The 51,994-nt window shown below is 39.9% G+C and carries 48 protein-coding genes and 2 tRNA genes (1 of these 50 only partly in view); 23 read left to right on the top strand and 27 right to left on the bottom strand.

Annotated features, from left to right (window positions below):
- Positions 1 to 4: 4 nt before the first annotated feature.
- Complete coding sequence (locus B2107_RS02505) at positions 5 to 247, bottom strand: hypothetical protein (RefSeq protein ID WP_293952846.1); 243 nt, start codon at positions 245 to 247, stop codon at positions 5 to 7.
- A gap of 80 nt (positions 248 to 327) precedes the next feature.
- Positions 328 to 924, bottom strand: a complete 597-nt coding sequence (locus tag B2107_RS02500) for a ClbS/DfsB family four-helix bundle protein (RefSeq protein WP_293952844.1) — start codon at positions 922 to 924, stop codon at positions 328 to 330.
- A gap of 376 nt (positions 925 to 1,300) precedes the next feature.
- Between B2107_RS02500 and B2107_RS02495 the strand changes: the two genes are divergently transcribed.
- The 3 genes from B2107_RS02495 (at position 1,301) to B2107_RS02485 (ending at position 3,814) form a co-directional block, all read left to right on the top strand.
- Positions 1,301 to 1,726 carry a DUF1810 domain-containing protein gene (locus tag B2107_RS02495; RefSeq protein WP_312378444.1) on the top strand — a complete coding sequence of 142 codons (426 nt, stop codon included), beginning with the start codon at positions 1,301 to 1,303 and terminating at the stop codon, positions 1,724 to 1,726.
- Positions 1,727 to 1,917: 191 nt separating this feature from the next.
- Entirely contained in the window at positions 1,918 to 2,847 is a 930-nt protein-coding gene (locus tag B2107_RS02490) for an alpha/beta hydrolase (protein WP_293952842.1), read from the top strand.
- Between the two features lie 352 nt (positions 2,848 to 3,199).
- Positions 3,200 to 3,814, top strand: a complete 615-nt coding sequence (locus B2107_RS02485) for a hypothetical protein (RefSeq protein ID WP_293952840.1) — start codon at positions 3,200 to 3,202, stop codon at positions 3,812 to 3,814.
- A gap of 112 nt (positions 3,815 to 3,926) precedes the next feature.
- On the opposite strand, the gene B2107_RS02480 is transcribed toward B2107_RS02485, so the two are convergent.
- A complete protein-coding gene (locus tag B2107_RS02480; RefSeq protein WP_293952838.1) occupies positions 3,927 to 4,502 on the bottom strand; it encodes an NAD-dependent epimerase/dehydratase family protein in 576 nt (191 codons plus the stop codon).
- 185 nt (positions 4,503 to 4,687) lie between these two features.
- On the opposite strand from B2107_RS02480, the gene B2107_RS02475 reads away from it, so the two are divergent.
- From B2107_RS02475 to B2107_RS02465, 3 genes are all read left to right on the top strand, one after another.
- On the top strand, positions 4,688 to 5,416 hold the full coding sequence (locus B2107_RS02475; RefSeq protein ID WP_293952836.1) for a DUF3267 domain-containing protein: 729 nt from the start codon (positions 4,688 to 4,690) through the stop codon (positions 5,414 to 5,416).
- A 194-nt stretch (positions 5,417 to 5,610) separates the two neighbouring features.
- On the top strand, positions 5,611 to 5,982 hold the full coding sequence (locus B2107_RS02470; protein ID WP_293952835.1) for a hypothetical protein: 372 nt from the start codon (positions 5,611 to 5,613) through the stop codon (positions 5,980 to 5,982).
- 32 nt (positions 5,983 to 6,014) lie between these two features.
- Positions 6,015 to 6,236, top strand: a complete 222-nt coding sequence (locus tag B2107_RS02465) for an SDR family oxidoreductase (protein ID WP_293952833.1) — start codon at positions 6,015 to 6,017, stop codon at positions 6,234 to 6,236.
- 40 nt (positions 6,237 to 6,276) lie between these two features.
- Here B2107_RS02465 and B2107_RS02460 read toward each other — a convergent pair.
- A tRNA-Leu gene (locus tag B2107_RS02460) sits at positions 6,277 to 6,356 on the bottom strand.
- A 182-nt stretch (positions 6,357 to 6,538) separates the two neighbouring features.
- On the opposite strand from B2107_RS02460, the gene B2107_RS02455 reads away from it, so the two are divergent.
- Entirely contained in the window at positions 6,539 to 7,489 is a 951-nt protein-coding gene (locus B2107_RS02455) for an aldo/keto reductase (protein ID WP_293952831.1), read from the top strand.
- 240 nt (positions 7,490 to 7,729) lie between these two features.
- Here the strand turns inward: B2107_RS02455 and coaD are convergent, their stop codons facing one another.
- From coaD to B2107_RS02440, 3 genes are read right to left on the bottom strand one after another with little or no spacing between them, the layout of a single operon-like run.
- Positions 7,730 to 8,206: a pantetheine-phosphate adenylyltransferase gene (gene coaD, locus B2107_RS02450; protein WP_293952829.1), complete on the bottom strand. Its 477-nt coding sequence runs from the start codon at positions 8,204 to 8,206 to the stop codon at positions 7,730 to 7,732.
- 1 nt (position 8,207) lies between these two features.
- Complete coding sequence (gene rsmD, locus B2107_RS02445; protein WP_293952827.1) at positions 8,208 to 8,747, bottom strand: 16S rRNA (guanine(966)-N(2))-methyltransferase RsmD; 540 nt, start codon at positions 8,745 to 8,747, stop codon at positions 8,208 to 8,210.
- Positions 8,738 to 9,535 (bottom strand): DUF3822 family protein, encoded by a 798-nt coding sequence (locus tag B2107_RS02440; protein WP_293952825.1) that lies wholly within the window; start codon positions 9,533 to 9,535, stop codon positions 8,738 to 8,740. The genes rsmD and B2107_RS02440 overlap by 10 nt, the downstream gene beginning before the upstream one ends.
- 85 nt (positions 9,536 to 9,620) lie before the next feature.
- Here B2107_RS02440 and B2107_RS02435 point away from each other — a divergent pair, with 85 nt between their 5' ends.
- The 3 genes from B2107_RS02435 (at position 9,621) to B2107_RS02425 (ending at position 14,173) form a co-directional block, all read left to right on the top strand.
- Complete coding sequence (locus B2107_RS02435) at positions 9,621 to 11,045, top strand: ATP-dependent DNA helicase (RefSeq protein ID WP_293952823.1); 1,425 nt, start codon at positions 9,621 to 9,623, stop codon at positions 11,043 to 11,045.
- A gap of 91 nt (positions 11,046 to 11,136) precedes the next feature.
- On the top strand, positions 11,137 to 13,623 hold the full coding sequence (locus B2107_RS02430; RefSeq protein WP_293952821.1) for a S9 family peptidase: 2,487 nt from the start codon (positions 11,137 to 11,139) through the stop codon (positions 13,621 to 13,623).
- Positions 13,624 to 13,630: 7 nt separating this feature from the next.
- Positions 13,631 to 14,173 carry a hypothetical protein gene (locus tag B2107_RS02425; protein ID WP_293952819.1) on the top strand — a complete coding sequence of 181 codons (543 nt, stop codon included), beginning with the start codon at positions 13,631 to 13,633 and terminating at the stop codon, positions 14,171 to 14,173.
- 20 nt (positions 14,174 to 14,193) lie between these two features.
- Here B2107_RS02425 and ruvB read toward each other — a convergent pair whose 3' ends face one another.
- From ruvB to pdxH, 5 genes are all read right to left on the bottom strand, one after another.
- The gene (gene ruvB / locus B2107_RS02420) at positions 14,194 to 15,216 is read right to left on the bottom strand and encodes a Holliday junction branch migration DNA helicase RuvB (RefSeq protein ID WP_209580257.1); all 1,023 of its coding nucleotides are present in this window, start codon (positions 15,214 to 15,216) and stop codon (positions 14,194 to 14,196) included.
- A gap of 13 nt (positions 15,217 to 15,229) precedes the next feature.
- Positions 15,230 to 16,000 carry a polyprenol monophosphomannose synthase gene (locus B2107_RS02415; RefSeq protein ID WP_293952817.1) on the bottom strand — a complete coding sequence of 257 codons (771 nt, stop codon included), beginning with the start codon at positions 15,998 to 16,000 and terminating at the stop codon, positions 15,230 to 15,232.
- A 332-nt stretch (positions 16,001 to 16,332) separates the two neighbouring features.
- On the bottom strand, positions 16,333 to 17,529 hold the full coding sequence (locus B2107_RS02410) for an NADH-quinone oxidoreductase subunit D (protein ID WP_293883593.1): 1,197 nt from the start codon (positions 17,527 to 17,529) through the stop codon (positions 16,333 to 16,335).
- Positions 17,530 to 17,534: 5 nt separating this feature from the next.
- Positions 17,535 to 18,023 carry an NADH-quinone oxidoreductase subunit C gene (locus B2107_RS02405; RefSeq protein WP_293952815.1) on the bottom strand — a complete coding sequence of 163 codons (489 nt, stop codon included), beginning with the start codon at positions 18,021 to 18,023 and terminating at the stop codon, positions 17,535 to 17,537.
- A gap of 2 nt (positions 18,024 to 18,025) precedes the next feature.
- Positions 18,026 to 18,679, bottom strand: a complete 654-nt coding sequence (gene pdxH, locus B2107_RS02400; RefSeq protein WP_293952813.1) for a pyridoxamine 5'-phosphate oxidase — start codon at positions 18,677 to 18,679, stop codon at positions 18,026 to 18,028.
- 153 nt (positions 18,680 to 18,832) lie between these two features.
- Here pdxH and B2107_RS02395 point away from each other — a divergent pair, with 153 nt between their 5' ends.
- From B2107_RS02395 to B2107_RS02385, 3 genes are all read left to right on the top strand, one after another.
- Positions 18,833 to 19,396 (top strand): YqgE/AlgH family protein, encoded by a 564-nt coding sequence (locus B2107_RS02395; protein WP_293952811.1) that lies wholly within the window; start codon positions 18,833 to 18,835, stop codon positions 19,394 to 19,396.
- Between the two features lie 171 nt (positions 19,397 to 19,567).
- Positions 19,568 to 21,457: a molecular chaperone HtpG gene (gene htpG, locus B2107_RS02390; protein ID WP_293952809.1), complete on the top strand. Its 1,890-nt coding sequence runs from the start codon at positions 19,568 to 19,570 to the stop codon at positions 21,455 to 21,457.
- Between the two features lie 251 nt (positions 21,458 to 21,708).
- Positions 21,709 to 21,782: transfer RNA gene (locus B2107_RS02385), tRNA-His, on the top strand.
- A gap of 123 nt (positions 21,783 to 21,905) precedes the next feature.
- Here B2107_RS02385 and B2107_RS02380 read toward each other — a convergent pair.
- Positions 21,906 to 23,063 (bottom strand): glycoside hydrolase family 130 protein, encoded by a 1,158-nt coding sequence (locus B2107_RS02380; protein WP_293952807.1) that lies wholly within the window; start codon positions 23,061 to 23,063, stop codon positions 21,906 to 21,908.
- A gap of 380 nt (positions 23,064 to 23,443) precedes the next feature.
- Here B2107_RS02380 and B2107_RS02375 point away from each other — a divergent pair, with 380 nt between their 5' ends.
- Positions 23,444 to 24,472 (top strand): Gfo/Idh/MocA family protein, encoded by a 1,029-nt coding sequence (locus B2107_RS02375; protein ID WP_293952805.1) that lies wholly within the window; start codon positions 23,444 to 23,446, stop codon positions 24,470 to 24,472.
- A 70-nt stretch (positions 24,473 to 24,542) separates the two neighbouring features.
- Here the strand turns inward: B2107_RS02375 and B2107_RS02370 are convergent, their stop codons facing one another.
- The 5 genes from B2107_RS02370 to B2107_RS02350 all read right to left on the bottom strand — a co-directional run bounded on the left by B2107_RS02370 (position 24,543) and on the right by B2107_RS02350 (position 29,621).
- A complete protein-coding gene (locus B2107_RS02370) occupies positions 24,543 to 25,424 on the bottom strand; it encodes a cation diffusion facilitator family transporter (RefSeq protein WP_293952803.1) in 882 nt (293 codons plus the stop codon).
- Between the two features lie 93 nt (positions 25,425 to 25,517).
- Positions 25,518 to 26,093, bottom strand: a complete 576-nt coding sequence (locus B2107_RS02365) for a TlpA family protein disulfide reductase (RefSeq protein WP_293952802.1) — start codon at positions 26,091 to 26,093, stop codon at positions 25,518 to 25,520.
- A 329-nt stretch (positions 26,094 to 26,422) separates the two neighbouring features.
- Entirely contained in the window at positions 26,423 to 26,653 is a 231-nt protein-coding gene (locus B2107_RS02360) for a cation transporter (RefSeq protein WP_293952800.1), read from the bottom strand.
- Positions 26,654 to 26,796: 143 nt separating this feature from the next.
- Positions 26,797 to 29,214: a heavy metal translocating P-type ATPase gene (locus B2107_RS02355; RefSeq protein WP_293952798.1), complete on the bottom strand. Its 2,418-nt coding sequence runs from the start codon at positions 29,212 to 29,214 to the stop codon at positions 26,797 to 26,799.
- A gap of 146 nt (positions 29,215 to 29,360) precedes the next feature.
- On the bottom strand, positions 29,361 to 29,621 hold the full coding sequence (locus B2107_RS02350; protein WP_293952796.1) for a hypothetical protein: 261 nt from the start codon (positions 29,619 to 29,621) through the stop codon (positions 29,361 to 29,363).
- Between the two features lie 455 nt (positions 29,622 to 30,076).
- On the opposite strand from B2107_RS02350, the gene B2107_RS02345 reads away from it, so the two are divergent.
- The 3 genes from B2107_RS02345 (at position 30,077) to B2107_RS02335 (ending at position 33,773) form a co-directional block, all read left to right on the top strand.
- Positions 30,077 to 30,220, top strand: coding sequence for a hypothetical protein (locus B2107_RS02345; RefSeq protein WP_293952795.1), 144 nt, complete (start codon positions 30,077 to 30,079; stop codon positions 30,218 to 30,220).
- An 88-nt stretch (positions 30,221 to 30,308) separates the two neighbouring features.
- Complete coding sequence (locus B2107_RS02340; RefSeq protein WP_293952793.1) at positions 30,309 to 30,677, top strand: hypothetical protein; 369 nt, start codon at positions 30,309 to 30,311, stop codon at positions 30,675 to 30,677.
- A 12-nt stretch (positions 30,678 to 30,689) separates the two neighbouring features.
- On the top strand, positions 30,690 to 33,773 hold the full coding sequence (locus B2107_RS02335; RefSeq protein WP_293952791.1) for a lantibiotic dehydratase: 3,084 nt from the start codon (positions 30,690 to 30,692) through the stop codon (positions 33,771 to 33,773).
- 4 nt (positions 33,774 to 33,777) lie between these two features.
- On the opposite strand, the gene B2107_RS02330 is transcribed toward B2107_RS02335, so the two are convergent.
- Positions 33,778 to 34,482, bottom strand: a complete 705-nt coding sequence (locus B2107_RS02330) for a LytR/AlgR family response regulator transcription factor (RefSeq protein ID WP_293952789.1) — start codon at positions 34,480 to 34,482, stop codon at positions 33,778 to 33,780.
- A gap of 28 nt (positions 34,483 to 34,510) precedes the next feature.
- Positions 34,511 to 35,620, bottom strand: a complete 1,110-nt coding sequence (locus tag B2107_RS02325) for a sensor histidine kinase (protein ID WP_293952787.1) — start codon at positions 35,618 to 35,620, stop codon at positions 34,511 to 34,513.
- A gap of 245 nt (positions 35,621 to 35,865) precedes the next feature.
- On the opposite strand from B2107_RS02325, the gene B2107_RS02320 reads away from it, so the two are divergent.
- Both B2107_RS02320 and B2107_RS02315 read left to right on the top strand, forming a co-directional pair.
- The gene (locus tag B2107_RS02320; protein WP_293952785.1) at positions 35,866 to 36,348 is read left to right on the top strand and encodes an OsmC family protein; all 483 of its coding nucleotides are present in this window, start codon (positions 35,866 to 35,868) and stop codon (positions 36,346 to 36,348) included.
- Positions 36,349 to 36,432: 84 nt separating this feature from the next.
- Positions 36,433 to 37,668 carry a TCR/Tet family MFS transporter gene (locus B2107_RS02315; protein WP_293952783.1) on the top strand — a complete coding sequence of 412 codons (1,236 nt, stop codon included), beginning with the start codon at positions 36,433 to 36,435 and terminating at the stop codon, positions 37,666 to 37,668.
- A gap of 130 nt (positions 37,669 to 37,798) precedes the next feature.
- Here B2107_RS02315 and B2107_RS02310 read toward each other — a convergent pair whose 3' ends face one another.
- The 5 genes from B2107_RS02310 to B2107_RS02290 form a co-directional block, all read right to left on the bottom strand.
- On the bottom strand, positions 37,799 to 39,109 hold the full coding sequence (locus B2107_RS02310; protein WP_293952781.1) for an efflux RND transporter periplasmic adaptor subunit: 1,311 nt from the start codon (positions 39,107 to 39,109) through the stop codon (positions 37,799 to 37,801).
- Between the two features lie 7 nt (positions 39,110 to 39,116).
- A complete protein-coding gene (locus tag B2107_RS02305) occupies positions 39,117 to 43,439 on the bottom strand; it encodes a CusA/CzcA family heavy metal efflux RND transporter (RefSeq protein ID WP_293952779.1) in 4,323 nt (1,440 codons plus the stop codon).
- 152 nt (positions 43,440 to 43,591) lie between these two features.
- The gene (locus tag B2107_RS02300) at positions 43,592 to 43,921 is read right to left on the bottom strand and encodes a DUF6660 family protein (protein ID WP_293952777.1); all 330 of its coding nucleotides are present in this window, start codon (positions 43,919 to 43,921) and stop codon (positions 43,592 to 43,594) included.
- A 459-nt stretch (positions 43,922 to 44,380) separates the two neighbouring features.
- On the bottom strand, positions 44,381 to 45,547 hold the full coding sequence (locus tag B2107_RS02295) for an alpha-hydroxy acid oxidase (RefSeq protein WP_293952776.1): 1,167 nt from the start codon (positions 45,545 to 45,547) through the stop codon (positions 44,381 to 44,383).
- A 192-nt stretch (positions 45,548 to 45,739) separates the two neighbouring features.
- Positions 45,740 to 46,396 carry a response regulator transcription factor gene (locus tag B2107_RS02290; RefSeq protein ID WP_293952774.1) on the bottom strand — a complete coding sequence of 219 codons (657 nt, stop codon included), beginning with the start codon at positions 46,394 to 46,396 and terminating at the stop codon, positions 45,740 to 45,742.
- Positions 46,397 to 46,628: 232 nt separating this feature from the next.
- On the opposite strand from B2107_RS02290, the gene B2107_RS02285 reads away from it, so the two are divergent.
- On the top strand, positions 46,629 to 47,129 hold the full coding sequence (locus B2107_RS02285) for a hypothetical protein (protein ID WP_293952773.1): 501 nt from the start codon (positions 46,629 to 46,631) through the stop codon (positions 47,127 to 47,129).
- A 6-nt stretch (positions 47,130 to 47,135) separates the two neighbouring features.
- Here B2107_RS02285 and B2107_RS02280 read toward each other — a convergent pair whose 3' ends face one another.
- Together B2107_RS02280 and B2107_RS02275 are read right to left on the bottom strand one after the other, a co-directional pair.
- Complete coding sequence (locus B2107_RS02280) at positions 47,136 to 49,289, bottom strand: mechanosensitive ion channel family protein (protein ID WP_293952771.1); 2,154 nt, start codon at positions 49,287 to 49,289, stop codon at positions 47,136 to 47,138.
- A 78-nt stretch (positions 49,290 to 49,367) separates the two neighbouring features.
- Positions 49,368 to 49,589 carry a hypothetical protein gene (locus B2107_RS02275; RefSeq protein WP_293952769.1) on the bottom strand — a complete coding sequence of 74 codons (222 nt, stop codon included), beginning with the start codon at positions 49,587 to 49,589 and terminating at the stop codon, positions 49,368 to 49,370.
- Positions 49,590 to 49,835: 246 nt separating this feature from the next.
- On the opposite strand from B2107_RS02275, the gene B2107_RS02270 reads away from it, so the two are divergent.
- The 3 genes from B2107_RS02270 to B2107_RS02260 form a co-directional block, all read left to right on the top strand.
- Complete coding sequence (locus tag B2107_RS02270; protein ID WP_293952768.1) at positions 49,836 to 50,579, top strand: nucleotidyltransferase domain-containing protein; 744 nt, start codon at positions 49,836 to 49,838, stop codon at positions 50,577 to 50,579.
- A 1-nt stretch (position 50,580) separates the two neighbouring features.
- The gene (locus B2107_RS02265) at positions 50,581 to 51,312 is read left to right on the top strand and encodes a metallophosphoesterase family protein (RefSeq protein ID WP_293952766.1); all 732 of its coding nucleotides are present in this window, start codon (positions 50,581 to 50,583) and stop codon (positions 51,310 to 51,312) included.
- Positions 51,313 to 51,481: 169 nt separating this feature from the next.
- Positions 51,482 to 51,994: the 5' portion of a type 1 glutamine amidotransferase domain-containing protein gene (locus tag B2107_RS02260; protein WP_293952764.1), read on the top strand. 42 nt of this gene lie beyond the right edge of the window; 513 of the gene's 555 nt are visible here — the first part of the coding sequence; it begins with the start codon at positions 51,482 to 51,484; its stop codon lies beyond the right edge, outside the window.

Genomic DNA, 51,994 nt, shown 5'->3' with positions numbered 1-51,994 from the left:
CCGACTAAGTTAGCAACTCCAGTTGCTTTGTTTCCAGTTGTTTAACATTAAGGGTATAGAAAGATACTCTTCCAGTATTTCCTCTAAATTGATAAAAATCACCCATAGGATCATTAAAGTAGCTTATTCTTTTGGTACCATAATTTGCATCAGGCGCAACGACGACCATTGGCTGGATATCACCTGTCGCAAAAGCATCATCCAAATAGCTCTTTAGCTGACCATAATCATACCAATGTAATCTCACGCTAACTGGCAATATTCAAAACTAAATAATTCCAATCGACAAATTCACTTTACACCCTCTGTCGAAGCGGAGAGGATTTTTTATTTAATGTTACGTTCTTTTTTCCACTTACGAATTCTCCCTCTTGCATTGGTATAAGGCGAAGACGTGTTAAACTGAATCATTCTTCCTAAAGTCCATTTCTCATACCAAGAAACCTCATATAATTCAGCATTAGATTTTTGCTCAATTAGATTAAGAATGTCAGAAACCGTTTTATCTAATTTACTACACAATGTATTAAAGTCAATGTCTTCATAATCTTTGTAAAACTTCTGAGCCAACTTACCAAGTTCATTCCATTTATAACCTGTTTCAGGAAAATCTACAGGCTCATTATTATCTTTTTTCCGATTCCATTTAAGCACTAATTCTCCCCACCCTATCAAATAAGAAATAAGATTATTGATACTCATTGTAGTATCCTTTGCATGTCCTTCTAAATCTGTGGTGGTAGTTAATCCAACAGGAATGGTCGATAATTCCTTTTCCAGTTTGTTGTAATTCGTTTCAATTGCCTTTTGTAATTCTTCTTTATTGACAGGTACAGCCATAATGTGCGAAAATAGATTTTCATCAAATTTACAAAAGCTATTAAAGAGTTTTCTTAAAAATAAGACATGATTTGCTTCACCCATTTTTCAGTCTGGTGCGCTTGTGCTTATAAATGGTAAATCAAAAGGTTATCTCCTTAAGTGTCTTGCAATGTAAATGCGGATATTTTTTCGGGGTGAAGACTATGGGATTGGCTATTTTGCATAGTGTTATTATAGGACATTTTTGAGCTGGCATAGTCGCCTATAAGCGTGGTAAAATGTACTATAATGCCACATTATGTAACTTAGCTTTCGCCGATTTGCATACTATGGCGTACCAAAATCTGCACGAGGATGTCAGCATGACGAATCGCGCGCCATATGCGCAGGAGCTTGAAATCGGGCTTCCAAAGCAAAAGATGCAGAAATAATTTGCTTAATTGCGTATATTGCAATTTATATTAAATCGCAAACTTATATGGAATTAAAAAGGTTTTTGGATGCCCAGAACCAAGTTTATCTGACGGCACTTTCTGAAATCAAAAATGGCAGGAAGACTTCCCATTGGATGTGGTATGTGTTCCCGCAGCTCAGGGGTTTGGGAAGTAGTGCAATTTCCGACGAATATGGCATCTCCGGTCTATCTGAAGCAATCTTATATTTGGCCCACCCCGTTCTTGGGAAGCACTTAATTGAAATTTCAGAAGCCCTCCTGCAGCTCGATGGCTTTACGGCAGAAGAAATATTCGGTTATCCCGATTACCTCAAGTTGCGCTCCTGCATGACATTATTTGCCATGATTAGCGATACTGAAAATATATTTGATGACGTCCTCAAAAAATATTTTGACGGTGTTGCTGACGAGCGGACAGTATCGGCGATCAGAGCAAAAAATATAAGCTAATGTAATCTCCATACAAAAACCTGCTATTTTTATATATCAACTTATTCTTTGAATAATCAATATTCCAAGACACCGTGTAACCATGTCAACTTGCTTAAATGGACCTTCCCGGAATAATAAGACGGATTGATTTTGATCTCAGGGTTGCCGATAATTCTATCTGAATTCATAACAAAACATAACATTTTAAAATGACAAAAATATTTTTACTGCTTTTTTGTACGCTGACAACATTAATTGGAAGAGCTCAAACGGAAAAGATTTACTCAAAAGCATACGGAAAAAGTGAAAACCCGGCAATAATTTTCATTCACGGCGGACCAAGAGGAAACTCAACACTATTTGAAGGAACAACTGCAGAAAATTTAGCAAGAAAAGGTTTTTATGTTATCGTTTATGACAGACGTGGTGAAGGTCGTTCAATCGACAAAACTGCAAAGTTTACGTTCCAAGAAGCAATTAGCGATTTAAATAGCATTTACGAAAGGTATAATATCAAAAAAGCAAATATCATTGCTCATAGCTTTGGTGGCTTGGTTGGAACACTCTTTACAGAACAAAATCCTGGAAAAGTAAATTCATTGATTCTTGCAGGTGCACTTTTTTCACAACAAGAAACGTATAACCATATTTTGGAAACAACACTAAAAATTTACAAAAAAAAGAATGACACCTTAATGCTTTCCAAAATTTCCGAAATTGAAAAATTAGCTAAAAATTCGGCTGAATACAGAAAGCAATGTTACGAAGTTGCAAGTATGAACAACTATTTCAAAATGCCATTTCCGACAAATGAAGCAAACCAATTGCGAGAAAATTATGAAGATAGTGAATACGGAAAAAGCAATATCCGAAATGACGACGCTCCTATTTTGTTCTATAAAAATGAAAGCAAAAATAATATTGACACCAAACCTATATTAAAAAAACTAGAAAAAGAGAATGTAAAATTATTTGCAATTTATGGTTTACAGGACAAAATCTTTTCAGAAAATCAATTAAGCGATATGAAGAAAATAGTTGGAAAACAAAATTTCAAAACAATTGACAATTGCTCGCATTATCCATTTGTTGACCAGCAAAAGCAATTCATTGAGATAATCGAAAAGTGGGTTAAATAAAAAAACTACGACCAACAAGGTATTGCCAAAAAGTTTGCTGTAAGCATAACACGACACACCAAGGCAACAGAATTGAATTAATGACACCGAAGAAAAACTGAGATCCATTTTGACCAAACAATATATTTCAGAAGATCGCGAAAAATATAAAGTAGAACTAAAAGAAGGTTTGACCAACAATAAGAATTATTTATTAGTGGGCTATTTTTTGGTTAATTATAACCATTGGCAATATTTGCTGAATGAGGATAAATTTGCGCTAAATAAAAAGTCACGCTGCTATCATCAAATATAGACGTAAGCACAAGGAAAGGACAAATTAATCGGCCTAACCTAATACCTTTTAAATAATATGTTTTATAAATTACAACAAAATAAATTTATCCAATGGACGATTATTCATATCAGATACCTCGTTGCATTGGCATTCGTCCCTTCCGGGTTTACAAAAATGGTTGGTGAAAGATTTACTCAATTACCTACAACCAGTACCATAGGACAGTTTTTTGAAGTACTTTATCTTTCCGGTATCTATTATAACTTTCTAGGTGTCATGCAGATAATTACTGCAATCCTTCTTATGACGCAGCGATTCGCATTAATTGGAACATTTCTCTTTTTGGCCATAACAGCCAATATCTGGATGATTACAATTTCAATGCACTTTAAGGGTACTTGGATAATCACTAGTTTGATGATGCTTGCGGGTTTAATTCTACTTTATTGGGATAAAAATAGAATCTCAGAATTGAATTCGGATTATGATTCACCAAAAAAAATGTATTCTCCAAAGGTATCAAGAATTTGGGTTAATGCGGGTATAATTTATATAAGCAGCCTACTCCTCATTTGCTTTGTTGGTTCGAAAAACGATATGCTATCTAAAACCATTTATGTCATCGCACTATTTATTTTAGTAGCCACTACACTATACTCCAATTTTGTTTTCTGGAAAAAATCAGATTAAATAGAATTAATCCTTTTGAATGACTTTCTGAACCCCAACGGAGTCATATTGGTCTTGGCCTTAAATAGTTTATTAAATGATTGTGAATGTTCAAAGCCCAGTTTATAGCCGATCAGTGGTTCTTTCCTTCGCAAATGATGGCTGAGACGCCTTTTTCTTTTGCTATTTTTATAAATAATGAAACAAAACCTATTTCATCCCCCTCTCCGTGTACTGAGGGAGATAATCTGATCACCGAAACATTTACGCCTTTGGCAACCTGATCATCCGCTGCATTTTCAGTAGCAATCCTTGGATGGGGATGGTTCACCGCTCGGTCATTCTCCGTTGTTATTCCATCTTTTGAAAACAGCGCAGTTCCAGAAGTAATCAGAAAGGGTTTATCAGTTCCAACCAGCGCATCTCCGATAGCTTCGATCACTTTACTATCTAAAATGCTCATTTCGGGAAAACGACTAAAATCGTGAACAAATCCTAAATGGATCACAGCATCGGAGAGTTTGGCTCCTAACTTTAAGCTTTCAAAATCCATCAGGTCACCAACATGGGGCTCTGCTCCTGCGTTAATTAATTTTTTAGCAGATTCTTCTGATCTTGCCAAACCTAGAACTTTGTGACCAGCTTTTAATAATTCCTGTACTACAGCTGTTCCTACGAAACCTGTAGCGCCTGTAACAAATACTTTCATATCCTAAATTATTTATAAACCAAAGTTCAGATTTGACAAACTTATAAATGTAGCCGAAAGTAGTTATGTTGTAGCCATAACGATATTGTTTGTATAAATATCTCGTCCTTTCAGACATTTTAATCGCTAAAATTTATCTCAAAAATGTTTTGTTTTGATCGGTTGCTGAACTGTATACTCTATAATTGAAATATTCTGTAGTCATCTGTAGATTTCCTGGATATTATCATATCAGTACAGATCTTTTGCTATTGAATGTTGTTCGCTTTAAGAATTTAGAAAGTAAGGACTTTCCACTTTTTTTTCTATTTTTAAGTATGAAAGAATCCAATCCAAATCTTGGAAATGCTCAGGAGCTAACAATTAATGCCGTTCAGGCGCAGCTTAGGTCATTTGCCTACTTCTTGCCATTTGCGCTGATCTTTGGTTTTGCCTTTTACTCTCTATGGCCGCAAAAGCTTTCTATTGCGAATTATAAAGCCGCTTTTCCGTCGGGTACAGCTGGGATTGCCTCGCTGATACTCATTATTATTGCGGGAGTGATTGTACATGAGCTTATTCATGGCATCATTTGGGCCAGATATGCCGCCTCGGGATTCCGGTCCATTCGCTTCGGCATCTTATGGAAATCCATCACGCCTTACTGTCATTGCAAAGAACCGCTGAAGGTGAGAGATTATCAGATCGGTGCGGCCGCTCCCGGTATAATCCTAGGCATCTTACCTTCGGTAGTCGCCCTGTTTTTAGGCAATATATTGTGGCTGGCATTCGGACTGTTTTTTACGATGGCAGCAGGTGGAGATTTAATGATTATACTTATGCTCAACAAGCAAGGTAGGGCAAACTTAGTACAGGACCATCCCTCCAAAATTGGCTGCCTGATTTATCCCAAAGAGGGCCTGAACCGACAATAGAGTTGTCCAGCACGGAAGATTGTATGGAGATATTAGATGGGATATGCGAGTAATGAACCTACATCCGGTGCATATTGCTATACTTTATAATCTCGCATAGCGGTAGAATTTGGCTTACCGGTGCTAATTACTGTGTTATAGTTTCACTTATGGTGAGATATTTTGTAGTTTTAATGTAAAGTGAAAATATTTATATGAAACTGAATGTACCTAAAGATTGCGATAATGCACCTAAAAGGAGATTAATCAAAGATTTTATAATAGCTCTGTATAAAAACGAAATTGAAACTGTTGCTAATGGGATTGAAGATGAGTTTGAATTTAGAATAATTGGTCATAAAACAATTTCAAACAAAGAAGAATTAAGAAAGTATTTGAATAAAAATGTGGAAGCGCTTGAATTGACCTTAGATGAAGTATTAAGTCACGGTAAGTTTGGTGCTTGTAATGGAATGTATAAGGCTAAAAAAGAAGAAATGTCTTTTGCCTATTTCTTTGAGTTTAAATCTGCAGGAAAAAATACAATTAAAATAATTTCCGAATATAAGATTGCCAATCATATCTAGTCAAAAAATCCTCAGCGCCAAGAATAGTCAACTTGAGTACCAGCCTTGGCTCTCTTTCATTACTAAGTACTCCTGATTGGCCTGCCTACAACTATGCTAAATACGGAGTTTACGAAATATCAAAAGCGGCTCTAAAAAGGTGCACAATCCAGCTAGCATATGAACTCCGTGATACAAATATTAAAGTAAATGCCGTTTATCCCGGACTTACGAAAACCGATTTTACATACTTTAATGGCGGCGAAGTCAATTAAAACATAAAATCCTCTTTACTGAATGTAAAGAGGATTTTTGTACCCGGAGCCGGAGTCGAACCGGCACGGTTTCCCACTGGTGTTTGAGACCAGCGCGTCTACCAATTCCGCCATCCGGGCATATCCGTTTGGGATGATGCAAAAGTAAGCAAAGTTTTTATTATTCCAAATTACCTCACTGATCATTTTTAAAACCCACTGATAATGAATAAGAAAATTTAAAAAAAACTTTTAACTCCCCTATCAATAGATTGAAAACGGGCTTTTTTACCTAATTTTAATTAGGAAACAATCAAATGATCATGGAAAAAGTAAAACTCGGAAATAGTGAAATTGAATTCAAACCGCTTGTCTTTGGTGGAAATGTATTTGGGTGGACCATAGATGAGAAGCAATCCTTCGCCCTTTTGGATGCCTTTGTCGATATGGGATTCAGCCTGATCGATACATCTAATAATTACTCGCATTGGGTGCCGGGGCACAGCGGATCTGAATCAGAAACAATCATTGGCAAATGGATCAACAAAAGAGATACGCGTGATAAAATTCAGATTGCTACAAAAGTCGGTGGACGCCGAATAGATAATAGCAAACCTAATCTGAAAAAAGAATATATCATTAAATCTGTGGAAGATTCGCTCTTGCGCCTCAATGTAGATACAATTGATCTTTATCAATCGCATCATGATGATCTGACAACACAAATCGATGAAACACTGGAGGCTTACCATCACCTGATCCAGACTGGAAAAATAAAATGGATCGGTGCATCAAATCTCAGTCCGGAACGTATTGCGGAATCCCTCCGGATTGCTGAAGAGCACAATCTGCCCGCTTATATTGCTATCCAGCCGGAATACAACCTTGACGACCGAGTGAAATATGAAAAACAGTATGAACAATTGGCCATTGACAATCACCTGGGTGTAATCAGCTACTATTCACTCGCCAGTGGCTTCCTCTCGGGTAAATACCGCTCTTTGGATGATATAAAAGAGGTAAAGCGCTACGATGCATTAAAAAACAGGTTTAATGCCCGCGGTCTACGTATTCTAGATGCCCTGGCTGAAATAGCCCATAGCCAACAAGCAAGCATGTCAGCCATTGCATTAGCCTGGATTTTACATAGACCTTCGGTTACAGCGCCTATTGTAAGTGCAACCAGTATCAAGCAGCTCGAAGAACTCAGCAGAGCTGTCGAAATCAAACTTACACCTGAAGAGTACTACCTATTGGACAAAGCAAGCTCTTAGTAAACTAAAATACAGGTAAATCAGGTTAATGACTTGAAATAGAATAAATTAACTCCTAAAAGATCGCATTGCCAAATAATATTTGGCCTTAAAGCATAGGGGACAATCAGACTGATTTAAATAGTAAAACATATTATTCACATAAAACACATAAGATCCTGTCTACTAACAATAAAAAAAGTGCAGCAAAATAATATTTTGCTTCACTTTTTTTATTAAATCACGCTTTAATGATCTTCCTTATTTATATTTTTCATTCAACAGTGATAGAATGGCAATGGGCACCATTGCACTGATATCCCCTCCATTAAACCACACATCCCTAACAATGGACGAAGAAATATGGGCTGTTCCGGATCTACTCATCAAAAAATAACTTTCCACCTCATTATTGAGCAGCAGATTATTCTGAGCAATGGCATTTTCAAATTCGAAATCATTGGTATTCCGGAGCCCACGTAATATAAAACGGGCTTCAACCTGCCTGCAGAACTCCACGGTTAAGCCCTTATATTTATGCACTTCAACCCCGCTTACCTCGCTAAAAACACGGCTAATCGAATCTACCCGTTCGTCGTGATCTAACATTCCTTTTTTATTGGCGTTATAACCTACCGCAATAATAATTTTATCAAATAGCGGCTTTGCTCTTTCAACAAGATCTTGATGGGCTAAAGTAAAAGGGTCAAATGATCCCGGAAAAACAGCAATTTTCATATTAGATAGTCTTAGCGTAAAAAGAAAATGATGAATACCCGTATTTTCTAGTTTCTATAAAATTTGGATGATCTTCCATCTGCCTTGTTGATGGATGCTCAACGACAAGGAGCCCACCTTCACGCAGTAATTGTTGATCAAAAATTAGTTTTGGTAATTGTGGTAATTTAGGAATATCATAAGGTGGATCTGCAAAAATAAAATCATAAGTATGCTTACAGCTAGCAATAAATTTAAACACATCGGCTTTCCTAGCTTTAATCTGCTCCAATTTCATCTTCTTCGCTGTATCATTGATGTATTGCACGCATTTGAAATGAAGGTCTATCGCATCCACATGCGCTACATCCCGCGATGCGAGCTCAAAACTGATATTCCCTGTTCCTGCAAAAAGATCCAGGCATGCTAAACCATCAAAATCCAGCTTGTTCTGTAAAATATTAAACAGCGCTTCTTTGGCGATATCCGTGGTTGGTCGCACAGGTAAATTTGTTGGTGGATTGAGCCTTAAGCCTCCTAAACGACCTCCGATTATTCGCATAATATAGAATCAAATAATACATTATATGGAGCCAGATTTGATTCCACCTCCCTATCTGCCAATACAACTTTTGTTTTCAAATCCAATATTTCGATATCAGCAGTATACGTTGAGATACGTCTATAATAAGATTCATTTGGGATTTCCCCTGAAAGAAGCACTTTATTAATGGAGTCGCCAAGGTTGAATTGCGTTAAGATATTAAGCACATAATAGCTAATATCATCCAGCGTATGAATTTCAAAACTATTATAGAGCTGAAAAACTCCGTTTTTAAACAGATAAAAGTCGACAGCATTTTCAGCCACAAAATGAATTCCTAAGACGCTGCCTCTAATCGAAACGCGCTCCTGTGCGCGGTCAAGCACGACAGCGAATTCGGGAAGTATCACAGCATCAGGAAACAACCTCCTCCATCTATTTAATAACAATCCATCAAACTGATATACAGCAACTAAATTAAGATTATCTAAAGAATAGCTAAATGTGTTTTCAAGATCGGATGTACCTAAAAATTGTAGGTAATCGCTAATATTATCGCTTAGAAAAAATTCTTTTGGAATAAATGTAAATGTCTGATGGGGTATCACAACGCGGACAAATCGAAACGGAAGGCTCATGATGCGTGTCGCATCCAAAATCGGCTCTTCTGACGGATACTCGATTACAATGGGGGCGACTGATTTTTTATCAACCACCGCCAAGATATCCTTCTGGAAGCCAGCTTTGACCAAAAGATTGTACTCCGGTAAATAATGGATATTAAATTGTTTTGAAATATAATTCATTCGCTGAATTGTAAAGATTAAAACTTCTTAACGCAAAAATAGCTTTTTCTAGAGGATAAGACAAACCTTTTAAATAACTTTGAGGGTGTTCATCAAAAATCTGTTAATACAACAATTCCCGTGGCAGGCCACCGATCAGCAGCTGGAAGCCTTCGGATTATTGGAAGAATTTCTACTCGCTTTTGACAAGCAATCCTGCTTTGTTCTGAAAGGGTATGCTGGTACGGGAAAGACTACGTTAATTTCGGCGCTGGTTAAAGTACTGCCAGCACTACGCAAAAAAGCTGTCCTGCTGGCTCCAACGGGTAGGGCTGCAAAAGTGATTACCTATTATTCGGGTCGAAAAGCACTCACCATCCACAAGAAAATCTATCGAAAAAAATCTGCTGTTTCATTTCAGCTGGATTTCACCTTAGCGGAAAACCTTCATGAAGATACCCTATTTATTATCGATGAAGCGTCAATGATATCCAATGCTCCTGTAAATGCATTTTCAGGAAGTCTTTTGGATGACCTGATCCGCTATGTGCAATCCGGAAAGAACTGTACCCTGCTGTTTGTCGGAGATACCGCCCAGTTACCACCTGTGGGACTTCTGGACAGCCCCGCATTAAACCCAAGTTATCTTGAAAGTGAATTTCATCTCTGCGTTTATCCGTTTGAGCTGACGTCCGTTGTCCGGCAGTCCAAAGATTCCGGTATATTGTACAATGCGACAAAAATACGCGAAGAGATAACCTCTGCAGAAGAAGATCAAGAAGACTTTCCTTTTCCAAAATTCATAACTAAAGGATTCAAAGACCTTTACAGAATGACAGGTGAACGGTTAATAGAGGGTATAAACTATGCCTATGATAAATATGGACTCGAAAATACAATGATTATCTGCCGTTCAAATCGCTCTGCAAATTTGTACAACCAAAACATAAGGAACAGGATTTTGTTTCGGGACGAAGAACTGACCGGTGGAGATTATATTATGGTGGTGAAGAACAACTACTTCTGGCTGCAGGAAAACAACATGGGCGATGGTTTTATTGCAAATGGCGATATGGCCAAAGTACGAAAAGTAAGTAACATCCACGATCAGCATGGTTTTCGGTTTGCAGATGTCACACTTGAATTTGTAGACATTGACGAAATAGAACCGATCACCTGCCGCGTGATCCTAGACAGCCTCTATACCGACAGTCCCAACCTGCCTTATGAGACCCAGAAGACACTCTACGAAGAGATTGCTTTGGATTATGCCGACATTATGGATAAAAAAGACCGCCTAGAAGCGATCAAAAAGGATCCTTATTATAATGCGCTTCAGATTAAATTTGCATTTGCAATTACCTGCCATAAAGCGCAAGGGGGCCAGTGGCCAATTGTCTTTGTCGACCAGGGGTATATAAACGATGAGATGTTGGATCTTGAATTTTTAAGATGGCTATATACCGGAGTGACACGGGCAACACAGGAGCTATTTCTCGTTAATTTCAATGAAAACTTCTATCCATCATAGGATTATTACACGAATCATTCGCAAAAGAACCTAATTATAGATATTTTTACAGCAAAAACCATTATTACACGATTATCTATATCATTATTTAATGCATAAGTTCTACTTTATCTTAGCAGCCAGCTTATTACCCTATATTGGCACTGCTCAACAGGCGAAAGAGGCAGCTATAAAAGCCAACTATCAGTTGGCGGCAAAATTTTCCCCTGAAAAATTAAAGAAAATGATTTTTTCAACCAGTATCAAACCAAACTGGATCAATTTTTCTGATCGATTTTGGTATGATTATGCAAGCCCGCAGGGAAGAAACTGGTACATTGTTAACCCTGCCCTGAAAAAGAAAGAACTCCTTTTCAATAATGATGACATCGCCGCTCAAATTACTAAAATCGTTAAAAACCCTGTAGATGCACAACATTTGGAACTACAAGGGCTTCGGTTTACCAAAGATGAGAAGAAATTAAGATTTCAGGTTCAGAGTACGCAAGATACCGTGAAATCCAAAGATGAAATACAAAAACTCAAGAATAAGTCCGATACGACCAAAAAGAAACTATTTTATCTGGAATATGATCTGGCAACAAAGTCTGTCTTAGAAATCAGTGATTCGACAAAAGTAAAACCACCTTTGAGTTGGGCGAGCTTCTCCCCCGATACCAATACAGTTTACTTTGCAAAAGACTACAATTTGTATTGGATGGACAGATCCAATTACCTTAAAGCGGTAAAAGATGAAAAGGACAGCACCATTGTAGAACACCAGATTACAAAAGACGGTGTACAATATTATGCTTGGGGCGGCGATGAATACAGCACTACTACCGGTGAAGAAAAAGATAAAGACAATGAAACTAAACGTAAGCGGGTATGGATCAGTTGGTCCCCGGATGGTCGTTATTTTACCTTGAGCAGAAAAGATAACCGTGCATTAAAACCTTTGTGGGTAATCAATAATGTTGGCTCATCTCGCCCAACACTTGAAACGTATAAATACCAAATGCCAGGTGAAGTCGACTCGACAGAGACTGAACTTTATATCTTTGATGCAGGAGCAAAAACTCCACGCCGCATCAATGTTTCCGCGTTTAAAAATCAGACGCTCTCGACCTGGACAAAAACCCCGGATAAAAATTCGTATAAGGAGGATTACTTTATCAACTACTGGCTGGGCAATAATGAAGAGTTTTATATTTCACGTTCTAGCCGCGACCTCAAACGGATTGACCTCCTAAAAGTGAATATAAATGGTGCTGTAAACACCATTATCCAAGAACGCTCCAATGTATATCTGGATGTTCAAAAACCATTCTTGATCGAAAATAAAAAGCAATTAGTCCATTGGTCAGAAAGAGATGGCTGGGGCCACTACTACCTCTACGACACGAATGGAAAATTGATCAATCAAATTACAAAAGGCGCCTTTCATACGGAGGAAATTACCGGTTTGGACCCTGCTTCCGAAGCATTATACTTTACTGCATCGGGCCGAGAGAAAAACGAAGACCCTTATTATTTACATCAATACAGTATAAATACAAATGGCTCTGGCATTAAACTTTTAAACCCGGGGAATTTTGATCACCAGGTGGAAATGAGTGAATCTTCAAAGTATTTTGTCAATAATTCCTCTAGGGTAAACACAACGCCCGAATCTGTCTTATACAATAGCAATGGACAAAAAGTAATGACATTGGAAAAGGCCGATCTATCGTTACTTTTTGCTGCTGGTTACAAATTTCCGGAACCCTTCAAGGTAAAAGCTGGAGATGGTATTACGGATCTCTATGGGGTGATGTATAAACCATTTGATTTTGACAGTACCAGAACGTACCCCATTGTCGAATATGTTTACCCTGGGCCTCAAACCGAAGCAGTCAATAAATCCTTTGGAAGAAGCATGGACAGAATCGACAGGCTAGCGCAGTTCGGTTTTATCGTGATCACCGTCGGTAACCGTGGTGGACATCCTTCACGTTCGCAGTGGTACCACACCTACGGTTACGGTAATCTACGCGACTATGGTTTGGAAGATAAAAAAGTAGCGGCAGAACAGCTGGCTGATCGTTATAAATACATCGACATTAACCGTGTGGGTATAACTGGCCACTCCGGCGGTGGATTTATGTCTACGGCCGCGATGCTTGTTTATCCTGACTTCTTTAAAGTTGCGGTGTCTGGTGCTGGAAACCATGAAAATCAGATCTACAACCGCTGGTGGAGTGAGCGTCATCATGGCGTCACAGAAAAAGTATCTGCTAAAGGCGATACCACCTTCTCGTACCAGATCAATAAAAATACAGAGCTCGCAAAAAACCTAAAAGGTAGACTACTTATCGCTACCGGAGATATTGACAACAATGTACACCCGGCTAACTCCATTCGAATGGTCGATGCACTCATTAAAGCAAACAAAAGATTTGATTTCCTGCTGTTACCTGGACAAAGACATGGTTTTGGCGATATGACCGAATATTTCTTTTGGAAAATGGGCGATTACTTTAGCCAGTATCTGTTGGGTGATTCCAAAATGAACGAGGTTGACATGACCGAAATCAATCGAGAAAAACCACAAAAATAAAGGTTACATGACCTACGATGAAAAATTGGCATTTTTATCCGTTACCTTGAGATCTTTCGAGGTAACGGATTTTTCTTTGGATATTCTTCAAGGGATAACTCTGGCCGATCTGTTGAACATCTCCTTAGAGAAAGATAAAAAGATAGCCTTTCGTGCCGCATGGGTTTTTGAAACCATCGTTTTAAAAAATACGGCACTGCTTAAACCGGTTCTCCCACAATTCCTGGATAATTTAAAAAAACAAAAGAATTGGAGCTGCCTTAGAAGTTACACTAAGGTCCTGCTATTTTTGACGTCGAAAAAGAATAAAGAATATACACTTGGGAATGAGGCAGAAGAAGAAATCATCGAGTACTCCTTCCAATGGATAATCGCCCCTCCATGTCCTGTCGCTGTATTGGTCAACTGCCTGGACATCTTAAATAACCTACGGAAAAAGCATCCTTGGATACAGGAGGAGTTAAAGGCGCAGATAAACTATTTTCAACGGACAAAGCCTAGTCCGGCTTTAATGAGCCGGACTAATAAAATTATGCAGCAAAAAAACTAAAATATACTTTTCATTCGTGCTTAAAACAGTGTGTTTCCTTTCGAATGATTGACTCGGCCCAAGTGTTTATACGCCGCTTCAGTACACTCGCGCCCCCTTGAGGTCCGCATAATGTATCCTTCTTGAATCAAAAAGGGTTCATAGACTTCCTCAATCGTGCCTTCGTCCTCTCCAACAGCTGTCGCTACAGTTTTTAGTCCTACAGGTCCACCCTTGAATTTGTCAATAATGGTCGTTAAGATTTTGTTGTCCATCTCATCTAAACCATTTTCATCTACATTAAGTGCATGTAAAGCATATTTTGCGATTTCTTTATCAATACTGCCATTGCCCTTTATCTGTGCAAAATCTCGTGTACGGCGGAGTAAAGCATTGGCTATCCGGGGTGTCCCCCTGCTCCTCCGCGCAATCTCGTAGGCACCTTCCTCAGATATCGGTGTGTTTAAGATATGAGCCGAGCGCAATACAATAGTGGTTAGCAGTTTTGCATCATAATATTGTAAGCGTGAATTAATTCCAAAGCGTGCCCGTAAGGGGGCAGTCAAAAGACCCGAGCGCGTGGTGGCCCCGATCAAGGTAAAAGGATTCAGGGAAATCTGAACAGACCGTGCATTTGGCCCTGTCTCCAACATGATATCAATTTTGAAATCTTCCATGGCCGAATAGAGATATTCCTCTACCAAAGGACTTAAACGGTGGATCTCATCGATAAACAAGACATCTCCCTCCTCAAGATTTGTCAATAACCCCGCTAGATCACCCGGTTTGTCCAATACTGGTCCTGAAGTAATTTTGATACCAACCCCCATCTCATTCGCAATAATATGCGACAAAGTCGTTTTTCCTAAACCCGGAGGGCCATGCAGCAACACGTGATCCAGCGCCTCGCCTCTCAGCCTAGCTGCCTTCACAAAAATGTTGAGGTTTTCTAATATTTTAGCCTGTCCCGTAAAATCTTCAAAAGCCTGAGGCCGCAATGCCCGTTCAATATCACGGTCGGTATTACTGAGACGTTCTGCATTTGGATCTAAATTCTCATTCATTGTGGCAATATTATTAATTTCTCTTGTAGCGCTTTCCGATACTACCTAATTTTAATTGGATAACTCCAAAAAATGCTTCTTTAAAGATACTTGTGCTCATCTTTGATGTACCTTCGGTCCGATCTGTAAATATAATGGGTACTTCAACCACCTTAAAACCATATTTTATGGCGGTGAATTTCATCTCAATCTGAAAGGCATAACCCACAAACTTAATTTTTTCAAGGGGGATTGTCTGAAGGACATCTCTGGTAAAACAAACAAACCCCGCGGTCGCATCCTGGATATTAATTCCGGTTATAAAACGAACATATACCGAAGCGAAATACGACATCAACACCCGGCTCATCGGCCAATTAACTACATTCACGCCCTTGATATAGCGCGAACCTATACTCATATCAGCACCAGCCACACAAGCCTGCCGTAAACGAAGCAGATCCTCCGGGTTGTGACTGAAATCTGCATCCATTTCAAAAATATATTGGTAATGCTCGCGCGATAGGGCCCATTTAAATCCATGGATATATGCCGTTCCCAACCCCAGTTTCCCGATCCGTTCTTCGATAAACAAACGGCCGTCAAATTCATTAAGCTGTAAATTCTTAATGATGTTAGCCGTTCCATCCGGGGAACCATCGTCTACAATTAAAATATCAAATGCCTGTGATAAGGAAAAAACTTTGCGAATGATTTTTTCAATATTTTCCTTTTCATTATATGTTGGAATGATAACTAAACTATCCGTCACTTTTTTATATTTAAGACCAGTAAAGGTAATCATTTGCGTTAAATTCTAATGCAGGAATTCGATGAAATATACAGGATAATCAACATTGCTCCACTGAAAAAGCAGTAATCCCTTCAAGCTCAAACCAACACACCGGCATCATAAATAAACGACATTCAGCAGATTGCTCGCCAAAAAAAGAAAAGCCCGTTACTTTGGGAGTAACGAGCTTTCATTAACCAATTATAAACTTAAATTATGAGACTGCAAATATGATTAAAATTGCGCTCATTTACAAATTTATTTGCGTTTTCATGCAACATTTTCAATACAATACACCTTTCAAATGTGCTAAATCGTTAATAAAACACGCATACTACCGCAGATTAGCGATCTACTTCACCCAGAACAATATCAATAGAGCCCAGGATCGCAATCAAATCAGCTATCAGCACGCCTTTTCCGAGTTCCGAAATCACCGATAGGTTATTAAAACTCGGTCCCCGCGACTTTACACGCAATGGAATATCTGATTTATCTTTTGTGACAAAGTAAAAACCCAATTCTCCTTTCGGATTTTCAGCACGGACGTAATAATCCTGCGCTTTCAAATTTACTTTTTTCGGAACCAGCGCTCTCGGATCAAATTCAGCTGTACGTTTAAAGTCTTTCTGTAATCGTTCAAGACATTGCTCAACAATGCGAACAGATTCCTTGACTTCGTCTACCCTAACTTTATAACGGTCCCAGCAATCGCCGATTGCGCCCATTTCACCTTTTCCGACAGGTATCTCAAAATCAATTTCTGGGTAAACCGAATAGCCATCTATGCGTCGCAAATCCCATTTTATTCCTGAAGCCCGAAGCATAGGTCCCGATACACCATAATTTATCGCAACGTCAGCAGGAAGTATACCTATTTTAGCCGTACGGGAGATAAAGATTTGATTCTGAGTCAATATCTCATCCAGTTCGACCAATTTAGGTTTGAAGTAGGTAATAAATTCTGCACAGCGCTCTTCAAAGCCGACAGGCAAATCATAGAACAAACCGCCTACCCAGATATAGTTGTACAACATCCTGGAGCCAGAAGCCCACTCGAGCATATTCATAATGTGTTCACGGTCACGGAAGCACCAAAGAAACGGCGTTGTTGCACCGATATCAATACCATATGTTCCAATAGCAATCAGGTGCGACGCAATTCGGTTGAGTTCACAGACCAGTACCCGGATATACTCTATCCTTTTAGGTATTTTACGATCAAGACCAAGCATGCGTTCGACACCCATCACGAAAGCATGACTATTATTCATCGAGGCGAGGTAATCCAGGCGATCAGTAAAAGGAATTGTCTTTGCGTAATTTAACGATTCGGCATGCTTGTCAAAACAGCGGTGCAGATAACCCAAATGTGGAACAACCTCTTTCACAATCTCTCCGTCGGTAATCAGCTGAAGCCGGAGCACCCCATGCGTTGATGGATGCTGAGGCCCCATATTTAAGACCATTTCCTGGCTGGATATCGCTGTAAGGTGTTTTTCATAGCGCACTAATGCCTCTTTATATTTTGGATTCGCCATTTGGATCATTTAATATGGATGCCATGATATGTTTCTGCCTCTTCATAATCCTTCCGTAAAGGATAACCTTCCCAATCGTCAGGTAACAGAATCCTTCTAAGGTCCGGATGTCCCTCAAAATAGATACCCATCAGGTCAAATGCTTCGCGCTCATGCCAGTCTGCCGTACGCCATACCGAAGTAAGCGAAGGAATCTCAGGTAATTCGTCCAGCGAACGATTACCTGACAGCTCAACTTTTAAGACCAAACCGTGTTGATAAGGCAATGAATTGAGATGGTAGACAACGGTAAAATGCGTTTGATAGTCCACCGCAGTAAGATTGCTCAAAAAATCAAAATACAGCCCCCCCGTATCCCGCAGGAATAAACAGACGGCTACGATATCCTCCTTATCAACAAATAATGCTGGCTGCAGCCCATTGCGATCTTCATTAACAATAATTTGGGTTCCAAATCCGGAAACAAGCGTCGATTTAATTTCGTCAAATGTCATATTTATGGGGCTATACGCGTAATCGTCCAGGAGTCGGACACTTTTTTGTAAACGATACGATCATGCAGCCGGCTTGCACGTCCCTGCCAGAACTCGAAATAAATCGGTTTCAGCAGATAGCCACCCCAATGTGATGGTCTAGGTACAGCGTCGCTTCCATTATATTGGCGTTCGAGTTCTTCCACCTTGTTTTCCAAAAAACTGCGGTTTGGAATTTCGTGGCTCTGCGGGGAAGCCAGTGCACCGATACGGCTTCCTTTAGGTCGTGATTGAAAATATTCATCCGAATCGGCCCCACTTACAAAATCAATAACGCCTTCGATCCGGACCTGCCGTTGCAGTTCAGGCCAGAAAAACAATAATGCAGCATGCGGATTAGCTTTCATCTCCTCCCCTTTACGACTCTCATAATTTGTAAAAAAGACTAAACCTTCTGCGACAATATCCTTCAATAGAACAACTCGCGAGGACGGCAAATGATGGGAAGATACGGTTGAAAGCACCATAGCATTGGGTTCGTTCACCTCGCTGTGGATAGCCGCATCAAACCATTTTTTAAACTGGTGGACTGGATCACGATCCACATCCGATTCAGATAGGCTACCTAATACGTAATCCTGTCTGATTGCTGCAATATCTTTATGTTGAATGGACATAGAAACCTATTTTTATGTCCTACAAACTTACTAAAATCATTGCTTTTTCTCTATAAAGTTAGTAGAAATTGACAAAATCCCAATTTTGGCACAAATCTCGCATAGTTCTAATTAAAAAAGATTAGATCAACAACTCATTAAAATACGCGCTATATGTTTACGGAACTTGATCCTCAAAAAGGAAGTTTACTAATTTCCGAACCGTTTATGTTAGACCCTAGATTCCTCAGATCCGTGATATTGCTATGTGAATATCATACGGAAGGATCGCTCGGGTTTGTTCTAAATAATCAAACCAATGTTCGCATTGGCCAATTATTGGAATCTATACCGGATTGCAATTTCCCCATCTATGTGGGTGGCCCCGTCGCTCAGGAAAGCCTCTTTTTTGTACATAACCGTTTTGACTTATTGCTAAGTGGCGAAGAAGTTGCTCCTGGGATCTATTTTGGTGGCGATGAAGAGAAGCTTATCGAAGCCATCCAGACGGATAGCATAAAAGCTGACGAATTAAAATTCTTTATCGGCTATTCGGGATGGTCTGCAGGTCAGCTTGAGGCTGAAATTAAAGAAAATAGCTGGGCTGTACAGAACAAATACCACCATCAGCTTATTTTTGAAGGGAACGGTGAATTGCTATGGAAAGATGCCATTATTGGACTTGGCCCCAAATATGCACATGTTGCCAACTTTCCGCAGAGCCCTAGTTTGAATTAGGCTAAGAGGCTTTCGATTGCTGACAGCCTACTATAAGATCCTTTTAACGAAATACACGCACTTATGACAAAATAGGACGTTTTCTGCCATCATGTCTTATAGGAGGTATTTGGAACATAGATTGTATGTTGTAAACAAATCATAAATTTAAAAAATAGCGACATAAAAATTATGAATCCAGAAAAAGGTAGTATTTCAATTCACACGGAGAACATATTTCCCGTAATCAAAAAGTTCTTATATTCCGATAATGAAATTTTCTTGCGTGAACTGGTATCTAATGCCGTTGATGCTTCTCAAAAAATCAAACGCCTGGCTTCTTTAGGTCAATATCAAGGTGAAACAGGTGAATTGATTGTAGACGTAAAATTTGATGAAGCTGCCAAAACCATCACTATTTCCGACAATGGTATTGGTATGACAGCAGAGGAAATAAAAAAATACATCAACCAGATCGCTTTCTCCGGAGCGACAGAGTTTATGGAAAAATTCAAAGAAGCAAATGATGCAAATGAAATCATTGGCCGTTTTGGTTTAGGCTTCTATTCCGCATTTATGGTGGCCGATACGGTGGAAATCGAATCCTTATCCTATCAGGATGGAGCAGAACCAGCCCATTGGACTTGCGATGGTAGTACATCTTACGAAATTTCTACAGGCACAAGAACCACACGTGGTACTGATGTCATTCTACATATTAACGAAGAATCCACTGAATTTTTAAGTCAGGCACGTTTACAGAATATTTTAGATAAGTATGCTAAATTTCTTCCCGTTCCAATCCGTTTTGGTACAAAAACAAATTCTGAGCCGGATGGTGAAGACGAAGAAGGAAAACCAAAATACAAATCTGTAGAGGTAGACAATATTATCAATAATACTTCTCCAGCATGGACAAAGTCACCGTCTGAATTAAAAGATGAAGATTATTTGGCATTCTACCGCGAGTTATATCCTTACTCCATGGATGAGCCTTTGTTTTGGATTCACCTCAACGTAGATTATCCATTCAACCTGACCGGTATCCTTTACTTTCCTAAAGTTAAAAATGAACTTGAGATCCAGCGTAATAAAATCAAACTTTACTCGAGACAAGTGTTCATCACCGACGAAGTGAAAGATATTGTTCCAGAGTTCTTGATGTTACTTCACGGTGTAATCGATTCTCCAGACATTCCATTGAACGTTTCCCGTTCATTTTTGCAGGCGGACAGCAACGTTAAGAAAATCAATAGTTACATCACCAAAAAGGTGGCTGACAAATTGAACGAAATATTTAAGACTGACCGCAAAGGCTTTGAGGAGAAATGGACGGATATCGGCTTATTTATCAAATATGGTATGCTAAGCGATGAGAAATTTGCTGAAAAAGCAAATGACTTCTGTTTGGTAAAAAATACGAAAAACGAAAGTTTCACCATCAAAGAGTATTACGAAAAAGTCAAAGATATCCAAGTAGATAAAGATGGAAACATTATCTACTTATATACGCATGATGCTGCTCAACAAGATGGATTTATCCAAACTGCATTAAACAAAGGTTATGATGTATTGACACTCGATGGTCCACTAGATACGCACTTTGCGGCTTATTTGGAGGAAAAGGGTGGTGAAAAGGTGCAACTGAAACGCGTAGATGCTGACGTTATCGATAAATTGATTCAGAAAGATGAAAAGGTCGAACTGGCTCTTTCGGAAGAAGAATCTAAAAAAGCGCTGGAAGTTTTCGAAAAGGCAATTTCACGCCAAGATATGAAAGTTGAAGTTGATGCGTTAAATGAGGGTGATCTGCCTGTATCGGTAACGATTGATGAATTTATGCGCCGGATGAAAGATATGGCTAAGACAGGTGGCGGTATGAATTTCTATGGCTCATTGCCCGACAATTATAAGGTAACGGTTAACGGTAACCATCCACTGATCAAAAGAATTTTATCAGCATCGGACGAAGAAGGCTCTAAACTAGCAAAACAGGCTTTTGATTTAGCACTCTTATCCAGAGGTTTATTGTCTGGAGCCGATTTAACATCCTTTGTGAAGCGAAGTGTAGAAATGATATAAGGGGGCAATCCTTTTACTAAAAAAAGCGGTTTCGGTAATAGAAACCGCTTTTTCTTAGTAAAAATTGGAAGCAAATGGTAGCCTTGGGAGTAGCGAATTGCATATCAGCACTGCTATGGACGGGTTACGAGGTTTTTTATTAAAATTTAATAAACTAATCTTCACCTAGTTGGCTTTAAACGCTGTTTTTTTTCACTCAAATATTTGGAGGGAATAGGGTTTAATCTTACTTTTGTATCATCAAAATCACGGTAGGTATAGCTCAGTTGGTTAGAGCACTAGATTGTGGTTCTAGGGGTCGTCGGTTCGAGCCCGATTACTTACCCAAAAAGGCAGATCAAATGATCTGCCTTTTTTAATTTTACAGGTTATTAGCAAAATAAATCTCCTTGACCAGCTACCCATTATCCGAACAAGGGAACAAGCTTCAAAGTCAACCTATTCGCTTTTACAATCCAGGTACAGGATCCATGAGCCCCGGATGGCGTGGATCATAAATAGCCACAGCAACTTTAGAGTCTGCACAGCCATAATACAAAAACCATTTTTGTTTAAAATACACCAACCCTTCAATAAAAACCGTCCCGTCGATATATTGCCCACTTTTTTCGAAAGGTTCCATGGGGCGTAAAAACGGAACATCCATTCGAGCTAGTACGCTTGTCGGATCGCGCGGATCAAATAGAACCTGACCTGCGGAATAGCTCTTTTTAGCAAAACGCATGTCGCCTTTCTCAGCATGATTCTTACCATTGTATAACAATAAAATTCCTTTATCTGTCAAAACTGCCGGAGGACCGCATTCAGTCAATGCGCTATCGAAATAACCATGCCTTGGCGAGATGAAGGCTTTCATTGCACCTCTATTGTCCGTTACGGGTTCCCAGTCAATCAGATTATCGGATGTAGCACCATACACACCATACTCCCCCCAGTACAACCAATATTTTCCGTTGATTTTGGCAATCACCTGTTTATTGCCTTTCAATACGGTCACAATTGATGCCGATTTATGCGGTTCATTGATTAAGTTGGGCTTATTTTTCGATTTTTTAAAAATGGGGCCATGCTTCACCCAGTGTTTCAGGTCAGTGGATATTGCTACACCGAGCCGAGGTACCTTTCGGTTCCATTGGGTGTAAAACATGACAAAACGCCCATCCTCTGTTTGCGCTATCCGAGGATCCTCCGTCCCGCCAGGCCATTCGTTATCCTGTTGGTCGTCGGGAGCAGGGTAGAATACTGGTGTTTTGAGTCGTTTGAAATGAATGCCATCGGCACTGGCAGCTAGTCCCAGCCTGGAGGTACGGTGGCCAATCGCCTTTCCTGTCCGATCCTCGGCGCGATAAATGACATACACACTATCTCCCTTAACAACCGCTGCAGGATTAAAGGTATCGTTATCCTCCCATCGAATTTCTTTTCCCAACATTGGATCATAAAATACCGAACTCGTATCAGGTTCAATAATTGGATTTACTCCTCTGGGTCGCTCAAAGCCCCCAAATACCCAATGTCCTTTTCTAAACTGTGCATCACGATGTACGTTACAGCCGCTTAAAACGACCAACAAAACAACGCCTGCAAATTTTACGATATTAGTCATAATTTCATTGATTTCTTAATCTTTATATTGCTTTTAACAACAGCCTGTAGCGGAAATTATAATTGGACTCATTCTGTTTGCAATAGCCTGTCAATCTTCAAATAAATAGAAAGCTGGATATTGCGATACACAGTATAAAAGTATATATTTATAGCATGATCTCAAAACAGGAACGCCACTATTCATTACAGGTATCTTAGAACATCCGTTTTTCTTCGGCGCTATCCGGTTTTTATCTACTTAAAAACAAAAGAATGGCATAATCGGCTATCTAAAATACGTTAGAAATAAAAAGGCGATGTGGGCGAGAGAATAAAAAGGCATTAGAGCTGTCTATAAATAAATGAATAACTGGCGAAATCTGCCGTATTTTAAAAACAATGAAATATACTCAAATTAACACAGGAATACTTAGTTTTGGCATGTCTGGACGTGTCTTTCACGCACCATTTATCTATACAAATCCACATTTTAATCTTAGTGCTGTCGTGGAACGCTCGAAAAAGACCGCCCACCAATTTTATCCCGGAATAATAAGTTACGATAATATTGCGGACTTACTAGCTGACGAAACTATAGAACTGGTCATTGTGAATACACCAAACTATACCCATTTCCAATATGCTAAAGAGGCGCTAGAAGCACGAAAACATGTTTTGATAGAAAAGCCTGCCGTTGATGACACTACACAATTCGACATGCTTCTTTCCATCAGCAAAAAACACGGTAAACACGTATTCTTCTATCAAAACAGACGGTATGACGGTCACTTTTTAGACATAAAAAAAGTGATTGACAGTGGAGAGTTAGGAAAGCTGATTGAAGTGCATTTCAGATTTGATCGCTATAAAATGGAATTGGGACAAAAATACTTCAAGGAAGATACGCAGTATATTTCCAATGGTATTACCTACGACCTCGGTCCTCACCTTATTGATCAGGCCATCTCCCTTTTTGGAAAGCCGGTAAAATTTACCAAGACGACCTCCATTAACAGGCCGGATTCTAAAGTGGCAGATTATTTTCACTACCAGCTCTCTTATCCAGCTGGATTGAATGTGTACTTAACGGGCAGTCTCTTGGTTGCTTCTCCACAACCAGCCTTTGTCATCCACGGTACAAAAGGGAGTTTTATCAAGAATATGACGGATGTGCAAGAACAGCAATTGCTGGATGGTATGTTACCCGACAATCCATCTTATGGCCTTGAGCCAGCAGGTCTCGAAGGGAAACTCGTCACCATAGATGCTGCGAATCAAAAACATGAATCTTTCGTAACGCCACATAAAGGAGATTATAATCAGCTGTTTGAAGCCATTTATGAAAGCTTAAGAAATAATGTCGATTACCCTATCAAAGCGGATCAGATTAAATGGCAGATCGAATTGCTTGAAGCTGAAAACACCTAAGTTTCAATAAAAATCAAATGGCGGCACGGTTCAGAAAAAATAGCATGTGCTGCCATTTTTAAGTTGACTGTCAAAGGCATTCGTTCGGTTCGATATGGATCATCACATGACCAAGATCAGGAATATGTGCAACCAAATGGTCTTTGAGTTTATGCGCCAGCTCATGCCCTGCTCGTACCGTAATTTCACTATCGACAATAGCGTGCAGATCGACGTGATATTTAGCCCCCGATTTCCGGACAAAACATTTTTCTGTCGCTTTTATCCCCTCCACTTTTAATGCCTCTTTCCGGATGTCATCAATGACTTCTTCGTAGACATTTTCATCCATAATCTCGCCAAGCGCTGGTCTGAAAATATGATAACAGTTGTAAAGTATGAACCCTGCAGCAAATAATGCGGCATAGTCATCGGCATTTTCGTATCCTTTTCCGAGCAACAATGCAATCGATATCCCAATAAAAGCCGCAACTGATGTTATCGCGTCGCTTCGATGGTGCCAAGCGTCTGCACGCAATGAAGAACTATTTGTTTCTTTACTTTTCTTCATAACGATCCTGTAAGAAATTTCTTTCCATACAATGATCCCGCCGAGAACGATTAAGGTCCAAGGTTTTGGCAAGTCATGTGGCGTTCCTATATTCTCAATACTTTCATAAGCGATTATGGTTGCCGAAACGATAAGAAAACCGACCACAATAAATGTGATAAGGGGTTCTACCCGACCATGACCATACGGGTGATTGTCGTCGGCAGGTCGTTGCGCATATTTTAAACCCAGAAGGACGAGAAATGAGGAGAAAATGTCCGCTGTTGACTCAATTGCATCCGCAATCAGCGCATAGGAGTTTCCGAAGAAACCTGCTAGCCATTTTAACAAGGCCAGTGATGCATTACCAACAATACTAAAATAAGTCGTTCTGACTGCAGTTTGCTCTTGAAGTTCGGACATCGCTATAAATTAACTTGACAGCTCGAAATTACTGTTTTTCTTTTCAAATTCTACTCTCTTTCTCTAATAAATAGCGATTACAATAATCGATCGTTAACTGCCACTCGCGATATCCTGCAAGGCTTTTTTTATCTCAGGAGCTCCATAGTCACGGCTTCCTTCCAAACGCTCTACAATCTTTCCAGCTTTATCCAGAATGACTGTCGTCGGTATCGACTGTCCTAAGAATTCTGCAGGAATATCACCCTCTGCTATATAAAGAGGTAGGTCATACTTATTTTCTGCCATGAATGCTGAAGACTTTTCCATGTCGCCATCAACATCTACTAGGAGAAAAACGATATCCTTATTATCTTTAAGGGATTGCTTAAGTTGGTCAATAGAAGGCAGTTCATGAATACACGGAGGACACCAAGTTGCCCAGAAATTGATAAACACCACCTTACCTTTTAAAGTACTTAATTGAAGCACCTTACCCTCTTTATCTTTAAAAGATAACTCCTGTGCCGTGGGTGCAGCAGCTTCAGCAGGTTCCTCCACCTTTTCGGTCTTGACCTCATTTTTGGTTCCCGTATTTCCACAGCTTAAAAATAAAATTGACGATAACGCCGCAAAGCCCCAAAAAATAGATCTGCTATTAAACTTAATACGCATTGTTTTTTGTTTCATTAGATTATTTCATTTACAAATAAATTGCACCTTGCTAAGTGTCAACCCGACCTTTCTGGTGGGAAATTTTTCAAAGCATGAGCTAATTTAATCTTAATTATCCGTGACCACAAGTGCCGGATACCGACATGCAACATAAACTACTGAAAACAAAGCTAGTAATCACCAATAAAATAAAATCTCAAAACTCATCAGCAACTTCCACAGGGTTGATCAGCAATCTATTGATTCTTTAACCACATAGAAATGATAACACAAAAATCACCCTAAATTTGATATAACTTTAGGGTGAAGTTCAATAAGGATGTTTCAATAGCGTTATTGAGCAATTAAGCGGAGCAGGCCACTGCATCGAAGCCCTTTCTTTTAATAATTTCAATAATTTCAACAACTTCTTCTTCCGAAATACCTTCACATTTGACAGTCAATATTTTGTCTGCATTCGCAGTGTCAACGCTCCACTCAATAATACCGTCCATACGATCCAGATCAGCACTTACTTTGGACACACAGCCTCCACAGTTAAGGTTGGTTTTAAATTGAAGTTCTTTTCTTTCCATGTTATTTAATTTTAATATGATCAATCTATTCAATTATTTACGCAAATATCGCTATATCCCAGTTGGTTGTACTTACGATTTTTCTGTTTTGTTTTACAATATTTACCGTTTAAAAACGAAGCTTACGGCTTAACCATAATTAACTATTTTTTCCAGCGAAGCCGCAAGCTATTACTGACGACACTTACACTGCTCAATGCCATTGCAGCGCCAGCTATCATCGGGTTTAAAAGAAAACCATTGACTGGATACAGGATACCTGCAGCAAGCGGAATGCCAACCAAATTGTAAATAAACGCCCAAAACAAGTTTTGCTTGATCGTTGCGACCGTTTGTTTTGAGAGTCGGATTGCCTGTGGTATTTTCGTTAAATCAGAAGAAATAATGGTCATTTTGGCCACATCCATAGCGATATCGCTTCCTTTTCCCATGGCAATACTTACATCGGCTGTTGCTAAGGCTGTGCTGTCATTGATACCGTCACCCACCATAGCCACCACCTTCCCCTTTTGCTGCAATTCTTTAACAAAATCGGCTTTGTGCTCTGGCAATACCTCCGCTTTGTAGTGCTGAAGACCTGTTTCCGCAGCGATAGCCCTAGCAGTAGTCTCGTTGTCACCAGTAAGCATATATAGTTCAATTCCCATTGCTTGCATCTCCGTGATGGCACGTACAGAAGTTTCCTTGATCCGATCCGCAATAGCAATGACAGCTAATGCACTCTGACTATTGGCAAACCAGATCACCGTTTTAGATTGATTTTCCCATTGCGTGGCACGCTCCATCAATTCCGTCGAAATTGTAATCCTATTTTCCGTTAACAATCTCCGGTTCCCCACATAGTAGGTTATAATCCCTTCACTGCCCTTGATACCTTTCCCCGTGATACTTTCGATAAAAGATATTGGTGTTGCTTTTACATCATTGTAATAGGCTACAACAGCTTCTGCCAAAGGATGCTCCGACTGTGTCTCCAAGCTCAATAAAATACCTTTCAACTCATCTGCATTATCCTTCCAATACACATCCGTAACCACTGGTTTTCCTGCTGTAATGGTTCCGGTCTTATCCAAAACAATTGCATTTACCTTTTTGGCCAACTCTAGGCTTTCCGCATCCTTAATTAAAATGCCCTGCTCAGCTCCTTTACCCACGCCAACCATGATTGCTGTAGGCGTTGCTAAACCCAATGCACACGGACAGGCGATAACTAAAACCGTTACTGCAGCCAATAATCCTTGCGCCAGATGATTTTCTCCACCCCATGTAAACCACACTAGAAAAGTTAAAATAGCAATACCAATGACAACAGGAACGAATACAGCAGCAATTCGATCGACCAGCTTTTGCACTGGTGCTTTACTCCCCTGCGCGTCCTGCACCATTTTAATGATATTTGCCAGCATGGTTTCTTTACCCACCTTTGTTGCTCTAAACTGAAAGCTACCTTTCTGATTGATCGTCCCTGCAAAAACCTGCTCATTTTCCATTTTTAAAACGGGAACCGGCTCCCCGCTTAGCATACTTTCATCGACATAGGAATTTCCACTGATAACAAGCCCATCGACAGCAATCTTCTCACCGGGTTTTACAAGGATGATGTTGCCCACATGAACGGCTTCTATCGGGACCTGACGCGCTGTTCCATCGGATTGAATGACTATCACCGTCTTCGGCTGCAGCCCCATTAGCTTTTTAATAGCGGATGAGGTGTTACCTTTGGCCTTCTCCTCCAGTAGTTTACCCAACAAAATGAAAGCTATGACAACTGAAGCGGCCTCAAAATATACATGCGCATGTAAGCCGCGTTGATGCCAAAAGTCAGCAAAAAGCATGTTGAATACACTGAAAATGTAGGCTATCCCTGTACTTAATGCAACGAGTGTGTCCATGTTGGCGGAACGATGTTTTGCCTGCTTCCACGCATTGACAAAAAAATCCTTGCCCAGCCAAAGAACCACTGGCGTGGAAAAAAGCCACATGATAGGATTAGCGTAAGGCATATTCATAAAAAACATACCAATGATCACTACGGGAAGTGATAGCAACACTGCCCAACGTGTTTTGACCTTAAGCTTACGGAATTTCTCCGCGTGAATAGCCTCCAAAGTTTCCTGCTGTGTGGATTCCTCTTCAATTAACAGATCATAGCCACCAGCTTGGACCGCCTTTTGGATTTTTAAAGGATCTGTCACACCGGGAATATATTCAACAGTGAGATTTCCTGTTGCATAATTTACAGCTGCATTAACAACCCCCTGTTCATATTTCGCCATACTTTCAGCGCTACTGGCGCATGAGGCGCAAGTCATCCCAAGAACTGGAAATGTTTTGGTCAATGTAGAAACACCATAACCAAGATCTTTGATCGCCTTTACACTGCTAATGACTGCTGCACTATCCTTCGGTACGATAGCAGCTCTGTGATTATTCAATTCCACCCGATAGCTCGCCAGGCCTTTAACCTGGGCTAGTCCTTTTTCGACAATTGATGCGCAATGTTCGCTTTCAACATCTTCCAAAGGTATATAAACTGTATCTTTATAAAGATCTGTCGCCATAACTGATTGTTTAATTTTATACAACAAATTTGGCCACAAATAAGATGCAAATCGTTACACAATTAAGGAATTGATTTGTAAGATTTAATCACTAATAAGATATGAAGGTTAAATTCAACGGAAAGAATTAATCTCTTTGAAACGCTTTACATTTCAACTTTTTCAACAAAACCGTAAATGATATAATCACCACGTTGTTCGAGTTTAATCGTTTCCACTCCATTCCCCATGGATGCATTGTTTTCTTTATCCATAAAATTTTGAATTCGGTCAAATGCGACACCGATTTTTGTTTCCCCGTCCCTATAAATCTGATATTTGGCGGAGCTTTGCCAGCTTACTTTTTTTCTAAATAACCGTAAACCTTCTCTTTTCAAAAAACAGTGCATTTCATTCGATAAATTCATATTCTCATTTGTTTCAATCGCTCACCCTACTCACCTCTTCATTTGGCAGACGCTTTTATCGTTTAAGGAATTACCTCAAAACTTATATCTAGCTTATCTATTGGAGCCACAAGATTTTGATGGCTAAAGAAATGGTTTTCCGAAGCTAAAATAGATAGGTCTAAGATAATGACCCAAATAGAATTCTACAATTAAGCTACCGCTATTTCATCGTACTCAAATGCTATTTCGTCGAATATGATAACAGCATACAGTTGCCCTTCTTTCACACAAATCATCTTCTGAAAGGTTGCATAAACAAAGTTTAGCATAAAATTAAACAGAAATAGCAACAGGCGCTATTTTTTCGTCGAATGGATTTTTTAGTTCGTCGGCTTCATTTTCCATTCCGTCGATATTTTTCGTCGTTCTTTTCCGTAGAAAGCATATTTGTGTACAATTTAAACGTATTATTTATGGAAAACATTGAAAATTTTTTAGCGGAAGATTTTGTATTGGATGTACAAACTGTCTGCGTGGTTGAACCGATCTCATTTTTTGATTTTGATGATATGGAACTAGTAACGATTAGGACAGTCACATCTTCAAAAGTAGTATAAAAGAGGATAAAGCTGTAAAGGCGTTCTGGTAGGCGTCTTTACAGCAATCGTCTTTGCGACCCCGATACATAAAAAACAAACCAAGTATATGACTTCACCCCAACTCAAATGTATTCTCATAGAGGATGAACCCTTGGCAACAAAAAAAATGGTTGAATACATCCATATGTTTCCAGATCTTCAATTGATAAGAATGGTCGAAGACATTGAAAATCCAGCATTATTTAGGCAAGATTTAAAATCGGCAGACATCCTATTCTTAGATCTCATCGTTAGCGGCGGCAATATCAGTACGCTTGCCGATTTGATCGTCGATATTCCTATCCTAATTATTACCTCCGCTTTGTCACATCGGCAATATCCTGAATTTATCAAAAATAGGAAGCATTTTGCACTGCAAAAACCAATTTCGCCCGAAATGTTTCAGTCCTGTATAAAACAGGTCATGAGATACTAGTCCCGCCTACCTATGTCATTATTCCAGTTATCCGATTATTTTCTTCTGCGGACACCATTACTTCCAGCTGCAGCTGCCGTTGATCTTTTAAGGATAAAAGAGGCAGATGTTATGGAAGAGAAACTTCGTCATCTGTTTCAAGGTGAGCGATTAAAAGAGGCACTATTTCTAGCAAGCCCCTCCTTCTCCGTGGAAGTAGAAAAATGGATTGACTACAAGAAAGCGAGTAACCCAAAAATAATGGCTTCGCTACTCAAATATGCGATTCGGATGAGCACAAGGAGTACGCCTTTCGGTTTATTCGCAGGTGTATCTTTAGGGAACGTTATAGCCTCCGAAAAAAAGGTGTCATTAATCAGGGGTAATACCCATAAAACTGTATTGAAACTCGATGCCTCCATTGTGACAGGGATTATTGCACAGGTCTCAAAAGACAGAAGAGTTTATAGTCAACTCAATTATCGCATTAATCCAACCTTATACTTAGATGGCAAGTATTACAAATACTATCAAAAAGTAACAAATGGGAAGAAAGGGCAGAATATACTAAAGCGCATAAGACCTACTCCTGTTTTGGATCGTGTCGTCGAATATTTCCAAAGCGATGAGCGAACTGCCAACTATCAATCATTGACTGATTTGCTGCAGCTTCTTGGAGCTTTAAAAGCACATGCTACCCTATTCGTCAATAACCTCATCAGTCTCGGGATTATATCCTCCGAATTACAACCCAATGTGATTGGTCGAGGTTATCTTGACAGTTTGATCAAGACGCTTGAAAGAGTGGATAAGGAGGGATATTATTTGAATGCTTTATCAAGGATACAAACACTGCTGCGTAGTTCTCCATCTGCCGTTAACATACAGAATGACGTGGTTAAATTATTGCAGCCTATAATTCCAGACCTCGACAGGAACAATTTGTTGCAGGGAGACCTACTTATTGAAATGGAAGACAACAAATTACCCAATACTGCATTAAATCACCTAAGCGATCAATTTCAGGATTTACTACCACTTTGCACGCCGGCAAAGTTGACAGATTTTGACCGGTTTAAAGCTGCATTCTCTGATAAATATGAAGATAGAATGATCCCATTGACTACGGCCTTAGACCCCGATACCGGTATTGGTTATGGCCGTCAGGAGGGTGTATACAATATAAATGATGAAATACTTGGAGAAGTAAAAAATATAGCCATAACTGAAGAAAAAAAATATGACGACCACCATTATCAAGACCTGGTGATTGAAAAATTTGTAGAAAGTGTAAAAAGTCATTTCACCGAAATTCAGCTAACCAAAAGCGATCTAGATCATATTGCTAAAGGGTGCAAACAGACTCCCAATGCCATACCTTCCTCGTTCTATGCCATTGGCAATCTTCTGAGAAGCTCACGTGAGGAACATTTATGCTTCAATCTGGGTACTATTGGTGGCTCGTCATCCGGAAACTTAATTTCCAGATTTGCACATCTGGATGAGAAATTGGCTAACAAATTAAAGGAATCTGCCAACAGCGAACAACAGCAATTTCCAAATGCAATACTCGCTGAGATATGCCATTATCCAGATAGCAATGCCGCAAATATTATTTCTAGACCAGCACTCCGAAGAGCATCCATCTGTTTGACCGCAACTATTGACAAAGAACAAGAACAAATTGACGTAAGTGACTTATACCTGTTTGTCAAAGACAATCGCCTAGTCTTGTGGTCCAAAAATTGCAATAAAATGGTTATCCCCCGTTTGACGACGGCCCACAATTTTGAGCAGGGTATGAATATCTATAAATTTCTTGCAGATTTCCAATTCCAAAATAACAGGCTGGATATCTCTTGGAATTGGGGAATTATGAAAGAACAGCCTAGGCTCCCGAGAATAAGCTACAAAAATATTATCTTATCCCGAGCGCAATGGCGCATTCAAAGACTTTCAAAATACCCAAGTCACCCCCACGATTTCGTGAAAAATATGCAGGCAGAGCTCAAAATCCCAACAATGGTTGTCATCAGCAGCGGCGATAATGAACTGCTGATAAATTTAGACAATCCTTTTTGCGCGGAAATACTATTGGATCACATCTGCAAAAGGGAAACAATTTTAATCGAATATATCCTGAACGATTATTCATCCGTTGTAAACGATAAAGATGGAAATGTTTTTGCCAATGAGATCATTATTCCAATTGAAGCTCAGCAGAAGACTTTCACAGATGAATCGGCCCCCCAAGAAAACAACCTAAAAAGATGTTTTCCCCTGGGAACGGAATGGCTTTACGCTAAAATTTATTGCGGATTACATTTTGCAGACACCCTATTAAAGGATCTTTTCCCCACGTTCATCGCTGCTATCAATCGAAAAAATGCCATAAAAAAATGGTTTTTCATACGTTATAACGATCCAGCTCCCCACATAAGATTGAGGGTGGAGCTTTCAGACCCAAGCTATTGTTCTTTCGTTGTCTCCACTATAAATCATCTATTGGAACAATTTGTGGAAGAGGGCCAGATTTCATCAATATCCTTTGATACTTACAAACGCGAGATTGAACGATATACCCCATTATGTATGGAACCTAGCGAGGAGTTATTCTTCCGGCAGAGCGAAATCATATTGATGGCAATCCAGCAAAGCAGCTCAATAAACGATCGCTGGCTTTTGGCTTTTCAACATATGGAATCGTTATTTGATGCTGCAAAATTTACGCTATTCGAAAAAAGAGATTTTTGCATCCAGATGAATACGTTGTATCAGCAAGAGTTTGACAATAATAAAAATCTATGGGTTCATCTAAACAATAAGTTCAAAGATAGGAAAGACTGGTTCGCTCAGCCATTAGACCACCTGGGAGAAACCAAAGAGAAACTAAGTGCAGTCCAATACAGCATATTCTCCACCTTACGGAAACATACAGATGAAGAAGAGTTCCGGTCAACCCGGGCCTCGTTATTGTCAAGCTATATTCACATGTTTATTAATCGATTGTTCATGTCGGATCAACGTTTGCATGAACTTGCGGTCTATCATTTTATGGTTTGCTATTATAAAATGCAGATCGGGAAACAGAAAGAGCGTATGGCCTCGATAAATTAAATTTTTATATCAGTCCCATCTTAGCAAAAAGCTGATTGCGGTATTGCAAACCTATACCGAGTTCTGTTCCATTTTTCAGAATTACTTTGCTTGCCTCAACACCCTTGATCTGCTTGACATTAACGATATAAGAACGATGCATGCGCGCAAACATATCCCATGGCAGTTCTGCTTCCATATCTTTCATGGTAGACAGTAAAGTTTGCATCCCTTCTACGGAATAGATCTGTATATAATCCCCCCAAGCTTTTAGGTAGAAAACATCCGTAGGATCTATAAAAATAGTCTTATTCCGATCCCTTATTTTAATCGCTTTTCTTTCTCCATTAGCGGCCCTTCTAGAAAACAGCATAGCCTTCTGAACTTTCTCTATTGCTTTGATTAACCTTTCTTCTGTCAGCTGTGGCTTTAAAATATAATCGATTACATCCAGTTCGAATCCATCGACGGCATATTCATAATGGCCAGTTATAAACACAACAAAAGGCGGATGAACAAGTCCTTTGAGAAAAGTAATGCCATCCATCTCCGGCATATCAATATCCGACAAAATAAGGTCTATCTCATGCTTTTTCAAGATATCAATGGCCTGCGACGGATTTTCAAATACACCCAATATTTCGATCAGCCCCAATTTGGAAACTAATTTCTCCAGGCGACCTCTTGCAATTGGCTCATCTTCAATAAGGATAGTTCTAATTCTATTCATAAGTACTTAGCAATCCACAGCTTTGGTGCTACGGCTTTTCTTCAGGAAGTAAAGTTACGACGAGATTAACAGTAAACACACCCTCATTTGACTTTATTTCCAAAATGTGATGATGGGGATAGTGAAGTTCCAGTCTTTTTCTTACATTTTCTATCCCTAAGCCACCGATATAATTTTCTGGTTTTGAAAGTTCCCTATACGCATTGGACACGTTCAAATGCACCTTATGGTCCTTCACTTTTATGGCTATGGATATCCATCCCGCCGATGAACTTAGGCGAGGTCCATGTTTGAATGCATTTTCAACAAACGGAAAGAAGATGAGGGGCACCATCATACAGTTCTCGTCATCAGCCGCCAGATTTAGATTGATCTGCACGGTCTCACTATAACGCAACTTTTCCAATTCAACATAGTCTTTAAGCAGTTGAAATTCGCGACTAATATCCACCTGGGGCTGGTTGCTTTCGTGAAGCAGATACACCATAATACTACTTAAACGCATCATACTTTCACCACCTCTTTCATCACGATCCGATACTAGCACATAGATACTATAAAGTGTATTAAGTAAAAAATGCGGGTTGATCTGGTATTTTAGAAAAGCGAGCTCCAATTGAACGTTGTTTAATTCCAATGCAGCATTTTTCAGTTCGAGCTTCGTCTTGGAATTTCTGACAGACATAAATGCCTGCACTATTTTTACGGTCAATGGTAGGGCCACTAAAAAAATAAAATCTAATAAATAATCGCTAAGGGAAGAAAGCCGAAAGGCTCCAAAGATTCCATTGCTTTGTACTATTTCGAGATAACTTGACAAACGAATATCTGGCGTCAAATATTTTAGTGTTAATATGGCACCAAAATAACTTAGAAACGACCACCAGGCGTAAATAAACAATAGCCATAAAATACACAGCAAAAACTTTCCCGAAATAAACCAACGCGGAATAATAACATAAGCTGTCACATAAAATATGGTCAATAAAGAAAATACATCTTTTAGAAACAATATCCACGAATTATGAATATCTATCCGTTGATAGGAAATAAATTGCATTCCCAAAACCAAAAACCAAAAACACAAATGAAGAAGAATACGTTTCCCCGTATTGTAATTTTGGAAAAAACTGTTCATAGATAGCATATCTTTCAAAAATATCACTCTAATATAAAAATATCATTTAGTTTGTACGAATGTAAATTGTCAGGAAATGCAGCAAAAACACATTTTCGAAAAAAAAAAGCTATTACTATCTTCCTTATATTTAACTTTACAGAACCGACAAAAGCAACAATTCGATAGGGCGCAAATAGGGAGCGAAAACAACTCTAAAGGTATACACGGTTCTCAATCTTACTATAAACTCTTACTTTTATTAAATGAGTTACAAACACGTTTTTAAAGTATCTTTAACTTGGCATCATGCTGAACAGCCCAATCTTCAGGGATTAAAAGTTTATAATAAAAGCCATTCCATTGCAATTGAGGGAAAAGCAGATCTTCACGTTTCAGCCGCAAAAGCATTCAAGGGCGACCCCTTATTATACAATCCAGAAGATCTGCTTCTCAGCAGCCTGGTTTCTTGCCATATGATGTCTTACCTATATGTATGTTCGCAAAACGGCATTCAGGTTTTATCTTATACGGATAACGCCCTTGCTACCTTGGCGACTGAAGGAGATGGCAGCGGCCGTTTTACATCGGTGACATTACACCCTGAAGTGATTATCGCAGATGATTCAAAAATAGAACTTGCTTTATCGCTACATAAAAATGCAAACAAACTTTGTTTTATTGCCAATTCATGCAATTTCAAGATACTGCACCATCCGACATGTAAAGCCATCAATACAGCATCTTAGCGCGATCGAAAATAAAAGACTGATTACAATTTAGTAATCAAATAACATACAAGTTTTTAAGGATTTGATTATTTTTGGAACATAATGGAAAATTCCAAGAAAAAAGCAGCAATCGGATTTATATTTATCACATTACTCATCGATATTACAGGTTGGGGAATCATCATTCCTGTTGTTCCTAAACTTATTGAGGAGCTGATCCATAGTGACATCAGCGAAGCGGCTAAATATGGTGGCTGGCTTGGCTTTGCTTACGCTTTTACGCAGTTCATATTTTCTCCTGTCGTTGGCAATCTCAGTGATAAATATGGGAGAAGGCCTGTTATATTGATTTCCCTTTTTGGATTCGCGGTAGACTATATCTTTCTTGCCCTTGCTCCAACTATAGGATGGCTTTTCTTGGGAAGAGTTATTGCCGGATTGACTGGAGCCAGCGTTACAACAGCAAGTGCCTATATTGCAGATATATCAACCGATGAAGATCGGGCGAAGAACTTCGGCTTGATAGGTGCTGCATTTGGTTTGGGCTTCATCATTGGTCCTGTTATCGGAGGTTTACTCGGCCACTATGGCGCTAGAGTTCCATTTTATGCCGCCGCTGGGTTGTGCATGCTAAACTTCCTTTATGGCTATTTTATTCTGCCTGAGAGCTTAGAAAAAAATAGACGCAGAGCCTTTGACTGGAAACGTGCCAATCCTGTTGGATCTTTTAAATTTCTCGGAAAACACCCGGAAATATCTGGTTTAATCGTTGCCTTAATTTTAATATATATTGCAGGACATGCTGTTCAGAGCAATTGGAGCTTTTTCACCATGTATAAATTCAATTGGACCGAAAGAATGGTCGGTATTTCGTTGGGTGTCATTGGTTTGTTGATTGGTTTGGTACAAGGTGTTTTGATTCGATGGACAACACCCAAACTTGGCGAACAGAAAAGCATTTTTTATGGTCTGACCCTTTATGCCATTGGCTTATTGCTATTCTCATTTGCGAGCCAAGGATGGATGATGTTCGCATTCCTAATCCCCTACTGCCTAGGCGGTATTTGTGGCCCAGCCTTACAATCGGTGATAACCAAAAATGTTCCTTCAAACGAGCAAGGGGAACTTCAAGGCGCATTGACCAGCCTGATGAGTGCAACGTCAATCATTGGTCCTCCGATGATGACCAATCTTTTCTATTACTTTACTCATGACAACGCACCATTCAAATTCTCCGGCGCACCATTTTTCTTAGCATTTGTTCTGATGTCAATAAGTGTAATAATTGTATATAGCGCTTTTAAGAAGAAGCGGAAACAACATATAAATCATCTTTAAATATCCGTCAATGGATTTTCGTTATGTTGCGCGATCCTGCGAAACTAGCATATAGCATAGCTGCCTTCCTTAGCTTTCAGTTCATATATATGACATTATTTGATTTCATTATGTGAACAAATGCTGATAATTAATGTTCGTGCCCACCTGTATTGCTCATTTTAGCATTGATAAAAAAGGCGCCCTTTACAACAATTTTAGTTCCGGCAGGAATTTCGCTAACCGGGGTAATCGCCGTATACCCCAAAGCAGACACACCTTTTTGAATCTCAATTTTTTCAAAATTAATGTTCTTGGCCTGTCCTTCTCCATGATTGCCGGCTTCTTTCTCGTTGCTATGCGCATGTTCTGCTTCGCCCTCATCGTGCGCATGCCCGTGATCGTCGTGCCCTTCATCATGCTCCTCAGGTTTCTTTTCTGTTTCTACAAAAATATAGTACCTGCCGTCGGCCTCCACAATGGCGTCATTCGGAACAGCCGGGGTCCGCACATTATTGATACCGATCATCCCCGTAATGTTCATTCCATCAATCAAGCCCACTTTGCTGCCCACAACGGTACTGTGCACAGCGATGGTCTTGCTGTCATTTTCAAAGGAAGAACCAATAGTAAATACTTTCGCGGTATACGTTTTGTCTGGATTGTTTGTCAGTTGGAAGTGTATTAACTGCCCCACTTTAACTAAGGGTAGATCCTTCTCAAACACCTGCAGATCCAAGTGCAGCAGACTATTGTCAACAATCTCAATTACCGGCGAAGAGACATCTACATAACTCCCAATTTTCGCAAAAACATTACTCACTGTTCCATTGATAGGGCTTGTCACGGCCAATGAAGTGCGCATATTGGACAGATTCACGCTATTGGGGTTAATGCCCATCAATTGGATCTGTTGTTGCAAAGAAGCCTTCCTAGCCCGTAAGCTGTTGAATTCTGCTGTTGCTGCCTGCAGATTTTTCCGTGCGCCCGCATTACCTTCATTAAGTTCCTGTTGCCTTGCCATTTCTTGTTCAGCTAAGGTAATCTTACTTGCAAGGGATACATATTCCTCCTGCAGCTGTACAAACTGCGGGTTGGTAATCGTAGCGATCACCTGCCCCTTACGTACATTGTCTCCCAATTGTACATTCAATGTCTTCACCACACCACCATAAAGCGCTGTTGCATTGGCTTTATTGTTATTGGGTACACTCAAAATTCCATTAGCCTTAAGGGTAGCCGTTAGTTCCTTCTCTTCAATACCGCCAAAAACGATACCCACGGCTTTGATTTGCGCCGCACTCAGTGCCGCTATGGTAACCGGCCCTTCCTCATGCCCTTCTTCGGATTTAGGCGCTTCCTTTCCTTCTGGTTGAACTTTATGCTTCGATTCTTTAGAACTGCAACCGTAAAAAACAGTAACGGCTACACATACGATAAATATCTTTATGAAAACTTTCATTGTTGGCTTATTTGTTATTGAAGTAATTATATTGAATTGCTGATTGATTATACTGATTAAGGACTTCTAAATAATTCTGGCGAATCCCTATAGCCTGACTTAAAAATTGACTTAATTCAGCAAAATTGATCTCCCCTGTTCTATAACCCAAACTAGCCGCTTTAATGATTGCATCGGCTTGTTTTAGACCCGAAGACTCGTAAAATTGCAGTAATGCACTGTTCTTGTCAATTTCAGCAAGTGCATTCCCTTTATTTGTCTGAAATACCTGCGTCTCATATTCTAACTTACGCTGTTGAACTTCCATTTCAGCGTTGGCAGCCTTTACTTTACTTTTATAAGCGCCTAGGCTAAAGACCGGAAAAGATGCGGAGACCGAGAATCCCGATAACGGATCCTTGGCTCCCCAAACACGTTGGGAGAAAAATCGACCCGAGAACTCCGGCTTATTTGTATTTTTCTGAACACTGATATTTGATGATGCGATATTTACATTTTGCTGCTGTAAAACAAGTAAAGGATGTACTGTTTCCTCAGATGGACTGGCGTTCACGATAATCTTCTCCAAGGGCTGATCCAAAGGAAGCATCCACTCATTACGGTCTAACAACATCATCAATTGCTGCTGCTGAATAACAATATCCTTTTTGTTTTGAACCAACTGAGCCTGCAGCTCTTTCAATTTTGCTTCTGCAGCGATCTTATCCAGCGCAGCGACATCACCAGTCTTAAAACGTAATTCTGTTGCTTTAAACATGCCGCTGTAGATACTATCCAACTCCATATACAACTTTTGGCGATCCTGGAGATACCAGAGCTGAAAATAGGCTGCCCTTACATCTTTGGTAATCGCAGATTTCAATACATCCGTATTTAGATTCGCATATTTTAGTTGCTGTTTAAAATAATCTTTACGCGCCGCATAGAGTCCGGGCCAGGCCATACTTTGCGTTACACCGATTTTCAGCAGCCCGGTCTTATCTGATGGACGATAGTCTTCATTTTCTGCAAAGATCCCTGTCTTGGGAATTTCGGTTGCCGTTTTGACATTAAAACCTGCTCCTGCGATCTCAGCCTGATTGATCTGAAACTGACGATTGCTCTTCAGCGCAAATTCCACAGCTTCTGTAACAGAAATGCGCTCCTGGGCAAACACCTGAAAGCCCAACATCATAAATAAGAAAATAAATATTGTAAAAAAGGTCTTAGCACCACTACTTCGTTTCATATTCCATTTAGAATTAAAAATTATATACAATAACGGCAGCACAAACAAGGTCAGGAAAGTTGCCGTTATTAATCCGCCAATCACAACGGTGGCCAGAGGCTTCTGAACTTCAGCGCCGGCACTTGTACTGATAGCCATCGGTAAAAAGCCCAGTGAGGCTACCGTCGCTGTCATGAGAACAGGACGTAAACGCGTCAAAGTGCCTTCTTTAACACGCTGAAAAATATCATCTACCCCCTCCTTTTTCAATTGATTAAAGGTTCCAATTAAAACAATACCGTTGAGTACGGCCACCCCAAATAAGGCAATAAAACCGATACCGGCACTAATACTGAAAGGCATGCCACGCAACATTAAAGCAAAGATACCTCCGATAGCACTCATTGGTATTGCGGTAAAGATGAGTGTGGCCTGCTTAAAGGAATGAAACGTGAAATACAACAGCATAAAAATAAGCAATAAGGAAACTGGCACAGCAATCAACAAGCGTGAGCTCGCCTTCTGTAAATTCTCAAACTGCCCCCCATAGGTGAAATAATAGCCCGCGGGAAGCTTTACATTTGCAGTCAATTGTCGTTCGATTTCTTTTACGACGGTTTGAACATCACGCCCGGCCACATTAAAACCGATCACAATTCTTCTTTTACCCGCTTCGCGGCTGATCTGTGCCGGCCCCAATTTGTAATCAATGGCAGCAACCTGAGAAAGCGGGATCTGCGTACCCGTATCTGTAGGAATCATCAGATTACGCACATCATCAATGCTGTTTCGGTGCGTTGTATCTAACCTGACGACCAGATCAAAGCGACGTTCATTTTCATAGATCTGTCCCGTACTCCGACCGGCAAAGGCAGTACTCACCACATCATTGACGTCCTGAATTGTCAATCCATAATTTGCGATACGGGTGCGGTCATAAACGATATTGATTTGCGGGAGACCGGATACACGCTCCACCTGTGGAGAAGTTGCCCCTTGAACAGATTGAATCTGAGCGGCAACCACATTGGCGTAAGCGGCCAGTGAATCGATGTTTTCACCGAAGATCTTTACAGCAACATCCTGACGGATACCCGTCATTAACTCGTTAAAGCGCATTTGAATCGGTTGATTTTTTTCGAAGAAAACACCCGGAATTACTTCTAGCTTCTCCAGAATAGCACGCCCCAGTTCTTCATAAGAACGGCCCGACTTCCACTCTTTTTGGGGCTTCAATACCACCATAACATCTGTTGCTTCCGGTGGCATAGGATCCGTTGGCACCTCAGCGGCTCCTGTCTTGCCAACAACCATCTTCACTTCAGCAAACTCTTTGATAATCCGGGAAGCCTGCATGGAAGTTTCAATACTCTGCGAAAGCGAACTTCCCTGCGGAAGTATGCAATGGAATGCATAATCACCTTCCTGCAATTGTGGAATAAACTCGCCACCCATATGCTTAAAAAAGAAGACCGATAAAGCAAAAATGGCAACAGTTAAACTCACGATCAGGTATTTAAACCGAATGGCTTTCTGTAATAAAGGGGCATAAATAAGCTGTAATCCCACAATCATGCGGTCGCTCAAGGTTTGATTGTCGTTCTGTTTTTTCGGCAGGAACAAAGCGCACATCATAGGAATATAGGTTAGCGAGAGAATCAATGCGCCAAAAATAGCAAACCCAACCGTTTGTGCCATTGGACGAAACATCTTCCCTTCAACCCCCACCAATGTTAAAATTGGAATATAGACAATGAGAATAATAATCTCACCAAAGGCTGCACTGGTACGGATCTTTGAAGCAGACTCAAATACCTCATGGTCCATTTCGGCCTGGGTCAATTTCTCGGTTGATTTTCGTAAGCCTAAATGGTGTAACGTAGCTTCCACCACAATGACGGCTCCATCCACAATCAAACCAAAATCTATCGCGCCCAAACTCATTAAATTGGCGCTTACGCCGAAGACGTTCATCAGTCCAAGTGCAAACAGTAAAGCCAGAGGGATTGCTGATGCTACAATAAGACCTGCCCGCAAATTGCCTAGAAAGAGTACCAAGACAAAAATGACGATCAGGGCACCCTCGATCAGATTTTTTTCAACGGTACTGATCGCACGCCCAACGAGATCTGTTCGGTCCAAATAGGGTTCTATGACGACATCATCCGGTAAAGATTGCTGAATAGTAGGTAATTTCTCTTTCACCCGATTGACCACCTCATTGCTGTTTTCACCCTTCAACATCATGACAACACCCCCTACCGCATCGACCTCACCATTGTAGGTCAGGGCTCCATAGCGCACTGCATGACCAAAACGCACATCGGCAACGTCTTTTACATAAATCGGTATAGATCCTGATTTGCGGATAGCAATATTTCTGACATCTTCCAAGGACGTCGCCAGACCAATTCCCCGGATAAAATAGGCATTCGGTTTTTTATCAATATAGGCACCACCTGTATTTTGATTGTTTTTCTCCAAGGCAGTAAATAGCTCCGGAATGGTGATATTCATTGCCTTAAGTCTATTCGGATCAACAGCTACTTCATATTGTTTGAGCTCACCACCGAAACTGTTGACCTCGGCAATCCCAGGTGTTCCATAGAGCTGACGGGCAACAATCCAATCTTGCATGGTGCGCAAATCTTTTGCATTGTATTTCTTTTCGCTACCCTTTTTGGGATGGATAATGTATTGATATACTTCTCCCAGTCCCGTACTTACTGGAGCCAGCTCCGGTTTACCAATACCTTGTGGAATCTGATCCACAGCTTCATTTAAACGCTCACCAATCAGCTGACGGGCAAAATAAATATCTACATCATCGTCAAAAACAACGGTAATGACAGAAAGGCCGAAGCGTGAGATACTCCTGATCTCTTCAATTTTGGGTACAGTCGCGATACTTTGTTCAATTGGAAAAGTAACCAATTGCTCCACTTCCTGTCCGGCAAGCGTTGGACAAGATGTAAAGATCTGGACTTGATTATTGGTAATATCGGGAACGGCATCTATGGGCAGTTTCGTCGCACTCCATGCCCCCCAAATGATAAGCAACAAGGTCATCAAACCGATAACAATCTTGTTCTTGATGCTAAATTTTATAATATGATCTAACACAATATACGTGATTAATGCTTAAGGAATAGCTCATTAGAATATCTTCATTGCTTGTCGCAATAAAATGCAACAGGCGTATTCCGAGCACAAAGCTGAATAATGAACAGCATAGGATGCTCTATCAGATTTGTTTGTAGAATTTTTACAAAAACTTAAGCATTAATCTTTGGCGGCTGCCAGATGCTTCCAAAATAGCTGGAAAGAATTGCGGTATTGAGGACGGGTATACGATTGTCAAAATAAATAGCAACCGGAACACCCGCAATTTCCGGAAATTGATACGTATAAGCTGTTATATTTCCGCTACAACAATTACAATAACAGAAAATTGAACACGCATCAGATGCATCATCACCATGGTTGTGTGTTTGATTTAGCTTCGCTTCCATAGCAGTCTCTTCGCAGTGATTGTTCGAATCGCTGCACGGGACAAAGGAAAGTCCCAGAATATATGCTATCAATATGAAAACAATTAACCTCATGGATATGCAAACTTAAGAAATTAAATCAAAATTCTCTTCATTGACTGAAAAATCCTCTTGCTCCACATTAACTTTTGCTATCGATCAAACCTCTTTTAGCTTTATGCCTTTTGGCAAACCGTCCGAACGGATGCCATTTTTGATAATCCCCATAATTTCTTTGTTTGGCAAGCAATGAAAACTAAATCATAGTAATACCAAATTATACCAAACAACAATTTTACGTCAATTATTTCACAGTGATCATTCAGCGCTCATTCAGTTGTCACTGAACAAGCACTGAATGATCTCTGAACAAGCACTGAACAAGCACTGTCAAAACACCAAATTTGGTATAGCGTTGATCTTTGGTTTTTGCGCTGTGAGATGACACAAAAAAAAAAAGCTACAAGCAAAATTGTAAACATTCGGCATAAGCCTATTACAAGGTTAGATTGATGATCTTACCGAACAGAATAGTTAGAGAATAGCCTGTAGACGCTGTGGAAAATCTGCTATCTTCGAAAGACTCAACTGTTTCATAACCTGATACAAATGTGTCTTGAACATATTGATCGTATGTTTGCCGCCTGCTGCACCTAATGCGCCTACACCGTACATAAAAGGCCTACCTATAAAATTGAATTCTGATCCTACAGCATGAGCACGCGCCAAATCAACACCCGAGCGAATCCCACCGTCCAACATTATTTTTATATTCTTTTTATATTCGGGATTACTAGCCAAACGAATTAATGAATTGATCGAAGACTCACTTGCGTCTAGCTGTCGTCCCCCATGGTTTGAAACAATCACACCATCCACCCCCAATGCGATGGAAGCCTGCATATCTTCATCTGTTGCAATTCCCTTCAGCACCAATGGGCCTTTCCATAGGTCCCTTATTGCTTTAATCTTTTCAACATCAACTTTACCCGTAAATGTCTTATTCATAAACTGTCCGAGTTGGGCTAAGTCAAGACCTTTTTCCATATAAGGTTTTAAAGTAGCGAAAGAAGGAATACCATGTCTTAAGGTCTCAATACCCCAAGTTGGACATGCAAATGTTTGCAAAATATTCGAAACGCTCATTTTAGGTGGCATGGACAATCCACTTTTTATTTCGCGATACCGAAGTCCGAACGCCGGCACGTCGACCAATACCACCAATACTGGACATTCGACAACCTGTAAACGCCTGATAATGTCATCTCGCAATTTATTCTCGGTAGGGTGATAGAGCTGAAACCATGCTTTCCCATCCGACACCTCGGCAATACGCTCAATACTACTTGTCGATACGGTGCTCAAAATATAGGGAATATCATTTTCCGCTGCCGCTTTCGCAAGAATTTCCGGTGCATTTGGCCACATCAATCCTTGAAGTCCAATGGGTGAAACACCAAATGGCGCGCTATAACGGCGACCAAATAATTCGACAGAAAGATCTATTTCATCGCTCGCTGAAAGATATTGAGGCTTTAACAAAATGTTGTCAAAATCGTTTTCATTTCTGGCGAGATTCAACTCTTCGTTTGCTCCTCCGGTCAAATAATCAAATGCAAATCGGGGAATTCTTTTCCTCGCTTTATTCTTTAAATCTTCAACAGAAGGATAACGCGTATTATATACAAATTTTTGGCTCATGACTGATTATTGTTTACATATAGTCTATAACTGCGCGCCAAACTTAGATAAAATGCATTTCAAATGCAAAATAATTACAACTATTATAAAATCAATCCTCGCTAGAAAAAGAGATAAGCAGGATAATTTAAATGATTGAAGCATATAGATCTGCCGGCCAAACATTTTTAAAAGAATGCCAGTACTTTACTGTTAGCTCAATAATTTCTTCTGAAAACCAAAGCGTACAAGTCCTGCAGTATTCTTAGATCCTGTTTTCTCGATTAATTGTTGCCTATGCCCTTCGACCGTCCTTTTGCTTAAATAGATCTGATCCGCTATTTCAGCATTGGTATGCCCTTGAGCAATCAATTCCAGTACGGATAGCTCCCGTTCAGAAATATCATACCTGGCCATTATTGCTGTTCGGTCTACATCCATATGGGTATATTTCGATAAATTTCTAATAATATCAATACTCAGTGATGCACTAATGTATTGTTCACCTCGGATAACCTGCTGGATTCCAAAAAGGATTTCCTCCACATTAGAATCTTTTAACAAATAGCCATCGGCGCCGAGGTTAAAAATTTCCTGGACAACGTGGATATTATCCTCCATCGATAAAACGATGATTTTTATATCCACATATTTCTTTTTTACTTCTTGAATGAGCTGAATGCCATCTATCTGCTCCATGTGAATATCTGTTAAAATGATATCTGGCTTCGATGAACTGTTTAGATATTCCAGGGCTTTTTCGCCATTTTCGACCCCCGCTATTACAGTGATGTCCTGTTGTGCCTCTAATATTAGTTGGAAACCAGATCGCACCAATGTATGATCATCCACCAAAAGCAACTGTTTCATAGCTTTATGTATTTTCGTTTTAGTTTAGTTGAGTGACTGATATTGAAAGAAACAGCTTTCAGACCAAAAATGTTTTAGTAAAAAAATGTTGAGTAAATACAAACACGCTCTGATAAATACTCGATCGATCAAGATGTAAGGATTATCATTTTTTATTCTCTTCTAAAACAAACCCTAAGTTCTCAACCTATGTTCACTTAGTAAACAAATAAAAATCAAGTATCGGTATATTATGGAACACACATTTGACTACGTACACGAACTGCTTAATAGACAGATGGCCTTACGTGCCAAAATTGAAGAGAGCCCAATAGCTGGGGATATCATGATGGTTTACGGCCAAGATTTTTATCAAGAGGAAGTAAGAGCGATGGGGTTGGCGATGATTCGTGACGGTTGGGACGTAGAGGGCGAGCAACTAATACAAGATTATGTAGCAGAGCATTATCCAGCGCGAACTAATGATGAACTTATTTGGATTAATAAAATGATGCACTATTTGGAGGCAGTCACTGATACATTTATCGACAACCTGCAAGCTGCGGGCTATAAATGGCTGCAGGGTAATGTAGACATGCCCAATGAAAATGTTCTATTTTATCCGGTTCACGAAATTGATGAATTTGGAACATTATCTGCTAAATTAGGCATCAATAATTTGATTGATCTCAAAAATAGCGACGAACTGGAAAATTTGCGGGGCTGGATTTATTACCGGTCTGAAAGTAAGTAGCCTCCATTAGGCCGAAGTCACCTTTGAATCACAGCGGATGGCTTCGGCTCTAACTTTCTCTAGAAAACTGCTTCTAAAGCGCTCGATTTTTTTCACATTCTTCAAACCTACTTGAACGGATATAACATAGGCGTCTGCCGTAATGTCTTTCGTTAAAATTTTTACATCGAGACTGAGATCAATCTCATCAAAAGAAGAAATGGTATCCCGCAACCATTTTTTCCAATCTTCGATATTTCGGGCTGTGATGATCGTTAGCTGGAGGTTCAATCGGATATCAGAATCGTCAAATGTCCAATTGACTAATCGACCTGAGAGCAGATCACCATTTGGTATAATTACTTGCGCACCCTGATCGGTCAGCAAGGTACTGGATCGGATTCCGACTTGCATAACTTGTCCTTTTTTGTCTGCAAGTTCGACATAATCTCCAACCTTAAATGGCCGCTCAAATACTAAGATAACGCCCGAGACGAAATTGTTGATTATATTTTGCAAGCCTAGACCTATACCAACACTCAATGCACCTATAATCACAGTGAGTTTGTCAACACCCAAGCCTAGGATACGTATTCCGATAAGAAACCCAATAATAAAAATTACGACACGCACGAGCGGCAACAATGCATTAGGACGCTGATTTACTTTTGAGGTCGGCCGATCAAGAAGATCTTTTAAGTTCTTTTGAATCCAGTTTGCGGTCCATATTACTACAAAGGCTAAGAGAACATCACCATATGTATAGGTCACACTGCCGATGGTGTGCGTGCTATTCAATAGTCGGTCACCTAACCGGCGTAGCTCACTCGTAATATGCAAAGTGTTTGCCCAGATGATAATGGCCAATATAAAAGAAAAAAATCCAGTTATTCGGTGCAATGCTGCAATCATTTTATGCTTATCAAAACGATTTATAAATTGGTCATTCCTTGAATTTTCATAAGAATTAACCACATCATGAGCGAGCATATCACGAAATGCGCGCATCGATAATGTTTGCAACAATCCTACAGCACCTGCGATATTGAATGTGCGTGCTAAATTTAGGAAACCCAAAATATTACATATAATCGCTACGATACAAAAAAATAGTAATAACCATCGTGCTGTTGATCCTAAGTGATTGAATGGTGCTTTTCCGTCGCTATTCCATCGCAGCCCCCAGAGTAAACGGAGTCCCAAAAGGTTGACAAAGACAACTATGGTCCGTGAAATCCAATCTACGTCTAAAATTAAATTGCTGACCAAAACCGCAGTATAGTAAAAGAAAATGGACTGCATGACTTTAACTTGTATATCCGACAACGCGGCACGTATCAGTAAGTATAAAAATGCAAACACAAGTAGATAGGTCATTTCCAGCACAAACACTGGAATTCTAAGCGAGGTCAAGGGTAGTAGAATGAGAAAGAATATTGCATATTTCAGAATTGGAATCCACCATGGCTGATTGCGATGTAAAGGTAAGGCTTCATCCGCCCCCACTGCGCTTCTCCGCATCTGATATAACCAATAAAAATAGGCAAAACTGAATATGATAAGTAGAACGCGGCCGTCCCATCCAGTGTCATAATAACTTTGCGAGAAGCCATCTTGCTCAAGATTCTTTTGTATAATATGTTTCCAATGAAGCCAAGTGGTAATACCTGAAGCTGCCTGGACCACCTTCTCTTGCTGCTGGGCTTTGTCGCTAAGATCCTTCATGTCTAATAGAAGTGATTCAATATTCCGCCCTAAAGTAGCCGCACTATCTTGAATTGCGCGCCAGGAAATTCCAGTAGAATCCTGAGGAACTGTCTGCTTTTTCAGCATATCCACTTTCTTCTGTAAAGAAAGCAAAGGGGGTTTAACCTCTTGGATGTACCGTTGTACTTGATTTGGCACAACCAACTCGTTGTTTGTTCTTTGCCAGGCCACTCTCCGTTTCACGCTGTCAAACTCGGCATAAGAATGGTCTACCTCCATACGCCATTTTTCGAGCAAATTTCTGGCTGAGGCGACTGGGTTTTCAGGTAATGAATCGATTAAAGCGATCGAATCCTTAGCCCTTAAAGCGGAATCAACTTTTTGCGCGTACAATGTAGAAATGAATAAGCTAAGTTGAATCAACAAACTTAACTTAAGTACGGTGCGATTTATTACACCCTTAATAGTTAGCATACTCCTTATTTCTTTTTTATTATGGGTTTAATTGGGTTTGTTCCCAGAGCCGCCGTATAAATTATTGTCGAGATAATTCTAGTCCGAGGGCTTGTCTCTGTGTAAGTTATCCAACGGAACTCCCTGTTCCTTACTTTGCTCATTTTCCTTGGTCCTATCCTGCGATCGGCTTCGATGGATGTTGTCCAATGGAAGGCCACTTTGTTGGGTTATTGTGTCTGTTTTATATTCTACTTCGCTATGCTTGTTAGCGTCACCGCATGCGGTTGACACAGCTGCAATTACAATTGCTAAATACATGTATTTTACCATTATCTTCTATTTAATAGTTTAACCTTTTACTGTTCCATTAAGTTGTGGTTATCATCCACGCGAATAATATCTCGTGTACATACTCTTTAACTAGAACATATGCAGCCGGCATCTCAGCGGTCGCGATTTTCAAATTGAGTACTTCTACTTATTACTGATGTGCCTTATACGCTTTAAACACTGGTCGCCAAACCACTCGATTTAGTTGGCTGTTTATAAAAAAAAGCAGATTACATGATTCATTTAGATAATTTACCTGAAGATTGCCTTAACTTCTTCCAGGACACCCTTCAACTTTTACAGCAGAGTGATAGCCAATTCATGGTAGGCGGAGCATTAGCAATGTTCCACTATACGGGAATAATAAGGCCTACAAAAGATCTCGATATATTCTGCAAAAGCAGTGAATACCCTAAAATTCTTAAGCATTTTGCGGCAAACGGCTATCAAACGGAATTGACCGATGTTAGGTGGCTGGCTAAGATCTACAAAGACCCTTATTTTATCGACATCATTTTTGATAGTGTCAATCACTATTGTACAGTACAGCAGGATTGGTTTGATCGAGGTCCAGAAGGAATTCTTTTTGACACCAAAGTGCGCTATATACCAGCAGAAGAGTTGGTCTGGTGTAAGCTGTATGTACAGAATAGAGAGCGACACGATAGTGCTGATATTAATCACATTTTTTTAAAATACGGAAACAAACTTGATTGGGATCATTTATTGGTGCGCATGGATCAGCACTGGCATCTGTTGCTTGCACAGATACTGATTTTTCAATTTACGTATCCACATGATTATCGCGACATTATCCCAAAAGGACTATTTGACGAGCTTCTCCTACGCGCATCGGATCAGTATAACCTACCTCCATGCCTTGAAAAAGTATGCTTGGGACCGCTAATTGATCAGACACAATACGAGATCGACATTAAACACTGGGACTATAAATCTTATACTATAAAAACTGTTTGATATGAACAAAACAACGATAGCCGCCTTGGGCGATATACATATGAATGTGAGTCAGCAGGGAAAATGGAAAATAGCTTTTGAAGAAATTTCAGAGAAAGCCAAAGTGCTACTATTATGTGGTGATTTAACCGACACTGGCGATGAGGAAGAAGCTGAGTTACTTATCTCGGAACTGCAGTCCGTAAAAATTCCGGTGCTTGCGGTATTAGGGAACCACGATTATGAAAAAGGACGACATAAGCAGATTCGCCAGATTTTGATTGACAATAAAATTATTGTTCTTGATGGAGAAGCCACTGTAGTCGAAAACATTGGATTTGCAGGAGTGAAAGGTTTTGGTGGTGGATTTGACCGCTACATGCTCTCAATGTTTGGGGAAGACGCCATGAAAAGTTTTGTTCAGGAAGCTGTCAATGAGTCTTTGCTGCTGGACCGCGCGTTGGCACGGCTTGAGCAAGAACATGCGACTATAAAAAAAGTCGCTTTGCTCCATTATGCACCTATCGCAGAGACTGTTTCAGGAGAACCCGAACAAATCTATCCGTTTTTAGGCTCTACACATTTAATGGAGCCACTACAACGTCGTAAAGTTAGCGCCGCCTTCCACGGCCATGCACATGCTGGAAAATTCGAAGCCCTATCGCCCACTGGAATACCGATTTACAACGTAGCAGTGCCTGTACTGAGAGCGCATCACGGAAACGATAGGGCTTATGCTCTTATCGATATCTAATGGGATACATCATTCATTGGTTACTTTCAGATTGATGGTTCAGATTTGATGACGTAATTTAGGAAGCTAATAGCCTAATTGTTCACGTTAAATTATCTTATTTCAAACTTTAGATGATTTGAATCGGTTATATAACAGTAAATAAAGGATATCATTAAAATTTAATTACATGGAAAATTTAAAGAATAAACGGATCGCTATATTGGTTGCGGATGGTTTTGAAGAAGTTGAATTAACAAGCCCTAAAGAAGCACTGGAAAATGCGGGCGCAAAGACGGATATCATATCGCCTGCTGATGGAAAAGTTAGAGCAAAAAGTGGAGATGAATGGTCAAATGATTATCCAGTCGATGTTGCTCTCCAAGAAGCAGAGGAGGATCGATACGATGCTTTACTTCTTCCAGGAGGAGTAATAAGTCCTGATAAATTGAGGACGAATAAAACTGCTATTGCATTGATCAACGCGTTTTGGGAACGGGACAAACCGATTGCAGCAATTTGCCACGGTCCTCAATTGTTGATTAATGCAGATTTGGTACGTGATAAAAAGCTTACCTCTGTTGCAGCTATTCAAATGGACCTTATTAATGCAGGCGCCTTATGGGAGGACAGCGAGGTGGTAGTCGATGATAAACTCATCACGAGTCGCACACCAGATGATCTGCCGGTCTTCAATAAATCG

The sequence above is a fragment of the Sphingobacterium sp. UBA7855 genome, from assembly GCA_002500745.1.
Taxonomy (GTDB): Bacteria; Bacteroidota; Bacteroidia; order Sphingobacteriales; family Sphingobacteriaceae; genus Sphingobacterium.
The sequence above is the reverse complement of the archived record's forward strand: the minus strand, read 5'-3'. Positions and strand labels throughout refer to the sequence as shown.

What these genes read in the sequence shown, in the direction of transcription:
- B2107_RS02500 (WP_293952844.1), bottom strand. Translation starts at nt 924, where the DNA reads ATGGGTGAAGCAAATCATGTCTTATTTTTAAGAAAACTCTTTAATAGC.
- B2107_RS02495 (WP_312378444.1), top strand. Translation starts at nt 1,301, where the DNA reads ATGGAATTAAAAAGGTTTTTGGATGCCCAGAACCAAGTTTATCTGACG.
- B2107_RS02490 (WP_293952842.1), top strand. Translation starts at nt 1,918, where the DNA reads ATGACAAAAATATTTTTACTGCTTTTTTGTACGCTGACAACATTAATT.
- B2107_RS02485 (WP_293952840.1), top strand. Translation starts at nt 3,200, where the DNA reads ATGTTTTATAAATTACAACAAAATAAATTTATCCAATGGACGATTATT.
- B2107_RS02480 (WP_293952838.1), bottom strand. Translation starts at nt 4,502, where the DNA reads ATGAAAGTATTTGTTACAGGCGCTACAGGTTTCGTAGGAACAGCTGTA.
- B2107_RS02470 (WP_293952835.1), top strand. Translation starts at nt 5,611, where the DNA reads ATGAAACTGAATGTACCTAAAGATTGCGATAATGCACCTAAAAGGAGA.
- B2107_RS02455 (WP_293952831.1), top strand. Translation starts at nt 6,539, where the DNA reads ATGGAAAAAGTAAAACTCGGAAATAGTGAAATTGAATTCAAACCGCTT.
- coaD (WP_293952829.1), bottom strand. Translation starts at nt 8,206, where the DNA reads ATGAAAATTGCTGTTTTTCCGGGATCATTTGACCCTTTTACTTTAGCC.
- rsmD (WP_293952827.1), bottom strand. Translation starts at nt 8,747, where the DNA reads ATGCGAATAATCGGAGGTCGTTTAGGAGGCTTAAGGCTCAATCCACCA.
- B2107_RS02440 (WP_293952825.1), bottom strand. Translation starts at nt 9,535, where the DNA reads ATGAATTATATTTCAAAACAATTTAATATCCATTATTTACCGGAGTAC.
- B2107_RS02430 (WP_293952821.1), top strand. Translation starts at nt 11,137, where the DNA reads ATGCATAAGTTCTACTTTATCTTAGCAGCCAGCTTATTACCCTATATT.
- B2107_RS02425 (WP_293952819.1), top strand. Translation starts at nt 13,631, where the DNA reads ATGACCTACGATGAAAAATTGGCATTTTTATCCGTTACCTTGAGATCT.
- ruvB (WP_209580257.1), bottom strand. Translation starts at nt 15,216, where the DNA reads ATGAATGAGAATTTAGATCCAAATGCAGAACGTCTCAGTAATACCGAC.
- B2107_RS02415 (WP_293952817.1), bottom strand. Translation starts at nt 16,000, where the DNA reads ATGATTACCTTTACTGGTCTTAAATATAAAAAAGTGACGGATAGTTTA.
- B2107_RS02410 (WP_293883593.1), bottom strand. Translation starts at nt 17,529, where the DNA reads ATGGCGAATCCAAAATATAAAGAGGCATTAGTGCGCTATGAAAAACAC.
- B2107_RS02405 (WP_293952815.1), bottom strand. Translation starts at nt 18,023, where the DNA reads ATGACATTTGACGAAATTAAATCGACGCTTGTTTCCGGATTTGGAACC.
- pdxH (WP_293952813.1), bottom strand. Translation starts at nt 18,679, where the DNA reads ATGTCCATTCAACATAAAGATATTGCAGCAATCAGACAGGATTACGTA.
- B2107_RS02395 (WP_293952811.1), top strand. Translation starts at nt 18,833, where the DNA reads ATGTTTACGGAACTTGATCCTCAAAAAGGAAGTTTACTAATTTCCGAA.
- htpG (WP_293952809.1), top strand. Translation starts at nt 19,568, where the DNA reads ATGAATCCAGAAAAAGGTAGTATTTCAATTCACACGGAGAACATATTT.
- B2107_RS02380 (WP_293952807.1), bottom strand. Translation starts at nt 23,063, where the DNA reads ATGACTAATATCGTAAAATTTGCAGGCGTTGTTTTGTTGGTCGTTTTA.
- B2107_RS02375 (WP_293952805.1), top strand. Translation starts at nt 23,444, where the DNA reads ATGAAATATACTCAAATTAACACAGGAATACTTAGTTTTGGCATGTCT.
- B2107_RS02370 (WP_293952803.1), bottom strand. Translation starts at nt 25,424, where the DNA reads ATGTCCGAACTTCAAGAGCAAACTGCAGTCAGAACGACTTATTTTAGT.
- B2107_RS02365 (WP_293952802.1), bottom strand. Translation starts at nt 26,093, where the DNA reads ATGAAACAAAAAACAATGCGTATTAAGTTTAATAGCAGATCTATTTTT.
- B2107_RS02360 (WP_293952800.1), bottom strand. Translation starts at nt 26,653, where the DNA reads ATGGAAAGAAAAGAACTTCAATTTAAAACCAACCTTAACTGTGGAGGC.
- B2107_RS02355 (WP_293952798.1), bottom strand. Translation starts at nt 29,214, where the DNA reads ATGGCGACAGATCTTTATAAAGATACAGTTTATATACCTTTGGAAGAT.
- B2107_RS02350 (WP_293952796.1), bottom strand. Translation starts at nt 29,621, where the DNA reads ATGAATTTATCGAATGAAATGCACTGTTTTTTGAAAAGAGAAGGTTTA.
- B2107_RS02345 (WP_293952795.1), top strand. Translation starts at nt 30,077, where the DNA reads ATGGAAAACATTGAAAATTTTTTAGCGGAAGATTTTGTATTGGATGTA.
- B2107_RS02340 (WP_293952793.1), top strand. Translation starts at nt 30,309, where the DNA reads ATGACTTCACCCCAACTCAAATGTATTCTCATAGAGGATGAACCCTTG.
- B2107_RS02335 (WP_293952791.1), top strand. Translation starts at nt 30,690, where the DNA reads ATGTCATTATTCCAGTTATCCGATTATTTTCTTCTGCGGACACCATTA.
- B2107_RS02330 (WP_293952789.1), bottom strand. Translation starts at nt 34,482, where the DNA reads ATGAATAGAATTAGAACTATCCTTATTGAAGATGAGCCAATTGCAAGA.
- B2107_RS02325 (WP_293952787.1), bottom strand. Translation starts at nt 35,620, where the DNA reads ATGAACAGTTTTTTCCAAAATTACAATACGGGGAAACGTATTCTTCTT.
- B2107_RS02320 (WP_293952785.1), top strand. Translation starts at nt 35,866, where the DNA reads ATGAGTTACAAACACGTTTTTAAAGTATCTTTAACTTGGCATCATGCT.
- B2107_RS02315 (WP_293952783.1), top strand. Translation starts at nt 36,433, where the DNA reads ATGGAAAATTCCAAGAAAAAAGCAGCAATCGGATTTATATTTATCACA.
- B2107_RS02310 (WP_293952781.1), bottom strand. Translation starts at nt 39,109, where the DNA reads ATGAAAGTTTTCATAAAGATATTTATCGTATGTGTAGCCGTTACTGTT.
- B2107_RS02300 (WP_293952777.1), bottom strand. Translation starts at nt 43,921, where the DNA reads ATGAGGTTAATTGTTTTCATATTGATAGCATATATTCTGGGACTTTCC.
- B2107_RS02295 (WP_293952776.1), bottom strand. Translation starts at nt 45,547, where the DNA reads ATGAGCCAAAAATTTGTATATAATACGCGTTATCCTTCTGTTGAAGAT.
- B2107_RS02290 (WP_293952774.1), bottom strand. Translation starts at nt 46,396, where the DNA reads ATGAAACAGTTGCTTTTGGTGGATGATCATACATTGGTGCGATCTGGT.
- B2107_RS02285 (WP_293952773.1), top strand. Translation starts at nt 46,629, where the DNA reads ATGGAACACACATTTGACTACGTACACGAACTGCTTAATAGACAGATG.
- B2107_RS02280 (WP_293952771.1), bottom strand. Translation starts at nt 49,289, where the DNA reads ATGCTAACTATTAAGGGTGTAATAAATCGCACCGTACTTAAGTTAAGT.
- B2107_RS02275 (WP_293952769.1), bottom strand. Translation starts at nt 49,589, where the DNA reads ATGTATTTAGCAATTGTAATTGCAGCTGTGTCAACCGCATGCGGTGAC.
- B2107_RS02270 (WP_293952768.1), top strand. Translation starts at nt 49,836, where the DNA reads ATGATTCATTTAGATAATTTACCTGAAGATTGCCTTAACTTCTTCCAG.
- B2107_RS02265 (WP_293952766.1), top strand. Translation starts at nt 50,581, where the DNA reads ATGAACAAAACAACGATAGCCGCCTTGGGCGATATACATATGAATGTG.